41 protein-coding genes and 2 pseudogenes (1 of these 43 cut by a window edge) are annotated in these 46075 nt (G+C 66.9%); 31 read left to right on the top strand and 12 right to left on the bottom strand.

The genetic code is table 11. From position 1 onward, the window contains the following. Positions 1 to 257 precede the first annotated feature (257 nt). From OEJ37_RS02920 to OEJ37_RS02910, 3 genes are all read right to left on the bottom strand, one after another. On the bottom strand, positions 258 to 629 hold the full coding sequence (locus tag OEJ37_RS02920) for a nuclear transport factor 2 family protein (protein WP_174419698.1): 372 nt from the start codon (positions 627 to 629) through the stop codon (positions 258 to 260). 102 nt (positions 630 to 731) lie between these two features. Continuing rightward, complete coding sequence (locus OEJ37_RS02915; RefSeq protein ID WP_263343137.1) at positions 732 to 1331, bottom strand: hypothetical protein; 600 nt, start codon at positions 1329 to 1331, stop codon at positions 732 to 734. A 373-nt stretch (positions 1332 to 1704) separates the two neighbouring features. Beyond that, entirely contained in the window at positions 1705 to 2709 is a 1005-nt protein-coding gene (locus OEJ37_RS02910; protein ID WP_263343136.1) for an AraC family transcriptional regulator, read from the bottom strand. Positions 2710 to 2852: 143 nt separating this feature from the next. Between OEJ37_RS02910 and OEJ37_RS02905 the strand changes: the two genes are divergently transcribed. From OEJ37_RS02905 to OEJ37_RS02895, 3 genes are read left to right on the top strand one after another with little or no spacing between them, the layout of a single operon-like run. After that, positions 2853 to 4520, top strand: coding sequence for an acyl-CoA synthetase (locus OEJ37_RS02905; RefSeq protein WP_175920593.1), 1668 nt, complete (start codon positions 2853 to 2855; stop codon positions 4518 to 4520). A gap of 13 nt (positions 4521 to 4533) precedes the next feature. Further along, positions 4534 to 5301 carry a 3-hydroxyacyl-CoA dehydrogenase gene (locus tag OEJ37_RS02900; protein ID WP_263343135.1) on the top strand — a complete coding sequence of 256 codons (768 nt, stop codon included), beginning with the start codon at positions 4534 to 4536 and terminating at the stop codon, positions 5299 to 5301. A gap of 18 nt (positions 5302 to 5319) precedes the next feature. After that, complete coding sequence (locus OEJ37_RS02895) at positions 5320 to 6510, top strand: acetyl-CoA C-acyltransferase (RefSeq protein ID WP_263343134.1); 1191 nt, start codon at positions 5320 to 5322, stop codon at positions 6508 to 6510. Positions 6511 to 6618: 108 nt separating this feature from the next. Here OEJ37_RS02895 and OEJ37_RS02890 read toward each other — a convergent pair whose 3' ends face one another. Further along, positions 6619 to 7311 (bottom strand): TetR/AcrR family transcriptional regulator, encoded by a 693-nt coding sequence (locus tag OEJ37_RS02890; protein ID WP_174419634.1) that lies wholly within the window; start codon positions 7309 to 7311, stop codon positions 6619 to 6621. A gap of 356 nt (positions 7312 to 7667) precedes the next feature. On the opposite strand from OEJ37_RS02890, the gene OEJ37_RS02885 reads away from it, so the two are divergent. The 8 genes from OEJ37_RS02885 to OEJ37_RS02850 all read left to right on the top strand — a co-directional run bounded on the left by OEJ37_RS02885 (position 7668) and on the right by OEJ37_RS02850 (position 18226). After that, positions 7668 to 8948, top strand: a complete 1281-nt coding sequence (locus tag OEJ37_RS02885) for a Zn-dependent hydrolase (RefSeq protein WP_174419635.1) — start codon at positions 7668 to 7670, stop codon at positions 8946 to 8948. A gap of 127 nt (positions 8949 to 9075) precedes the next feature. After that, on the top strand, positions 9076 to 10413 hold the full coding sequence (locus OEJ37_RS02880; RefSeq protein ID WP_263343133.1) for an NAD(P)-dependent oxidoreductase: 1338 nt from the start codon (positions 9076 to 9078) through the stop codon (positions 10411 to 10413). A 73-nt stretch (positions 10414 to 10486) separates the two neighbouring features. Continuing rightward, positions 10487 to 11794 carry an NAD-dependent dihydropyrimidine dehydrogenase subunit PreA gene (preA, locus tag OEJ37_RS02875; protein ID WP_174419637.1) on the top strand — a complete coding sequence of 436 codons (1308 nt, stop codon included), beginning with the start codon at positions 10487 to 10489 and terminating at the stop codon, positions 11792 to 11794. A gap of 100 nt (positions 11795 to 11894) precedes the next feature. Continuing rightward, positions 11895 to 13403 carry an NCS1 family nucleobase:cation symporter-1 gene (locus tag OEJ37_RS02870; RefSeq protein WP_175920588.1) on the top strand — a complete coding sequence of 503 codons (1509 nt, stop codon included), beginning with the start codon at positions 11895 to 11897 and terminating at the stop codon, positions 13401 to 13403. A 52-nt stretch (positions 13404 to 13455) separates the two neighbouring features. Further along, positions 13456 to 14913, top strand: coding sequence for a dihydropyrimidinase (gene hydA / locus OEJ37_RS02865; protein ID WP_263343132.1), 1458 nt, complete (start codon positions 13456 to 13458; stop codon positions 14911 to 14913). 153 nt (positions 14914 to 15066) lie between these two features. Further along, complete coding sequence (locus OEJ37_RS02860; RefSeq protein WP_174419640.1) at positions 15067 to 16341, top strand: NupC/NupG family nucleoside CNT transporter; 1275 nt, start codon at positions 15067 to 15069, stop codon at positions 16339 to 16341. 39 nt (positions 16342 to 16380) lie between these two features. Next, positions 16381 to 17706, top strand: coding sequence for a thymidine phosphorylase (deoA, locus tag OEJ37_RS02855; protein ID WP_263343131.1), 1326 nt, complete (start codon positions 16381 to 16383; stop codon positions 17704 to 17706). Between the two features lie 130 nt (positions 17707 to 17836). After that, complete coding sequence (locus tag OEJ37_RS02850; RefSeq protein WP_174419642.1) at positions 17837 to 18226, top strand: cytidine deaminase; 390 nt, start codon at positions 17837 to 17839, stop codon at positions 18224 to 18226. A gap of 49 nt (positions 18227 to 18275) precedes the next feature. Here OEJ37_RS02850 and OEJ37_RS02845 read toward each other — a convergent pair whose 3' ends face one another. From OEJ37_RS02845 to msrB, 4 genes are all read right to left on the bottom strand, one after another. Then, positions 18276 to 19391 carry an aromatic ring-hydroxylating oxygenase subunit alpha gene (locus tag OEJ37_RS02845; RefSeq protein ID WP_263343130.1) on the bottom strand — a complete coding sequence of 372 codons (1116 nt, stop codon included), beginning with the start codon at positions 19389 to 19391 and terminating at the stop codon, positions 18276 to 18278. Between the two features lie 233 nt (positions 19392 to 19624). After that, complete coding sequence (msrA, locus tag OEJ37_RS02840) at positions 19625 to 20368, bottom strand: peptide-methionine (S)-S-oxide reductase MsrA (protein ID WP_263343128.1); 744 nt, start codon at positions 20366 to 20368, stop codon at positions 19625 to 19627. Between the two features lie 72 nt (positions 20369 to 20440). Further along, entirely contained in the window at positions 20441 to 22300 is a 1860-nt protein-coding gene (locus OEJ37_RS02835) for a cytochrome c biogenesis protein DipZ (protein ID WP_263343127.1), read from the bottom strand. A 36-nt stretch (positions 22301 to 22336) separates the two neighbouring features. Further along, a complete protein-coding gene (gene msrB, locus OEJ37_RS02830) occupies positions 22337 to 22885 on the bottom strand; it encodes a peptide-methionine (R)-S-oxide reductase MsrB (protein WP_175920584.1) in 549 nt (182 codons plus the stop codon). A 288-nt stretch (positions 22886 to 23173) separates the two neighbouring features. Here msrB and OEJ37_RS02825 point away from each other — a divergent pair, with 288 nt between their 5' ends. Together OEJ37_RS02825 and OEJ37_RS02820 are read left to right on the top strand one after the other, a co-directional pair. Continuing rightward, on the top strand, positions 23174 to 23368 hold the full coding sequence (locus tag OEJ37_RS02825) for a type II toxin-antitoxin system VapB family antitoxin (protein WP_047904609.1): 195 nt from the start codon (positions 23174 to 23176) through the stop codon (positions 23366 to 23368). Next, positions 23365 to 23769 (top strand): PIN domain nuclease, encoded by a 405-nt coding sequence (locus OEJ37_RS02820; RefSeq protein WP_174419646.1) that lies wholly within the window; start codon positions 23365 to 23367, stop codon positions 23767 to 23769. The genes OEJ37_RS02825 and OEJ37_RS02820 overlap by 4 nt, the downstream gene beginning before the upstream one ends. A 233-nt stretch (positions 23770 to 24002) precedes the next feature. On the opposite strand, the gene OEJ37_RS02815 is transcribed toward OEJ37_RS02820, so the two are convergent. Continuing rightward, a complete protein-coding gene (locus OEJ37_RS02815; RefSeq protein WP_263343125.1) occupies positions 24003 to 26471 on the bottom strand; it encodes an AsmA family protein in 2469 nt (822 codons plus the stop codon). A gap of 383 nt (positions 26472 to 26854) precedes the next feature. Here OEJ37_RS02815 and OEJ37_RS02810 point away from each other — a divergent pair, with 383 nt between their 5' ends. Next, positions 26855 to 27415, top strand: a complete 561-nt coding sequence (locus tag OEJ37_RS02810; RefSeq protein ID WP_263343124.1) for a hypothetical protein — start codon at positions 26855 to 26857, stop codon at positions 27413 to 27415. A 382-nt stretch (positions 27416 to 27797) separates the two neighbouring features. Here the strand turns inward: OEJ37_RS02810 and OEJ37_RS34890 are convergent, their stop codons facing one another. Beyond that, the gene (locus OEJ37_RS34890; protein ID WP_317891513.1) at positions 27798 to 28142 is read right to left on the bottom strand and encodes a hypothetical protein; all 345 of its coding nucleotides are present in this window, start codon (positions 28140 to 28142) and stop codon (positions 27798 to 27800) included. 143 nt (positions 28143 to 28285) lie between these two features. Here OEJ37_RS34890 and OEJ37_RS02800 point away from each other — a divergent pair. Next, positions 28286 to 28507, top strand: a pseudogene (locus tag OEJ37_RS02800) (transketolase family protein); the annotation flags it as partial. A gap of 3 nt (positions 28508 to 28510) precedes the next feature. Continuing rightward, positions 28511 to 28748 (top strand): annotated as a pseudogene (locus tag OEJ37_RS02795) (integrase core domain-containing protein); the annotation flags it as partial. Positions 28749 to 28799: 51 nt separating this feature from the next. On the opposite strand, the gene OEJ37_RS02790 reads toward OEJ37_RS02795, so the two are convergent. Then, positions 28800 to 28928 carry a hypothetical protein gene (locus OEJ37_RS02790; protein ID WP_258285093.1) on the bottom strand — a complete coding sequence of 43 codons (129 nt, stop codon included), beginning with the start codon at positions 28926 to 28928 and terminating at the stop codon, positions 28800 to 28802. A 217-nt stretch (positions 28929 to 29145) separates the two neighbouring features. Here OEJ37_RS02790 and OEJ37_RS02785 point away from each other — a divergent pair, with 217 nt between their 5' ends. The 3 genes from OEJ37_RS02785 to OEJ37_RS02775 all read left to right on the top strand — a co-directional run bounded on the left by OEJ37_RS02785 (position 29146) and on the right by OEJ37_RS02775 (position 32103). Beyond that, the gene (locus OEJ37_RS02785; protein ID WP_317891512.1) at positions 29146 to 30117 is read left to right on the top strand and encodes a hypothetical protein; all 972 of its coding nucleotides are present in this window, start codon (positions 29146 to 29148) and stop codon (positions 30115 to 30117) included. A gap of 230 nt (positions 30118 to 30347) precedes the next feature. Continuing rightward, on the top strand, positions 30348 to 31385 hold the full coding sequence (locus tag OEJ37_RS02780; protein ID WP_263343123.1) for a DNA alkylation repair protein: 1038 nt from the start codon (positions 30348 to 30350) through the stop codon (positions 31383 to 31385). A 7-nt stretch (positions 31386 to 31392) separates the two neighbouring features. After that, positions 31393 to 32103 carry a GNAT family N-acetyltransferase gene (locus tag OEJ37_RS02775; protein ID WP_263343122.1) on the top strand — a complete coding sequence of 237 codons (711 nt, stop codon included), beginning with the start codon at positions 31393 to 31395 and terminating at the stop codon, positions 32101 to 32103. 26 nt (positions 32104 to 32129) lie between these two features. Here the strand turns inward: OEJ37_RS02775 and OEJ37_RS02770 are convergent, their stop codons facing one another. After that, complete coding sequence (locus tag OEJ37_RS02770; RefSeq protein WP_174419652.1) at positions 32130 to 33008, bottom strand: LysR substrate-binding domain-containing protein; 879 nt, start codon at positions 33006 to 33008, stop codon at positions 32130 to 32132. 126 nt (positions 33009 to 33134) lie between these two features. Between OEJ37_RS02770 and argH the strand changes: the two genes are divergently transcribed. The 12 genes from argH to OEJ37_RS02710 form a co-directional block, all read left to right on the top strand. Next, positions 33135 to 34568: an argininosuccinate lyase gene (gene argH / locus OEJ37_RS02765; protein WP_175920580.1), complete on the top strand. Its 1434-nt coding sequence runs from the start codon at positions 33135 to 33137 to the stop codon at positions 34566 to 34568. Next, the gene (locus OEJ37_RS02760) at positions 34562 to 35455 is read left to right on the top strand and encodes an amino acid ABC transporter permease (RefSeq protein WP_263343120.1); all 894 of its coding nucleotides are present in this window, start codon (positions 34562 to 34564) and stop codon (positions 35453 to 35455) included. The genes argH and OEJ37_RS02760 overlap by 7 nt, the downstream gene beginning before the upstream one ends. Beyond that, complete coding sequence (locus OEJ37_RS02755) at positions 35452 to 36255, top strand: amino acid ABC transporter ATP-binding protein (RefSeq protein ID WP_317891511.1); 804 nt, start codon at positions 35452 to 35454, stop codon at positions 36253 to 36255. Before OEJ37_RS02760 ends, OEJ37_RS02755 begins: the two co-directional genes overlap by 4 nt. Before the next feature lie 97 nt (positions 36256 to 36352). After that, the gene (locus OEJ37_RS02750) at positions 36353 to 37186 is read left to right on the top strand and encodes an ABC transporter substrate-binding protein (RefSeq protein WP_263343119.1); all 834 of its coding nucleotides are present in this window, start codon (positions 36353 to 36355) and stop codon (positions 37184 to 37186) included. A gap of 7 nt (positions 37187 to 37193) precedes the next feature. Further along, positions 37194 to 38066, top strand: a complete 873-nt coding sequence (locus tag OEJ37_RS02745) for a polysaccharide deacetylase family protein (protein WP_263343117.1) — start codon at positions 37194 to 37196, stop codon at positions 38064 to 38066. After that, positions 38063 to 38971: a polysaccharide deacetylase family protein gene (locus OEJ37_RS02740; RefSeq protein WP_263343116.1), complete on the top strand. Its 909-nt coding sequence runs from the start codon at positions 38063 to 38065 to the stop codon at positions 38969 to 38971. Before OEJ37_RS02745 ends, OEJ37_RS02740 begins: the two co-directional genes overlap by 4 nt. After that, entirely contained in the window at positions 38968 to 40362 is a 1395-nt protein-coding gene (locus OEJ37_RS02735; protein ID WP_263343115.1) for an MmgE/PrpD family protein, read from the top strand. Before OEJ37_RS02740 ends, OEJ37_RS02735 begins: the two co-directional genes overlap by 4 nt. Positions 40363 to 41890: 1528 nt before the next feature. Beyond that, complete coding sequence (locus tag OEJ37_RS02730; RefSeq protein ID WP_263343113.1) at positions 41891 to 43261, top strand: undecaprenyl-phosphate glucose phosphotransferase; 1371 nt, start codon at positions 41891 to 41893, stop codon at positions 43259 to 43261. 8 nt (positions 43262 to 43269) lie between these two features. After that, positions 43270 to 43722 carry a protein tyrosine phosphatase gene (locus tag OEJ37_RS02725; RefSeq protein WP_175947903.1) on the top strand — a complete coding sequence of 151 codons (453 nt, stop codon included), beginning with the start codon at positions 43270 to 43272 and terminating at the stop codon, positions 43720 to 43722. A gap of 26 nt (positions 43723 to 43748) precedes the next feature. Further along, entirely contained in the window at positions 43749 to 44114 is a 366-nt protein-coding gene (locus tag OEJ37_RS02720; RefSeq protein WP_263343111.1) for a hypothetical protein, read from the top strand. 119 nt (positions 44115 to 44233) lie between these two features. Beyond that, positions 44234 to 45394: a polysaccharide biosynthesis/export family protein gene (locus OEJ37_RS02715; protein ID WP_263343110.1), complete on the top strand. Its 1161-nt coding sequence runs from the start codon at positions 44234 to 44236 to the stop codon at positions 45392 to 45394. Between the two features lie 32 nt (positions 45395 to 45426). Continuing rightward, positions 45427 to 46075, top strand: the 5' portion of a protein-coding gene (locus tag OEJ37_RS02710; RefSeq protein ID WP_263343108.1) for a polysaccharide biosynthesis tyrosine autokinase. It continues 1583 nt past the right edge of the window; the window shows 649 of its 2232 coding nt (coding positions 1–649); it begins with the start codon at positions 45427 to 45429; its stop codon lies off the right edge, out of view.

Raw genomic sequence — 46075 nt, 5'->3', positions numbered from 1 at the left:
TACGCCGATGATAGTGCGGATTCCCGTGTGAAAGTAGGTAATCGTCAGGCTCCCTTAGCCAAGAACCCCCGCCCGAAAGGCGGGGGTTTTTGCATTGGCGCGGACAAAATGCGAGGCGGCCGGGCAACGGATTGCGTACTCCGTCATCGCATCAACTGCAATCCTGCTCACGACCGTCGGTCTCGTTCGCCTCGGTTCTCTCGAGCGCGATACGGTGAGCTATTTCGCTTCCCTCTCCCTCACCCATCTGGCGATGGTTACATGATCTGCGATGCATGCCCGGCGACGACGCGCCAGCCGGTATCCGATCGACGCCACAGGCGCGTATAGGCAAACGTGCCGTCGAATGCCACGCCATCGAAACGGCCGACGAGTGTCGCCTTCGTTGTGGTCAGGATCATCTCGCTGATCGAGCATGCCCGTGTTTCGTGGAAATCGAGTCTGTCGAGGCGCAGCAGTTTCGCGCGATGAGTGGAAAGATCGTCCTTCTTCGAGATGACCTGGCCGGTCGGGACGGTGAACACCAGATCGTCGTCCAGCAACGCATCGAGCGCTTCGACATCGTTGGCCAGCATCGCGGCCCGAAGCGCGGTTTCGTAGGGTTCGATGACCGTCAGGATTGCTTTCATATCGGAGCCTCTCATACTCTTTGAAGGATTGTGGTTCCGCTCATCGGCGGTGACCTGTTGCAGCACGCAACGCGTTCCGAACACTGCGGCGACGGAAAGAGCCTATCGCGCGTTCGACAGCGATTGACGTTGGACCAGCATGACCAGGCAGATGCCGATCGACGCGATGATGTTGACGGCCGGATAGAACGCGACCGCGATACTCCACGTGCTCAGTGCCAGCAACGCCAGCGCGTACTTGAGCACGCACAGCGCGAAATAGGCGAGGCTTTCGCTCCATGGATCGCGAATCGTCTTGCGGACAGTCGGGCCGAGACCGGCAAGCTCGATCAGCGTGACCAGGCAGATCGAGACCGTCGGATCGTCGGTCAGCATCCACAGCGGAATGGCCGAAAGGGCTGCGCACAGGAAAAACCAATCGAGGACCGTCCAGCTGCGTTCGCCGCAAAAAATGCTGGCCACCAACGTCAGGAAGCACGTGACGGCAATCGCCGCCGTGCACCTTGCGGACGACCCGGCGCCCGCAACGAACTGGCCGGCGGCCGCAATCGCGGTGACGATCGACCACACGAGCCACGTGAACAGGTGCGGGCGAACGGTGCGCTGGTAGATCGCGAGCGCGTACGGAATCGCTGCCAGCAAAGACACGGCAGTTCCGATAACGCCAAAGGTCGAAGCGGCACCCTGATCGACACTCACCATCGACGCGCTCTTGTTCGTACAGGCCGACCAGTATGTGGTCGGACGGGCCAGGGCGCAATGTCGCGCCGGGCAGCGCCGCGGGCAGTCGCGTGGCGCATCGCACCGGAATGCCGATGCCGGCGACCGATGTGGTCAAACGCAAACGAACCCAAACAAACGGCACAGGGATCGTGAAGCAGCTGGAGCACCCACTGCACGACGGCCGGATGAATAGAAATAACCTTGCGTCGGTACGGGAGCCGTGGTGGTTTGTCGGTCGTTTGCCGTCAGGCGTCGGTCGCGGACAGCCGCCGGCGCTTCGCATCGTTATCAGCGTCGTGTGACGGGGGGGCTCTGTATCCGCTACGTACGACCCGCATCATCGGCACGCGATTCAAGGTTCGGGATTCGCCGCATGCACGTCGCGCCGGAACGCGCCGGGGCTCGTGCCCGTCCATTTCCGGAACGCGCGATGAAACGCGCTCGGCTCGGTGAAGCCGAGCTCGGCCGCGATCTCCGCGACGCTGAACGCGTGCCCGCGCAGCAGCGACTGGGCCAGCGCGCCGCGCAACTCGTCCTTGATCGCCGCGAAGCTCTGCCCTTCGCTGCGCAAGCGCCGCCGCAGCGTCGCGGGCGTCGTGCCGAAGCGGACGGCCAGCGTGTCGAAGTCGGGCCACTCGGCGGCCGGCAGCGCCTTCAGGTGCGCGCGCGTCTTTGCGACCCAGCCCGTGTCGTGCCGGTAGCGGACCAGCAGGTTGCCGGGCGCGCCGCGCAGGAAGGTCTTCAGCGCCTGCGCAGAGCGGATCGTCGGCAGGGCGAGATACGCGGCGTTGAATGCGAGCCGGCTGTCGGGTCGGTCGAAATGAACGGGCACGCCGAAGAACTGGTGATAGTCGCTGCGGTGGTCGGGGCTCGGGCACGCGAAATCGATGCGCTGCAGCGGGATGCGCCGGCCGATCAGCCAGCACGCGACGCCGAGCAGGATCAGCCAGAACGTCCGGTACGCGAACGCCGGGTACGGCCCGCCCGACTGCGTCAGCACGATCTGCGCCTGCCCATCGGCCACGACGAGCTCGCCGTGCGGCTCGTCGAGCACCACGCGCAGGAACTGCAGCGCCCGCCGCAGCGCCTTGTCGAGCGTGCCGGCGTGCAGCACCGCGTGGCACAGCAGCTTGAAGCTGCCTTGCCGCATCGGGCGCGCGGCGAGCCCGAAGAATTCGTCGTCGATCGTGCCGGCGATCGCGAGCCACAGGCGGCCGTACTGTTGCGGCGTGACGGGCTCGTGCACGGCGGCCGGCAGGCCGGCGGCGCGCAGCACGGGCTCCGTCGCGATGCGCTGCCGTCGCAGGCACGCGAGCGCGTCGTCGACGAAATCCGGCGAAATCATCTGCGGCCCCATTTTCCGAGTCCTCCCGACATGGCAAAAGCGATCACGATTCTAGATTCTGTTTGTCATTGATTGCAATGTGACGGCTGTCTACTATCGATGTATCCCCGTCGCGCCGCTGGCTCGCCGGCGGTCATAACGCACAGGAGACACGCATGCCTGATGGAGCAACCGCCCGGGCGGTGCCGGCCTACGCCGACGCCGTGGCCCGGTTCAGTATCGAGACCGCCGCCGCGCATCTGCACGGCGACCTGGAGCGCGGCCTGAACGCATGCGTCGAATGCTGCGACCGGCACGCATCGGCCGACGCGATCGCGCTCGACTGGATCGACGCGGGCGGACAGCACCGCAGCTTCACGTTCGCGCAGATGCAGGCGCTGTCGGCACGCGTGGCGAACCTGCTGGTCGCGCAGGGCGTGAAGCCGGGCGACGTGGTGGCCGGCTTGTTGCCGCGCACGCCCGAGCTCGTCGCGACGATCCTCGGCACGTGGCGCGCGGGCGCCGTCTACCAGCCGCTGTTTACCGCGTTCGGCCCGAAGGCGATCGAGCACCGTCTGCGGATGAGCGACGCGCGGCTGGTCGTGACCAACGTCGCGAATCGCACCAAGCTCGACGAGATCGCCGGTTGCCCGCCGGTCGCAACGGTGCGCGAGCCGGGCGACGCGCTGCCGGAACACGACATCGATTTCCGCGCGGCGCTTGATGTGCAGCCCGACACGTTCGAACCGGTGCTGCGCAAGGGTACGGACCTGTTCATGATGATGTCGACGTCGGGCACGACGGGCCTGCCGAAGGGCGTGCCGGTGCCGCTGCGCGCGCTGCTCGCGTTCGGCGCGTACATGCGCGACGCGGTCGACCTGCGCGAAGGCGACCGGTTCTGGAACATCGCCGATCCGGGCTGGGCGTACGGCCTCTACTACGCGATCACGGGCCCGCTGCTGCTGGGCCACGCGACGACGCTCTACGAAGGCAGTTTCACGGTCGACAGCACGTACGACGTGATCGAACGGCTCGGCATCACGAGCCTCGCCGGCTCGCCGACTGCGTACCGGATGCTGATGGCGGCCGGTCCGGAAGCGGCGGCGCGCGTGAAGGGCAAGCTGCGCGTGGTCAGCAGCGCGGGCGAGCCGCTGAATCCGGAAGTCGTGCGCTGGTTCGACGCGGCGCTCGGTGCGCCGATCTACGATCACTATGGCCAGACCGAACTCGGGATGGTCGTGAACAACCATCACGGCCTCGCGCACGTCGTGCACGCCGGCTCGGCCGGCTTCGCGATGCCCGGTTATCGCGTCGCGGTGCTCGACGAAGCGAGCCGCGAGCTTGGCCCCGGCGAGCCGGGCAACCTCGCGATCGACATCGCGCGCTCGCCGCTGCTGTGGTTCCACGGCTACTGGCAGCAGAAAACGCCGGCGATCGCGGGCGGCTATTACCGGACCGGCGACAACGTCGAGCTGGAGCCGGACGGCACCGTGAGCTTCATCGGCCGCGCGGACGACGTGATCACATCGTCCGGCTATCGGATCGGCCCGTTCGACGTGGAAAGCGCGCTGATCGAGCATCCTGCCGTCAGCGAAGCCGCCGTGATCGGCGTGCCCGATCCGGAGCGCACGGAGATCGTGAAGGCGTTCGTCGTGCTGTCGAAGGGCTTCGACGGCACACCGGCGCTGGCCGAGGAACTGAGCCTGCACGTGAAGCGGCGGCTGTCCGCCCACGCCTATCCTCGCGCGATCGACTTCGTCGACGCGCTGCCGAAAACCCCGAGCGGCAAGATCCAGCGCTTCGTGCTGCGCAAGATGGAAACCGAGAAGGCCGCTCAACCCTGAATACGGATTGCTAATGAATATCAAGGATCGCGTTTTTCTGATTACGGGTGCCGGTTCGGGCCTCGGCGCCGCGGTGGCGCGCATGGTCGTCGCGCAAGGCGGCAAGGCCGTGCTGCTTGACGTCAATGACGATGCCGGCGCAAGCCTCGCGCACGAACTCGGCGCGGCCGCGCGCTTCGTGAAGACCGACGTGACGAGCGAAGCCGACGGGCAGGCAGCCGTGGCCGCCGCGCGTGACTCGTTTGGCTGCATCGACGCGCTTGTCAACTGCGCGGGCGTCGCGCCGGGCGAGAAGGTCGTCGGCCGCGACGGTCCGCACTCGCTCGACCGCTTCGCGCGTGCGGTGTCGATCAATCTCGTCGGCACGTTCAACATGATCCGGCTGGCTGCCGAAGCGATGTCGAAGCAGGATGCCGACGCGGACGGCGAGCGCGGCGTGATCGTCAACACCGCGTCGGTCGCGGCGTTCGACGGGCAGATCGGGCAGGCCGCGTATGCGGCGTCGAAAAGCGGCGTGGTGGGCATGACGCTGCCGATCGCGCGCGAACTCGCGCGGTTCGGCATTCGTGTCGTGACGATCGCGCCGGGCATCTTCGCGACGCCGATGATGGCCGGCATGCCGCAGGACGTGCAGGACGCGCTCGGCAAGAGCGTGCCGTTCCCGCCGCGGCTCGGCCGCCCGGAAGAATTTGCGGCGCTGGTGCGCCACATCGCCGAGAACACGATGCTGAACGGCGAAGTCATCCGTCTCGATGGCGCGTTGCGCATGGCACCGCGCTGACACTGGAGGAAACGAATCATGGCGAATCAGGATCCGATCGTAATCGTTGGTATGGCGCGCACGCCGATGGGTGGTTTTCAGGGCGACCTGGCTGCGGCCAGCGCGAGCGAGCTCGGCGCGGTAGCAATTCGCGCGGCGCTCGAGCGCGCGAACGTGCCGGCCGAACGCGTCGATGAAATCGTGTTCGGCTGCGTGCTGCCGGCCGGGCAGGGCCAGGCGCCGGCGCGGCAGGCCGCGCTGAAGGCCGGGCTGCCGCTCGCGGCGGGCGCGACCACGGTCAACAAGATGTGCGGCTCCGGGATGAAGGCTGCGATGTTCGTGCACGACCTGCTGCTGGCAGGTTCGGCGGGCGTGGCCGTCGCGGGCGGGATGGAGAGCATGACGAATGCGCCGTACCTGCTGCCGAAAGCGCGCGCGGGGATGCGGATGGGCCACGGCCAGGTGCTCGATCACATGTTCCTCGACGGGCTCGAGGACGCGTATGAAAAAGGCCGCCTGATGGGCACGTTCGCCGAGGATTGCGCGCAGGCGTACCAGTTCACGCGCGAGGCGCAGGATGCGTTTGCGATCGCGTCGCTGACGCGCGCGCAACGCGCGATCGCCGAAGGGCATTTCGTGTCGGAGATCGCCCCGGCGACCGTGAAGGCCGGCAAGGCCGAAACGGTCGTGTCGATCGACGAGCAGCCGGGCAAGGCGAAGCTCGACAAGATCCCGACGCTGAAGCCGGCGTTTCGTGAAGGCGGCACGGTGACGGCCGCGAACGCGTCGTCGATCTCGGACGGCGCGGCCGCGCTCGTGATGATGCGCCGCTCGGAAGCGGAACGCCTGGGCCTCACGCCGAAGGCCGTGATCGTCGGGCATTCGACTTACGCGGACAAGCCGGGCCTGTTCGCGACCGCGCCGATTGGCGCGCTGCGCAAGCTGTCGGAGAAAACCGGCTGGAACCTGCGCGACGTCGACCTGTTCGAGATCAACGAAGCGTTCGCGGTGGTGCCGATGGCCGCGATGCGCGATCTGGACCTGCCGCACGAGAAGGTCAACGTGCACGGCGGCGCGTGCGCGCTCGGGCATCCGATCGGCGCATCGGGCGCGCGCGTGATGGTGACGCTGCTGGCCGCGCTCGAAACGTATGGCCTGAAACGCGGCGTCGCGTCGCTGTGCATCGGCGGCGGCGAGGCGACGGCCATCGCGATCGAGCGCGTCGCGTAACGTGTAACGCATGACACGCACGCTGCGATGCGGGCGACGGATATCGCGCAGGAAACTCCTGCGTGGTGCCCGTCGCCCGTTTTTTATTCGGCGGCTCGCGTGGTTGCGCTACGGCTTCGTGTTCGGCGACACGGCCCCGCATGCGCGTATCACGAGCTGCACGACCTGCTCGGTCTTCTCGTCGAACGCCTTCCGCGTGAACGCACGCTTGCCGCTCAGCGCGCGGATCTGCGCATCGAAATCCGCATAGTGCTGCGTGGTCGCCCAGATCAGGTACATCAGCGCATGCGCGTCGATCGGCGCGAGCAGCCCGCGCGCAATCCAGCCTTCGATCACCTTCACGCGCGTGTCGAACCACGGCTTCACGCGTTGCGCCAGGATGTCCTGCATGTGCTCCGCGCCGTGGATGATCTCGTTGGCCCAGACCTTCGAGCCGAGCGGGCGCCGCCGCGACAGCGCCATCTTCGCGCGCACGTAGCCGCCGATCGCTTCCACCGGATCGTCGCCGGCCTCGAACGAGCCGGCCGCGCGATGCCAGTCCTCGAACAGGTCGTCGAGCACGCGGCGGTACAGCGCGAGCTTCGTCGGGAAGTAGTAATGCAGGTTCGCCTTCGGCAGGCCGGCGCGTTCCGCGATCATCGCGGTGCTCGCGCCGTCGAGCCCGCGCTCCGCGAACACGGCTTCCGCACAGGCGAGCAGATGCGCTTCGTTGGACTCGCGGATGTGTGCCTTGCGTCGCCGCAAAGGCGCGGACGTTTCGTCGCTGTCGGTCGCTTCGGCTGCCGCCTCGTCATGTCTCATCGTTACCCTCGCGCGGCGGGCATGCCGCGTTGGGCTTCATTCTAGCCGCTGATCCGCGTCGAACGCACGCATGCGGAAACCGCGCATCCACAGCGATGCTGCGTTGCGATGGCACGCTTCTCGCTCTATCGATCTGCGAAAGAAAGACATTGCCTTGGTCATTTTGATCGTCTAAAACCTGTCCAATCGGACAGGATTCGGCGAGCGGCGGAAGGCGGTGCCGGCGATTCGTCGGACGAACTTCGCGCACGACCGGGACATGCACCGCGCATGGGCGGGTATGCCCCGAAACAGGTATTGCACGCACCGGCACAGACCGGTCCGACGACATCACCTACCCCACAGGAGCGATGCGAATGAGCGCGGTATCGGAAGCAGTGAAGCGGCCGGTCTTCGACCCGTCGATCAAGGTTGACGGCAAGCGGTTGTGGGACAGCCTGATGGAAGTCGCGAAGATCGGCGCGACGCCGAAAGGCGGCGTGTGCCGCCTCGCGCTGACCGATCTCGACAAAGCCGGCCGCGACCTGATCGTCGGCTGGGCGAAGGCCGCCGGCTGCTCGGTGACGGTCGATACGATGGGCAACGTGTTCATGCGCCGCACGGGCCGCATGGCCGACGCGGCGCCGGTCGTCACGGGCTCGCACGCGGATTCGCAGCCGACGGGCGGCCGCTTCGACGGTATCTACGGCGTGCTAGGCGGCCTCGAAGTGATTCGCAGCCTTAACGATCACGGGATCGAGACCGAGCATCCGGTCGAGGTCGTGATCTGGACCAACGAGGAGGGCTCGCGCTTCGCGCCCGCGATGGTCGCGTCCGGCGTGTTCGCGGGCGTGTTCCCGCTCGAATACGGGCTGTCGCGCAAGGACGTCGACGGCAAGACGATCGGCGACGAGCTGGCGCGCATCGGCTACGCGGGCGACGTGCCGTGCGGCGGGCGCAAGCTGCACGCGGCGTTCGAACTGCATATCGAGCAGGGGCCGATTCTCGAAGCGGAGTGCAAGACGATCGGTGTCGTGACCGATGCGCAGGGGCAGCGCTGGTACGAGATCACGTTCACCGGCCAGGAGGCGCATGCGGGGCCGACGCCGATGCCGCGCCGCCGCGATGCGCTGCTCGGCGCGTCGCGCGTGGTCGATCTCGTCAACCGGATCGGCCTCGATCATGCGCCGTTCGGCTGCGCGACGGTCGGCATGATGCAGGTCCACCCGAACTCGCGCAACGTGATTCCCGGCCGCGTGTTCTTCACCGTCGATTTCCGTCATCCGGACGACGCCGTGCTCGCGAAGATGGACGCCGCGCTGCGCGATGGCGTCGCGCGTATCGCGGCCGGTATCGGGCTCGAAACGGAACTCGAGCAGATTTTCTACTACAAGCCCGTCGCGTTCGATGCGGCGTGCGTGGCGGCCGTGCGTGACGCGGCCGATCGCTTCGGCTACTCGCACCGGGACATCGTGTCGGGCGCGGGGCACGATGCATGTTATCTGGCGCAGGTCGCGCCGACGTCGATGGTGTTCGTGCCGTGCGTCGACGGTATCAGCCACAACGAGATCGAGGACGCGACGCCCGCGTGGATCGAGGCCGGCGCGAACGTGCTGCTGCACGCGATGCTGTCGCGCGCATGCGAGCCGGCTTCATGACGAATCGACCGTAGCAGCCGGCAGGCTGCATATCGCCTGACCGCAGGATTCCTAAGCATGACCGCCCCGACTGTGCATCCGCAGCCGGCGGGGACGGCTTTGTCTCCACCCAGTCGAAGGAACGCGTATGACCACCAAGCCAACCGGCGATATCGCCGCGCATCGCCTGTCGTCCACGCAACTCTCGTGCGAATTCGCCGATATCGCGCCGCTGCTCGATCCGACTGCCGCGGCGGCCGCTGCCAGCCGCTGCCACTACTGCTACGACGCACCGTGCGTGAACGCGTGCCCGACGCAGATCGACATCCCGAGCTTCATCCGCAAGATCGGCAATGGCAACCTGAAAGGCGCCGCGACCGACATCCTGTCCGCGAATCCGCTCGGCGGGATGTGCGCACGCGTGTGCCCGACCGAGATCCTGTGCGAAGGCGCATGCGTGCGCAACCATCAGGATGCGCAGCCGGTCGCGATCGGCGCGCTGCAGCGGCATGCGACCGACTGGGCGATGGCAACCGGTGCGGTGCGTTTCACGCGCGCACCCGATACGGGCAGCCATGTCGCGGTGATCGGCGCGGGGCCCGCCGGGCTCGCGTGCGCGCACCGGCTCGCGCTCGCCGGGCATCGCGTGACGCTGTTCGACGCGCGCCCGAAGGCCGGCGGTCTCAACGAATACGGGATCGCCGCGTACAAGACTGTCGACGATTTCGCGCAGCGTGAAGTCGAATGGCTGCTGTCGGTCGGCGGCATCTCGCTGAAAACGGGTGTAGCGCTCGGACGCGACATGACCCTCGACGCGCTGCGCGAGCAGCACGACGCAGTGTTCCTCGCGATGGGTCTCGGCGGCGTGCGAGCGCTCGCGATCGACGGCGAGCAACTGGCCGGCGTGATGAACGCGGTTGACTTCATCGAGCAGGTGCGGCAGGCCGACGGGCTGGAAAACGTGCCGGTCGGGCGGCGCGTGGTCGTGATCGGCGGCGGCAATACGGCCATCGACGCGGCCGTGCAGAGCCGCAAGCTCGGCGCCGAGCGCGTGACGATGGTTTACCGGCGCGGCGTGGATGCGATGAGCGCGACGTGGGCCGAGCGCGAGTTCGCGCAGAAGAGCGGCGTCACGCTCGTCACGCACGCGAAGCCGGTGCGCATCGCGGGTGCGAACGGGCAGGTGACGGGCGTCGAGTTCGACGCGGCATCGGGCGAGCGCTTCACCGTCGACGCGGACATGGTGCTGAAGGCGATCGGCCAGACGCTGGTGCCCCACGGCATCGCGGCCGCGTTGCTGACGGCGGACGGCACGCGCATCGCGGTGGACGCGGACGGGCGCACGGCACTGCCCGACGTGTGGGCCGGCGGCGACTGCGCGGCGACGGACGGCATCGACCTCACGGTGCAGGCGGTGCAGGACGGCAAGCGCGCGGCCGCGTCGATCGACGCGGCGCTCGCGCAGCGCGACGCGAAGGCTGCATAAGCGCACACGCACGCATCCACCGCGCACGCATCCACGCATCCACGATAGCGACCCCACTCTCACGGAGCCGAACATGGCCGACCTTCGCTGCACCATCGCGGGCATCACTTCACCGAATCCCTTCTGGCTCGCGTCCGCGCCACCGACCGACAAGGCCTACAACGTCAACCGCGCGTTCGAGGCGGGCTGGGGCGGCGTCGTGTGGAAGACGCTCGGGCTCGATCCGCACGTCGTCAACGTCAGTTCGCGCTACGGCGCCGTGCAGTGGAACGGTCAGCGCATCGCGGGGCTGAACAACATCGAGCTGATCACCGACCGTCCGCTCGACGTGAACCTGCGAGAGATCGCGCAGGTGAAGCGCGACTGGCCGGACCGCGCGCTGATCGTGTCGCTGATGGTGCCGTGCAACGAGCGCGACTGGAAATGGATCCTGCCGCTCGTCGAGGATACGGGCGCCGATGCAGTCGAGCTGAACTTCGGCTGCCCGCACGGGATGAGCGAGCGCGGGATGGGCGCGGCCGTCGGGCAAGTGCCCGAATACGTCGAGATGGTCACGCGCTGGGTCAAGGAAGGCACGAAGCTGCCGTGCCTCGTGAAGCTCACGCCGAACATCAGCGACATCCGGATGGGGTCGCGCGCCGCATACAAGGGCGGTGCGGACGGCGTATCGCTGATCAACACGATCAACTCGATCGTCGCGGTCGATCTCGACCACATGGCGCCGATGCCGACCGTCGACGGCAAGGGCACGCACGGCGGCTATTGCGGCCCGGCGGTCAAGCCGATCGCGCTGAACATGGTGGCGGAAATCGCGCGCGATCCGGAAACGCCGAACCTGCCGATCTCCGGAATCGGCGGCATCTCGACGTGGCGCGACGCGGCCGAATTCATCGTCCTCGGCGCCGGCAGCGTGCAGGTGTGCACCGCGGCGATGCATTACGGCTTCCGGATCGTGTCGGATCTCGCCGACGGGCTGTCGAACTGGATGGACGAAAAGGGCTACGCGACGCTCGACGACGTGCGCGGCCGCGCGGTGCCGAACGTGACCGACTGGAAATACCTGAACCTGAAGTACGACATCAAGGCGCGCATCGACCAGGACCGCTGCATCCAGTGCGGGCTGTGCCATATCGCGTGCGAGGACACGTCGCATCAGGCGATCACGCGCGAGAAGGACGGCGTGCGTCACTTCGAAGTGATCGATTCGGAGTGCGTTGGGTGCAATCTTTGCATGCATGTGTGTCCGGTCGAGCAATGCATCACGATGGAGCGCGTCGACTCGGGCGAGTACGCGAACTGGACCACGCATCCGAACAATCCGGCGCGCACCGATGCGGGGGCGAGCCCGGCGGCGCCCGAGAAGCACGCGAAGGCGGCTTGACCTGCGTCCGGCGGTGCGGGATATCCGGCGCCGCCGTTTTTCGTTCCCCTGGGCCGGCATCGCATGATGCCGGCGCTGACGTTTACGTGGAGTGCGATCGATGAAATCCGCAGCAACCCCCGCCGAACCCGACAGCGCCGCGGCGCCGGGCGGCAGCCTGTACAACGACGACCTCGCGCCGACGACGCCGGCGCAGCGCACGTGGAAGTGGTATCACTTCGCGGCGCTGTGGGTCGGGATGGTGATGAACATCGCGTCGTACATGCTCGCGGCCGGGCTGATCCAGGAAGGCATGTCGCCGTGGCAGGCGGTGATGACCGTGCTGCTCGGCAACCTGATCGTGCTCGTGCCGATGCTGCTGATCGGCCATGCGGGCGCGAAGCACGGGATTCCGTACGCGGTGCTCGTGCGCGCGTCGTTCGGCACGCAGGGCGCGAAGCTGCCGGCGCTGCTGCGCGCGATCGTCGCGTGCGGCTGGTACGGCATCCAGACCTGGCTCGGCGGCAGCGCGATCTACACGCTGCTGAACATCCTGACCGGCAACGCGCTGCACGGCGCGGCGCTGCCGGTCGTCGGCATCTCGTTCGGGCAGCTCGCGTGCTTCCTCGTGTTCTGGGCGCTGCAGATCTACTTCATCCTGCACGGCACCGATTCGATCCGCTGGCTCGAGAGCTGGTCCGCGCCGATCAAGGTCGTGATGTGCGTGGCGCTCGTGTGGTGGGCGACGTCGAAGGCGGGCGGCTTCGGTTCGATGCTGTCGGCGCCGTCGCAGTTCGCGGCGGGCGGCAAGAAGGCCGGGCTGTTCTGGGCGACCTTCTGGCCGGGCCTGACCGCGATGGTCGGCTTCTGGGCGACGCTCGCGCTGAACATTCCCGATTTCACGCGCTTCGCGCATTCGCAGCGCGACCAGATGATCGGACAGTCGATCGGGCTGCCGCTGCCGATGGCGCTGCTGTCGGTGGTGTCGGTCGTCGTGACGTCGGCGACCGTCGTGATCTACGGCAACGCGATCTGGGACCCGATCGACCTGACGAGCCGGATGACGGGCATCGGCGTGGGCATCGCGCTCGTGATCCTCACGCTCGATACGATGTGCTGCAACCTCGCCGCGAATCTCGTCGGCCCCGCGTACGACTTCTCGAGCCTGTGGCCGAAGGCCATCTCGTACCGCACGGGCGGGATGATCACCGCGACGATCGCGATCGTGATGATGCCGTGGAAGATCCTCGCGACGACGGACGGTTATATCTTCACCTGGCTCGTCGGTTATTCGGCGCTGCTCGGGCCCGTCGCGGGCATCCTGATGGTCGACTACTTCCTGATTCGCGGCACGCAGCTCGACACGCGCGCGCTGTTCGACGAGCGCGGCGGCTTCAGCTACGCGCGCGGCTGGAACCCGGCCGCGCTGGCCGCGCTCGCGGTCGGCGTGCTGCCGAACCTGCCCGGCTTCCTGCACACGGCATTTCCGGCGTCGTTCCCGAACGTGCCGGCGTTCTTCAACACGCTTTACACGTACGCGTGGTTCGTCGGCCTCGTGCTGGCGTCGGGCGTGTACGGCACCTGGATGAAGTGGCGCGCCGGACAGCGCGCGCAGATCGCGAGCGCATGACGGACGAAACCCGCGGCATGCGGCACCCGACAGTCAACGAGGAGGCAACCAAATGGCAATCCTGATTCGCGGCGGCACCGTGGTCGATGCGGACCGCTCCTATCGCGCGGACGTGCTCTGCGCCGACCCGCAGGACGGCGGCACCATCCTGCAGATCGCCGAGAAGATCGACGCGCCGGCCGGCGCGAGCGTCGTCGACGCGCACGACCAGTACGTGATGCCGGGCGGCATCGATCCGCATACGCACATGGAACTGCCGTTCATGGGCACGACCGCGAGCGACGATTTCTACACGGGCACGGCCGCCGGGCTGTCGGGCGGCACGACGAGCATCATCGACTTCGTGATCCCGAGCCCGAAGCAGCCGCTGATGGACGCGTTCCGCGAATGGCGCGGCTGGGCCGAGAAGGCGGCGGCCGACTACGGCTTCCACGTGGCGGTGACGTGGTGGGACGAGAGCGTGCACCGCGACATGGGCACGCTCGTGCGCGAGCACGGCGTGTCGAGCTTCAAGCACTTCATGGCGTACAAGAACGCGATCATGGCCGACGACGAGATCCTCGTGAACAGCTTCTCGCGTTCGCTCGAACTCGGCGCGCTGCCCACCGTGCACGCGGAGAACGGCGAGCTCGTGTTCCGGCTGCAGCAGGCGCTGCTCGCGCGCGGCATGACGGGGCCGGAGGCGCATCCGCTGTCGCGCCCGCCGGAGGTCGAAGGCGAGGCCGCGAACCGCGCGATCCGCATCGCGCAGGTGCTCGGTGTGCCCGTGTATATCGTGCACGTATCGTCGAAGGATGCGGTCGATGCGATCACGCGCGCGCGCAGCGAAGGGCTGCGCGTGTTCGGCGAAGTGCTGCCGGGCCACCTGGTGATCGACGAGGCCGTTTATCGCGACCCGGACTGGACGCGTGCGGCCGCGCACGTGATGAGCCCGCCGTTCCGCTCGGCCGAGCATCGCGAGGCGCTGTGGCGCGGGCTGCAGTCGGGGCAGCTGCATACGACGGCGACCGATCACTGCGTGTTTTGCGCATCGCAGAAAGCGATGGGCCGCGACGATTTCACGAGGATTCCGAACGGCTGCGGCGGCGTCGAGGATCGCATGTCGGTGCTGTGGCATCACGGCGTGAATCACGGCCGCATCACGCCGAACGAGTTCGTGCGGATCACGTCGACGAACGCCGCGCAGATCTTCAACCTGTATCCGCGCAAGGGCGCCGTGCAGGTGGGCGCCGATGCCGACCTCGTCGTGTGGGACCCGGCCGCGACGAAGACGATCTCGGTGAAGACCCACCACCAGCAGGTCGACTTCAACGTGTTCGAGGGGATGACCGTGCAGGGCGTCGCGACGCACACGCTCACGCGCGGCGCACTTGCGTGGGCCGACGGCGACCTGCGTGCGGTGCGTGGCGCGGGCCACTATCTGAAGCGGCCGCCGGCGGCCGGCTACTACGAGGCTGCGCGGATCGCGAACCGGCTGCGCGAACCGCATCCGGTCGAGCGCGCGGGCTGAACGGTGTGCGTCGCGCGGGGCGTGTCCGTTCCAACGGCACGCCCCGCACGCATTTGAGCGCGCCGAACGAGTAAGATCCACCGACAGCGTCGCAAGAGCGTTCCGGGCCGCGTGCCGGACAAGATCAATAACATTGAGAGAAAGGAGCACAAGGTGGATATTCTGCGCAGTCTCCTGGGCATGTCGTTCCTGTTGTTGGTGGCTTACCTGCTGTCGAACAACCGGCGCGCGGTAAGCGGCCGGACCATGATCGCCGCGCTGTTCACGCAGCTCGCGATCGGCGCGCTGGTGCTGTTCGTGCCGTCCGGCCGCGCGGCGCTGGCAGCGGCCGCGAACGGCGTCAATCGCGTGCTCGACATGGGCAATCACGGCATCGCGTTCGTGTTCGGCGGGCTGGTCGACAGCCGGATGTTCCAGTTGTTCGGCGACGGCGGGTTCGTATTCGGCCTGCGCGTGCTGCCGATGATCATCTTCGTCACCGCGCTGATCGCGGTGCTGTACTACATCGGCGTGATGAAGTGGATCGTCGCGATCCTCGGCGCCGGGCTGGCGAAGGTGCTCGGCGTGAGCCGTATCGAGGCGTGCTCGGCCGTCGCGACGATCTTCCTCGGGCAAAGCGAGATGCCCGCGCTCGTGAAGCCGTTCGTGCGGAACATGACGAGCGCCGAGATCTTCACGGTGATGGCGAGCGGCATGGCGTCGGTCGCGGGCTCGGTGCTGGTCGGCTATGCCGGCCTAGGCGTGAAGATGGAGTATCTGCTCGCCGCGTCGTTCATGGCGGTGCCGGGCGGGCTGCTGTTCGGCAAGCTGCTGTTTCCGACCGTCGAGCCGAGCCGCGTCGTGGTCGACGGTCTCGATTTCGACGACAAGCGGGCCGCCAACGTGATCGAGGCGGCGGCGTCCGGCGCGTCGGTCGGACTGAGAATCGCGATCAACGTCGGCGCGATGCTGATCGCGTTCGTGGGGCTCATCGCGCTGATGAACCTGATCGTCGGCGGCGTGGCCGCGTTCGCGGGCTTTCCGCAGGTCACGCTGCTGGGCATCCTCGGCCACCTGTTCGCACCGCTTGCGTGGATCATCGGCGTGCCGTGGCACGACGCGGCGCTGGCCGGCAACTTCATCGGCGAGAAGCTGATCTTCAACGAGTTCGTCGCGTACGGCGACCTGTCGCCGTACCTGAAGGGCAGCGAGCACGTCGCGGCGGCCGGCTTGAAAGTGCTCGACCCGAAGACGCTCGCGATCGTGTCGTTCGCGCTGTGCGGCTTCGCGAACTTCTCGTCGATCGCCATTCTCGCGGGCGGCTTCAGCGCGGTCGCACCGGAGCGTCGGTCGGAAGTCGCGCGGCACGGCTTGCGTGCGCTGACGGCCGCGACACTGTCGAACCTGATGAGCGCCGCGATTGCCGGCCTGTTCTTCTCCCTGCATTGAACCGTGCAGCGGCCACTGACCGATCGAGGAGATGCAACGATGTTTCTACCGCAGGAATTCATTCGCAAGAAGCGCGACCGGCAGCCGCTCGATCGCGACGAGATTGCCGCGTTCGTGCGCGGCGTGACCGACGGCAGCGTGACCGAGGGCCAGGTGGCGGCATTCGCGATGGCCGTGTATTTCAACGACCTGAGCGTCGACGAGCGGGTCGCGCTGACGCTTGCGCAGCGCGACTCGGGCGACGTGCTCGACTGGCGCGCGCTCGATCTCGGCGGCCCCGTGATCGACAAGCATTCGACCGGCGGCGTCGGCGATGTCGTGTCGTTGATGCTCGGGCCGATGGTGGCCGCGTGCGGCGGATACGTGCCGATGATCTCGGGGCGCGGGCTCGGCCACACCGGCGGAACGCTCGACAAGCTCAGCGCGATCCCCGGCTACGACGTGACGCCCGATACGGATGCGTTTCGCCGCACGGTGCGCGACGTCGGCGTCGCGATCATCGGGCAGACCGCGCGGCTGGCGCCGGCCGACAAGCGCATCTATGCGATTCGCGACGTGACGGCGACCGTCGAGTCGGTCGCGATGATTACCGCGTCGATCCTGTCGAAGAAGCTCGCGGCAGGGCTCGACGGGCTCGTGATGGACGTCAAGGTCGGCTCCGGTGCGTTCATGCCGACCATCGAGCAATCGGCGGAACTGGCCCGCAGCATCGTCGACGTCGGCAACGGCGCCGGCATGAAGACGACCGCGATCCTCACCGACATGAACCAGTCGCTCGCACCGTGCGCGGGCAATGCGCTCGAAGTGGCGTGCGCGATCGACTACCTGACGGGCACGTCGCGTCCGGCCCGGCTGCATGAAGTCACGATGGCGCTCTCGGCACAGTTGCTCGTCACCGGCGGGTTGGCGCAGGATGCCGCATCGGCGCGCGCGATGCTGCAACGGGCGCTCGACTCGGGCGCGGCGGCGGAACGTTTCGCGAGAATGGTCGTGGCGCTCGGCGGCCCCGCGGACCTGATCGATGCACCGTGGCGTCATCTCGCGCGGGCCGCGGTGATCGTGCCGGTTCCGGCGCGCGCGAGCGGCATCGTGCAGCGGGTCGATTGCCGCGCGCTCGGGCTGGCGGTCGTCGCGCTCGGCGGTGGCCGCACGCGCGCGGCGGATGCGATCGACACCCGTGTCGGCCTGTCTGCGCTTGCGGAGATCGGGCAGCGCGTCGAGGCCGGCCAACCGCTCGGTTGCGTACAAGCCAGCGACGCCGCCGCGGCGGCGCGCGCGGTGGACGCGGTTCAGCGCAGCTACGTGCTGGGCGAGACGGGCGATGCGCCGCCGACCCCGCCGACCATTTACCAGCGGATCGGCTGACCGATCGTTTATACCCGCACGGCGGCCGCGTGCGGGCATCGGCGGCCGCTTCACATCACGGGATGTATCGTGCGCGCCTGGAGGCGGCTGCGTCGATGCATCGCGGCACACCACCGGAGGCATCATCGAGATGGAACGAGACGAATTGCTCGAACAGGCAAAGGCGGCGCGCGAACGCGCGTATGCGCCGTATTCGCGCTTCAAGGTCGGCGCGGCGCTGCAGGCGCGCGACGGGGCGATCTTTCACGGCTGCAACGTCGAGAACGCGTCCTACGGACTGTGCAATTGCGCGGAGCGCACGGCGATGTTTTCGGCCATCGCCGCCGGCTATCGCCCGGGGGATTTCGCGCGGCTCGCGGTCGTCGGCGACACGGACGGCCCGATCGCACCGTGCGGCGCGTGCCGTCAGGTGATCATCGAGATCGGCATGCCCGACATCGAAGTGATCCTGGGCAACCTGAAAGGCGATGTAGAGGTCACGACGGCACACGCGTTGCTGCCGGGCGCGTTCCGGTTGTAGCGGAGCGCGCCGCGGCGAGCCTGCGCGGTCGTGCGGCGCGCCGCACGTATCACGCGCCGTCGCGTGCTTCGCGGATCGGGATCACGGTGCGGCCGCCGCACTGGCGCAGCAGGTCGCGCAGCTCGTTGATGACCGGAAACACCTCGTGGTTCCAGTCGGCGCCCTGGCGATCGTGTGCTTCCTGCTCGCGCTCGACGATCCAGCGATCCTCGCGGAAGATGCGCTCGGTAAACCAGACGAGCAGCGGCCACGCGAGATCGAGCGCGAACGGGATGCCGGGCTTGTGGATCGACAGCAGTCCGAACGTGCGGTTGGTGCGCTGCTCGGCGTCGAGCGGCACATAGACGATCCACAGGTCCATCACGAGCGTGCCTTCGCTCGAACGGATCTGCAGCGTCTGGTACGGGTAGCCGGTGCGCACCGTCATCACGCTCTTGTCGGACTGGTCGGTCGGCTTCTTGCTCGCGCCGAACACGAGCGCCTCGCCGACCGGCTGCTTGCCTTCCATCCGCGCGAACGTGTAGTCGACCTCGACCCAGTCGTCGCCGCGGCGCCGGCCCACCGAGCGCGCGCGCATCTGCCCCATCTGCTTGCGGTGCAGGAACTGATGGTTCATGTCCATCAGGTTCTCGTGCATGAACGAGTAGTGGCACTTGACCTCGCGGCCGAAGCGGCGGGTCTTGTACGCGCGGTTGTCCGCCGATTCGAGCGCGGGGAACGGCCGCGTGTCGGCGAGCGTCGCATCGCCGGGAAACACGAAGATCAGCCCGTGCGCTTCGCGGCACGGATACGCGCGCACGCCGTTCGGCAAACGCTCGCGGCCGAGGTAGGGCACGTCGACGCAGCGGCCGCTGTCGCACGCGTAGGTCCAGCCGTGATAGCAGCAGCGCAGCGTTTCGCCGCTCACGACGCCCGCATGCAGCGGCACCTGGCGGTGCGCGCAACGATCTTCGAGCGCGTACACGGCGCCCGATTCGGTGCGCACGAGCACGATCGGATCGCCGGCGAAGCGCACGCCGAGCGTCTTGCCGCGCTTGAGCTCGCGCGACCACGCGAGCGGATACCAGTGATCGGGGTGAATGGGCACGCGGCGCAGGTCGCGCACGAGCGCGCCGGAAGACGATTCTTCGAGGGTGCTGCTGTCAGGCAAAGGCACTGCGAGCATGCGTGACGTCTCCTGGCTGGGCAGAAAGTCCGGGCGCCGCAAGAAACGGCGGGGATCTTGAGAAGTCTACGCGAAGTTGCCCGTTGCGGCGGACGCGATGCGGGTTTGCCCCGGCATGACGGCCGGGGTTTCGTTGATGCGGCGCAAACCGGGCCGCGGGCGGCGCGCGCCGGCCACGCGCGGCTGCCCCGGCCGCGCGGCGGGCGGCATCCCGTCACGCGGCCGGCTGCCGGTCACGAGCCGGTATCGCGCCATAACACCGCGTCCGTGCGGTACAGCGCCGGGAAGCGCTGCTTCAACCCGGCGACCTTCGGCAGGTCGTTGAACGCGATATACGGCGCGTCGGGGTGCAGTTCGAGGTAGTTCTGGTGATAGGCCTCGGCCGGATAAAACCCCTTGTACGCCTCGACGCGCGTGACGACGGGCGCCGGAAACACGTGCGCACTGCCGAGCTGCGCGATATACGCGGTCGCGACCGCGCGTTGCTGCGCGTTGGTCGGGAAGATCGCGGACCGGTACTGCGGCCCTTCGTCGGGCCCTTGCCGGTTGAGTTCGGTCGGGTCGTGCGCGACCGAGAAGAACACCTGCAGCAGCCGGCCGTACGTGATCTGCGTCGGGTCGTAGACGATGCGAACCGATTCCGCGTGCCCCGTCAGCCCCGAGCCGACCAGCGCGTAGTGCGCGGTTTCGGACGCGCCGCCCGCATAGCCGGCCGTGACCTGCTTCACGCCCTTCACGTGCTCGAACACGCCCTGCACGCCCCAGAAGCAGCCGCCGGCGAGCACGGCCGTTTCGTCGTGCGATGTGCCGGGCGTTTCGTCGAGCGTCGGCGCGGGCACGGTGCGCATCGGCTCGGCGGAATTGACGATGCGCTGGACGCCGAACACGGCGGTGGCCGCGACGGCGATGGCGCCGATGCGGCGCAGCATCGCTGCGCGCCGTCGCGGTGCGGAATCGCGGGTGGGTGTCGGGTTCATCGTTTGCTCCTTCGGAATGCGTTGTAAAAGACTGTGCTCGGGTGGGGCGTCGCCCGCGTGCGGCACCCACGTTCAACCGAAAGTGAATGCGTACGCATCGACGCCGGGATCGAGAAACTCGATCGCGAACGTGCGATCGGCGATCGCGCCGGGCTGCCGGACGAGCTGGTACAGGCGCTGCCCGGTGACGGTGCCGTAGCCCTGCGCGTCGACGTCGGCGCCGTGCGCGGCACCGGGCGCCGCGCCGTCGAGCGTTACGCGAAAGCGCACGGGCTGGCCGTTCGCGCCCGGGCCGAGCACGAGGTGCAGGTCGCGTGCATGGAAGCGATAGACGATCCGGCCGGCCGGCGCGGCGAGCGACGCGCGCTCGGCGCCGACCTGCCAGGAGCCGGCGAGGCCCCAGTCGTTGAGACCGGGGCGGGCCGGCGCGTCGTAGCGATGCGCCGCGTCGCGCACGACGCCGCCCGGCGACGAGAAGTCTTCCGCGCGCGCATAGCCGACGTAGGTTTCGGGCGAGCGGACGTCTGCGGTATCCGCTGCCGCGAGCGCGCCCTTCGCGGGCGCACCGGCCAGCCCGAGCGGCACGCTCAGCGCTTCCGGATGGCCGGCTTCGGCGAGCAGCGACTGGATCGCGCGTTCCGACTGCGCGTATTCGCCTTCGCCGAAGTGGTGATGGCGGATGCGCCCTTGCGCGTCGATGAAGTAGTGCGCGGGCCAGTATTCGTTGGCGAACGCGCGCCAGATCGAATAACCGTTGTCGATCGCGACCGGGTAGTCGATGCCGAGGTCGTGCACGGCCTTCTTCACGTTGCCGATGTCGCGCTCGAACGCGAACTCCGGTGCGTGCACGCCGATCACGACGAGCCCGTACGGCGCGTACTTGCGCGCCCACGCGTTGGTGTACGGCAGCGTGCGCAGGCAGTTGATGCACGAATACGTCCAGAAATCGACGAGCACGACCTTGCCGCGCAGGCCGGCCGCCGTCAGCGGCGGCGAGTTCAGCCACTGCACGGCGCCGTCGAGCGACGGCAGCGTGCCTTCGACGGGCAGCGCGGACGGCGTCGTGCCGGCCGCGCGCATCATCGCACCGCCGCCGGCCTGTGCGTCATCGGCAGTCGCGGCCATCATCGCACCGCCGCTTGCGTTGTCGGACGCGTTGCCGGCAGCGTTGCCCGTGGCGGCCGTCGTTGCGGGCGCACCGTTCGAGCGCCCGCCGAGCCGGTCGACGAGCTTCGTCTCGAGACCGCCCGTCGTGACGGTCGACAGTTGCGCGAGCGCACCCGTGTCGAGGCCGAGCGCGATCGCGCCGACGCCGGCCAGCAGTGCCGCGCCGATCCCGCGCCGGATCCATTCGCCGGCGCCGAGCGAGCGCTTCATCGCGGCGAACACCTTGCCGCCGATCACGAGCGCGACGGCGAGCGACGTCGCCGCGCCGGCCGCATACGCGACGAGCAGCAGCGTCGTGCCGACGCTCGCGCCGCGCAGCGCGGCGCCGGTCAGTACGAGCCCGAGGATCGGGCCCGCGCACGGCGCCCACAGCAGGCCGGTCGCGACGCCGAGCAGCAGCGACGACGCGGGGCCGGCCGGGCGGCCGTCGCGCTGCGCGAGACCGGTGAGCCGGTTGCCGGCGGCGACGAGCGGGCGCGTCAGGTGTTCCGCGAAGCGCGGCATCAGCAGCGTTAGGCCGAACACCGCGAGCAGCACGATGGCGATCCAGCGGCCGGCCTGGTTGGCCTGCGCGACCCAGCCGCCGCCGACGGCGGCGAGCGTCGCGACGACGGCGAACGTGAGCGCCATGCCGGCCAGCAGCGGCAGGCCGGTGCGCACGAACGGCTGGTCGGCGCGCGCGAACACGAACGGCAGCACGGGCAGGATGCACGGGCTCAGGATCGTGAGCACGCCGCCGAGATAGGCAAGGACGATGAGCAGCATGGTGCGTTCTCCAGTCGGGTCGGGAGCGGGGCCGGATCAGGCGGCGGTCGGGTGGAAGGCGAGCGCGAGCCCGTTCATGCAGTAGCGCAGGCCGGTCGGCGGCGGGCCGTCGTCGAACACGTGGCCGAGATGGCCGCCGCAGCGGCGGCAGTGCACTTCGGTGCGGACCATCCCGAACGACGCGTCGGCGTTGGTGCCGACCGCGTGGTCGAGCGGTTTCCAGAAGCTCGGCCAGCCCGTATGGCTGTCGAACTTGGTGGCCGACGAGAACAGCGCGAGGTCGCAACCGGCGCACGCGAACGTGCCGGGCCGGTGCTCGTCGTTCAGCGGGCTGCTGTACGGTCGCTCGGTGCCGGCGTCGCGCAGGATCGCGAACTGGGCGGGCGTGAGCCGGCGATGCCATTCGGCGTCGCTGAGCGTGATTTCGAACGGGGCGGCCATCCGCGGGGCGGCCATCCGTGGGGCGGCCGGCGGCGCGGCGAACGCGCGGCCGACCAGCGCGCGGCGGCCGGTGGACGACAGCGCCGCGAGCGCGGCGAGGCCGGTGGCGCCGGCGAACAGCAGCAGATGTCTGCGGGTGGGCATGATGGGCTCCTGGAAGCAGGTCCTGAAAACATGCGCCTATCGTAGGCAGCGGCCGGTGTCGAAGTCCTCACGGAAAGTTAAATGAATTGTGATGTCTGGGTGTTGTTGCGGGGGACGCTGGAATCCGTTCAAGCGCCGGCTGACAGGGGCTCTCGGAGGGGCGCAGATATTTGCTGAAATCCGTGGGGTTGCTCTGCCTGAGGGGCGGTATGTTGATTGCGCCCGGCCGGACGCAGCCACCTGCAATGTGTATAATTTAATGGATCTATACACATAGCGAGGTATGCCATGCGTACCAACATTGAAATCGACGACAAGTTGATGGCCGAGGCACTTGCCGCAACCGGTATCAAAACCAAGCGGGAAGCCGTCGAGCTCGGTTTGAAGACGATCATCAGGCTCAAACAGCAAGAGCAGATTCGGCAGTTTCGCGGAAAACTTCACTGGGAAGGTGATCTCGACGCCATGAGGACGGATCGATGACGCTTGTGGATTCGAGCGTCTGGATTGACTATTTTCGTGGCAAGGTTTCGCCGGAAACCGACAAGTTGGACGGTTTGCTCGGCAACGAGGCGCTGTTGTCGGGCGACCTGATCGTGGCAGAGGTATTGCAAGGTTTCTCGGCTGAATCCGAATTCAATGTGGCCCGCCAGTTGATGACGACGCGCTTGAATGTAGTGTCGCTGGTCGGTACCGATAACGCCGTCCAGGCCGCACGAAATTATCGCGACTTGAGGGCGCGAGGCGTGACGGTCCGCAAGACTATCGACACGCTGATCGCGACTTACTGTATTGAGAACGGCGTTTCGCTACTGTACAGCGATCGGGACTTTGATCCATTCGTTCAATATCTGGGTCTTCGATCAGCCCTTTTAGATGATTGAGCGAAGCCAGGCCAGCCTCGCGGGCATGTAAGGATTCGGTAGTGCGCCTGTGCCGAGTGTGCTGTCGCTTGGCTAATCGGATCGGCGGCGCGCCGACAAGCGTTGTGGCGGCGCTCGGCGCTGGAAGCCGACCTATGCGACGCGTTCGAGCGCGGCCGGGCCCTTACGCTCCCATGCCGCCATTGCTCGACGTAGCAGGCCGACGTCTCCGTCCGAACTCGAATACTGCGGCCTTACCGGCCAGGAGCGGTGGTTCGGCCTGCGCGCGTCGCTTGCTCGGGTTCGGCAGCCGCCGGCGCGTGAGCCTGTGAAGCCGGCGGCGCCGCACTCATATACGCCGGTGCCGCCTTTTTCTCCTTTCGTACTCCCGGTGGCGGCGCGGTCGGGCGCTGCTCCATGTCGGTCAACATCTGCCTGCACGGCAGCGGCTGATCGCGGCCCGGCTGGAGCAATGCGAGCAAACTCGCGAGCGGATTCAGTACACCCAGCGCCACCGCCGCCCCGCCGCGCGCGATGAGCGCCCCCGGCTTCACGCCCACGTGAGGCTGCTTGAAGGTGCCGGTGACGTACAGCGGCGAGCGCAGCGATATCACCCGGAACCCCTTGGTATGCGGATGAATCGTCAGGTTCATGGTCTCGTCCCGCAAGTCCACGTTACCGTTCATGCCGATCACCGCATCCTCGGTGTCGAGCGCGAATACGCGCGAGTCGAGCACGCCATTGGTGACCACGAAATCGGCCACCGCGCAGTTGATCTTCACGTCGCGATCGCCGAACAGCTTCTCGTACACGACGTTCGCCACGTTCAACCCGGCCGCTTCCATCAGCACCAGGCTCACGGTGCCGTCCGTGACCAGCGTCTTCACTTCTCCGTTGGACGTTGCGGCGAGCGCCGCCGGGGAGTTGCCGGTGGCCGACAGCGCGGCATCGCCGTTGACTTCGCCGAGCGCCGTCTGCATGACCGCGAACGTCGGGAATAGCTGCTTCAGCTTCAGGTGCCGCGCCTGCAGCGTGAACCGCCCCTTGAGCGGCGTGCCATTGCCGTCCAGGTGGATGTTCGACGCCAGCGTGCCGCCCGCGACGCCGAAGTTCAGCGGGTTGAGCGTCAGCACGCCGTCCTGCATGACGACGTGGGTCGTCAGGTCGGTGATCGGCAAGCTCGGGGACTTGATGATGCGCTGCCCGCTGAACCGGACGTCGGCGTCGATCTTCTTCCAGCGCTCCGTGCGGAACGCCTCGACCGGCAATGCCTTGTTCGCGGGCTGCGCGACCGCGGCGCCGCGGCGCGCCTTGCTGGCATTCGTGTCGGCGCCGATGAGCGGCGCAAGGTCGGCGAACCGCAGCACCTTCGACACCAGCGTGCCCGACAGGAGCGGCCTCGGTTCGCGCGAAACGTACACCAGCGTGCCGGTGAGATCGCTGCCGCCGACACGCCCCGTGAAGTCCTCGTACTTGAAGACATTGCCGGACGCGCGGAATTGCCCGATAAGCCGTCCGTCGGTCGCATAGGGCGGGGTCTCGGGCAGCGTGATGCCGGTGACGTCGTACAGGTGCGCCATGCTGGTGCCCGCGAGCCACAGTCGCAGGTCGACCGCCGCCAAGTGCGCCGGATCGGTCAGCGTGCCGACGAGCGCCAGCTTCGTGTCGCCGAAGCGCAAATTGGCCTGGACCGGAAACGGGCGCTGACCGCCTTGCAGCCCCAGCACGTTTCCGATCTTGCCATTGCCGGCGACGTGCCCTTTCTTGTAGGTTCCGTCGACGGTCCACCCGATCGTGTAATCGCCCGCGCTTACGGACGCCGCGGGCGCGGCGCCTGCCGACGCGCTCGACGCTGAGGAGGCCGTCGCGTGCGACGCCGCTGTCGCGGACGCGCTCGACGCAGCCGATGCCGCCGGGGCGATCGCGGTAGTGGATATCGTGGCCGACGCTTGCGACGCCGCGGCCAGCGCTTGCGACGCCGCTGCCGATGCGCGGGATGCCGCTTCGATACCCGACACGGGCGCCGGGGATCGTGCCGCACCGTGGTGTACCTGTGCCGCGAGTTTCTTCTGGCCTTCCTGGCCGATGGCCTGCGCCGATTCGCTGCGCGCGAGCGCCGCCTGCTGCTTCAACGCATCGCCGAATGCAATTGGCTTGCCGAGCGTGTCGATCACACCGCTCAGGTCGAATTGCTTCTGTTGATCGTAGTAGCGAAGCTTGCCGGTGGCGAACGCGATATCGTGCAGGTCGAGCGTCCACTTGCCCGGATGATCGGCATTCTTGAGCTGGAACGTCCAGTTGACGCGCCCGTCCGCGAGGCGTTCGAGGTCGACGGATGGATTGACGAGGTCGATGGCCGGAATCACGATGCGGCGCGCGATCAGCGGCAGCGCCTCGACTTCGAAGCTGATCGCGTCGAGCGTGGCGAAATGCTTCGTGCGCGTCCAGTCCGGGTTGGCGATCGTGACATTGCGGGCGCTGAATCGCGGCCACGGCACCCAGGCGCGCCAGCCATGCTCGCTCACGGGCCGGTGCCACCCGACACGCAGGTCGCCGTTGATGGCGAACTGCCGTCCGATCGCGTCCGATACCTTGTCATCGACCCAAGGGCGCGCGCGGTTCCAGTCGAACGTCACGACGAAGACGAACAACGCGGCGATCGTCAGGGCGACGACAACGGCAAGCCACGCGGCCACCTTGCCGACGGTATGGCCGTTGCGCATCTTTCACTCCCGGGTTGGGCTGCACGGAAACGATGGCGCAATTCGTGTTCCCGAACGCACTTCGACTAGCCAGCCGGTCGGCCGGTTTCAGCGTTGCAACCAGGCAGGCGAGTCTGAAAAGGGCGAGCCCAATGGGATCGGGAAGGTTCAAACAACGGCAATCGACGTGTGCCGGCACTGAGCAATGCGAAACGTATCAACGCTGAAACATTTTCATCCGCTTGCGACGACTTTTCGTGTATTGCGGCGGTTCATGTCGCCATGGGAATCGAATGCATCGCGATGGCATATCGCTTGCTACTGAGATTGCACCCGCAGACGAGTGATCCGGGAAATAGCGTTCAGGTGCCGATCCTCTTCATGAGGACCAAGAGGAAATCGTAATGAGCATACTCGCGACTTACACGTTCGCATTGCCGCACGGCAGCCATGCAACGTTCCTTATTCCTCAGAACGGCTGCCCATCCGGCGCGGCCCAGTTTTTCCTTGCCGCGCACCTGTCGGATGGTGCTGGATCGCTCGCCGACAGATTCCACCGAGCGAACCGGACTGCCGAGCTGACTTCACCCGACGCGCATGAGAATTTGTCCTATCGCTACATCGTCGATCTCGGCGGGCATATCCTCGCGTTTCGGCACGACTCGGAAGGGAGCGAGTGGGAGCGGTTTTTCTCCGGACACTACGCGGAATTCATCAATGGGCACGCGCCGCTCAAGGTGCTCGGCGACGGCGTGCTGAAGCACATCAAGTCCTGCACCGGCGGAAATGACGAATGGGTGACGCGCGGGCAGCTTGTCAGGCGTCATGCCGCAGCCGTGGAGACACTGTCGTTGCAACGCGAACGATTCCCGGAGCGGGCGGATGTCATTTCAAGCTATCAAAGCGATGTCGATGCACTGGCCGTTTCTCTGCGGCGATACAGCGAATATGAGGATTTCGAATGAATACGGAGGAATATTTCTTGAAAATATCGAACTGCGTCATCTGACGTATTCAGAAATGAATGAATCAGTGAGTATATGAAACACATGTGGTCTATATATTCATACCATTTCGCATACTTGCTTAATTCAGAGAAATGGTAACGTTTCCGAGTCAGGGCATCCACCTACGAGGTGGCGGATCCGAAATGGATGCGAGCGCGTTAGAATGTGCCCACTAAATTTCGCATTGAATCGTCGCGGGAAATGGTGGAGTCGTTACAAACTCTCGAGCACCTTGTTGAGTTGAAAGCGGGAGGCATGCGTTCGCGCATGTATACACAATCCAATTGTCCGATACGAACATTCCATGCAGACCATGCTAAGTCCGCACGAAATTACTACTTTAATGATCGTTTGGGATGCTCCAGATCAGATCGAACCGGATCGCGACGAACTCGTCACGCTCATCGAGCATCGTCTGATCTCCGTTGATCAGCCGGCCTCGGGTTGTCGGCGTGTCCAGATTACCGCAGAGGGCCGCGCTGTCCTGAAAGCGGTCGCGCGAATTCGTTGAGCGATCCGGAGTTGGCCGAAAATGACGGAGGCTGCCATGAGCGGAGCATCGGTCGGGTTCGTGGTCGGCGCGTTCGTACTGGCGTTTGCGGCAATTGCCGCAATGAACCGCTATCGCCGCGAGCATCGTCGCGCGGAATTGCTTGGAAATCTGGACCACCACGAATGGTGGCACTGGACTCACACCTCCACTGCGGGTTCGCGAACCGCGAAAAGATGAACCACGCACATCGCAGGCCAGGCATCCGGCAGCAGGTCGCGCACGACACGTTGCAATAACGCGTCGAGCGTGGCCATCTCTACCGGCTTGACGAGGCGATCGTCACCGAGAACCATACGGTGATCGGCGAACTTGGCGAACTTGGCGAACTTGGCGAAGCGGTGGCGGCTGCGTTGATCGGGGCCGGCGTTGCCGTACCGTTCCGCCACATCGCCCTGCCGGATGCGTACCTCGCCGCGGGCGCGTTGCCGACGTTGCACGAGCGCTACGGGATCTCGGCCGGCGCGATGCATGCAAACATCAAGTCGCGGCTCGCGTAGCAGCTGAAGCCACTGACGCCGCCGGTGTGCAGCCCGCAGAGCAACGGCATGGCGAAGCGCTTCGTGAAGACGATGAAGCGCGACTACGTGGCCTTCATGCCGAAACCGGATGCAGCGACGGCCGTGCAGAATTTCGCCATTGCGTTCGAGCATTTACAACGAGAAGCATCGCCATAGCGCGCTGAAATCTCGCACACCACGCGAGTTTCGACGCGCCGCGGATTCATCAACCGTAGTGTGAGGCTGTGTCCAGGACTACGGGGGCAACTCCGGTGCGCTGGAACCGCTTCCGTCACAACAGGCAGATCCGACGCAGCGTGACCGTTCTCAGATAGACGGATTTATCGAGCCACGGCACGAACACATACTCGTCGTATGCGTCGCAACCGATCAGAATCCAGTGGGACAGGACGTTGGACATGATGGTCTCCTTGACTCCGTTCGCTTCGATGTGAAGGGCGCTGACGCGTCGCGGTCGTCATCCGTCGGCCCACACACCGTATACCCGGCGAGTACGGCGTCTATTCCCGAAACCGCGCGATGCACGTCATGCGCGGAATCTCGCGCGTCGCTGGAATAAACGGGCCCGCTCCGCGGTATGCCGATCAAGCACCGGACGCATCGACGGGGAGGCGCCAATGAACGGCAAGGAGAGGCAAACCCGGAACATTCCGGGCCGATCGCAGTGCGACAGCAAGGGTGCCCCGAAGGTGAACGGGGCACGGCGGTCATCGTCGTTCCAGGATCGCATCGGCATGCGCCCACCGTGGCGCAACCGTGCGCCGCGTCCCGCGCAGCACGCGATGGACGCCGATGCCGGTAAACCGGCATCGGCGCAAGACGGGATGCGCAAGGCCGCGCGAAGGCTGCAACTCGGTTCCGGCATCTTGCTTTGGCTCTATATTTCCATTCATATGGTCAATCACGCGCTCGGCATCTGGTCGATCGATATCGCCGAGCGCGCGCTGCACCTGGCAATCGGGCTCTGGCAAAGCGTGCCCGGCACGATCCTGCTGTATGGCGCGGCCGGCCTGCATTTCGCGCTGGCGATCCGCACCATCTACGGCCGCCGACACTGGACGCTGCCGCCCGCCGAATGGCTTCGTTTGTGGGCGGGACTCAGCCTGCCCTTGCTGTTGATACGCCACGTCGTCGGGACACGGGTCGCGACATCGTTCTACGGCTTCGAACCGAACTACGAACGGGTCATCGTGTCGCTCCTCACGAGCGGCACGCAGGGTTTGCAGATCGCGCTGCTCGCACCGGGATGGGTGCACGGCAGTCTGGGACTGTGGTTTCATTTGCGCCGGCATGCATTCTTTCGGCGTGCAAAGTTTGTGCTGCTGGCGATGCTCGTCCTGCTGCCCGTGCTGTCGGCGGCGGGATTCGTGCAGATGACGCGCGCGATCGTGCCGGGAAGTCTCGCCGTACCGGCACCCGACGCGGCGCTGGTTGCGCACCGCGCCGCACTCGACGGCTGGCGACATCTCCTCGTCGCCGGGTATCTGTCGTTGATTGCGGCCGCGTTCGCCGGCGGTCAGCTGCGAAACAGGTTCTCCAGCGGCGATTCTCACGATCCATCCCGCGAGCAGCGTCGAACGGACGCATGAACACCGCCCGCTCGCGGTTCGCGTTCCGCGCGTGTCGATTGCGTCCCGCAAGGGTGCGCCGGCCGGGCAAAGACTACTGACAGGAACTGGCAGGGGCTTCGGCGATACTGTGCGCTTTCGCAACCGTCGATCTGCGGCGCACGTCGGATCCATTCGTAATGACCACCACTCAAGCTCCCGTCCCGCTGAAGGAATCGCTGGCAGCACGGCAGTTCCACGCGCTGTCCGACGTGCTGCATTCGATCGAACCCGCCTTCGACCGGGCGGCATTTCTTGCGACGGCGCTCGACGGCCTTGACGGCTTGACGCTGATGGAGCGCGTCAGGCGCGCCAGTGTGGCGATCGACACCGGGGCGCGGTCGCTACCCGGCGGATACGATGCCGTGCTGGTGTTGTTGCAGGAGGCGGCACCTCGATTCGGCCGGGGTTTCGTCTCGCTGATCGCCCCCGATTATGTCGGGCAGTACGGTCGGCACGCATTCGACCGCTCGATGGACGCGCTGAAATATTTCACGCCGTTCGGCACGTCGGAATTCGCGGTGCGCGAGTTCCTGCGCATCGACGGCGCTCGCGCGCTCGCAGTGATGGAAACCTGGGTGCACGATGCGGACGAAGCAGTGCGCCGGCTGGCAAGCGAGGGAAGTCGCCCGCGCCTGCCATGGTCGTTCCGGCTCCGCGAGATCGAGGCCGACCCGGCGCTGGCCGCGCGGATTCTCGACGATCTTCGCGCTGACTCGAGCGCTTATGTACGCCGCTCGGTCGCGAATCACCTGAACGATGTGGCGAAGACGCATCCGGCATGGGTGCTCGATCGAGCCGAACGATGGGGCGGCGACCATCCGCATACGCGGTGGATCGTCCGTCATGCGCTTCGCACCCTCGTGAAGCAGTGCGATGTGCGAGCGCTCGCGATACTCGGTGCCGAAAGCGCGCCTCGCCTGGAAGTCGGCCCGTTTGACGTGACGCCTGCGCAGGTGGTGCTCGGCGAGTCGATCGCGCTCGCCTGCGAGCTGCATTCGACGGCCGGGACGGCGCAGCGACTCGTCGTCGATTATCGTATCGCCTACGTGAAGCAAAATGGCGATGCGTCGCCGAAGGTGTTCAAGCTGAAGGTACTGACGCTCGAGCCCGGCCAGCGCATCATGCTGCGGCACAGTCGGCCGATCCGCGATTTCACTACGCGCCGGCACTATGCGGGCCGGCATGAGGTCGAGCTGATCGTCAACGGCCGGGTCGTGGCGCGATCGTTCTTCGAACTCGCCGTGTGAGTGGCCGTTGGCTGGTTCGAAGGAGGGAGTACGAAACGGCGGGCGTGTCGGGCGCCGGCCTTCGGAGATCGTGACCGGTGGCCGGCCGCGGGCCTCAAGCGGTCATTCGACATCGTTGCCCGGATCGTCACAATCCGCTGCATACACCGCACCCACTGGCGCAAAGCCGCTCGACAGGGAGTCCTCAATGACCGGAATATCCATCAGGTCCGCAAATATCGACGACGCACAGGCGATCGCCGATTTCCACGTCAAGGTCTGGCGGCATACCTATCGGGATCTCGCACCGGCGCAAGCGCATGCCGTGCTCGACGAGCGCTATCGCGGCAAGAAATGGCAGGAAAAGCTGGCGTCGAATGACGGCGACCAGCTCGTGCTCGTTGCGGAGACCGACGGCGGAATTGTCGGAATCGGCGCGGCCGGCGCGCCGTCGGAACCGATATTCGACGGCCGCGGCGAGATCAAATTCCTGTATGTCGATCCCGAATTCAAGCGTCGCGGCATCGGCCGAAAGCTGCTGGCCCAACTCGCGACGCATTTGGGAAAGCTGCGGTATCGGGGCGCCGCGTTGAGTGTCGTCAAGGGAAACGCGTCCGCGATCGCCTTTTACGAGGCGCTGAACGGGCGGTTGGCTGGCGAGTACATCGATGCGGGGCCGATCTGGCGGTCGCACAACATCGTCATGGTGTGGGACGACCTGGCGAATCTCATCGCCTGATCAAAGCCCCGCTGCAACGACGCGCATCACGCGAGGCACGCTCGCAGCCACGACGTGAACGCGGTCACGAGCGGCGTCCCGGTCAGCTCGTGACGCGTGACGAGATAGTACGCATGACGTGACGGCACCGTTGCGCTGAACGGCCGCACGAGCGTGCCGTCGATCAGGTCGTCGCGCACCGACAGGCTGTCGCCGAGCGCGACGCCTTGCCCGTGCACCGCCGCTTCGACACCGATGTGCGCGTTGCCGATTTCGAGGATGCGGATGCCCGGCAGCTTGTCGGCATTCGCTTCCGCCAGCCAGCGCATCCACGAGCCCGCATGCTCGCAGAACAGCGTGCGTCCCGCGAGATCCTGCACCTTGCGGATCGCGTCGGGCCCGTTCATCAACGCCGGGCTCACGACCGGGAACAGCGCCGGATGCTCGAGCAGTTCGACGTGCCGGTTGCGCCAGTTGCCTTCCCCGTAGCGGATGCATACGTCGACGTCCGTCGAATAGATCTCGCGTTCGTCGTTCGACGGAATCACTTTCAGGTGGATGCCCGGATAGCGCTCGAGAAAATCGCCGATGTGCCGGGCGAGCCAGCGCGACGTCAGCGACAGCGGCGTCGACACGACGAGATCGCCGACGGCGGCCGGCGAATCGAGCCTGACGGTGGCGTTCGCGATCATGTCGAACGCGGCGCCGACCGGTTCCAGCAGCGCCTCGCCTTCGAGTGTGAGCTTCACGCGCGCCTTTGATCGGACGAATAGCGCGACGCCGAGCGTGCTTTCGAGAATGCGGATCTGGTGGCTGACCGCGCTCGCGGTCACGTGCAGTTCGTCGGCTGCCGCCGACACGCTGCCGCGCCGGGCGGCGGCTTCGAAGGCGCGAAGCGGGTTCAGCGGAGGCAGGCGGTTGCGCATCGGCGGGTGTGTCTCAGGTGACGGTGCTGAGAAAAACTTCATTTAAGCGGAGTCAATTTCTCGCTACAACAAAAAAAATTGAATGCCTACAGTGGGGGCAATCCAACCGAGTCGAGGTCGACCGCAATGAGCCTTACCGAACCGATCGAACGCCTGTGGGGCGGCCGCTTCCAGTCGGAACCGTCCGACGCGCTGCAGAACCTGTCCCGCTCCGATCCGAGTTTCTACCGCCTCGTGCCGTACGATCTGGCGGGCTCCCGTGCGCATGCGCGCGAGTTGAACCGCGCCGGCATCGTGAACGACGACGACCTCGCGCAGTTGCTGGCCGCGATGGACGGCATCGCGCGCGACTACGCGGCCGGCGCGATCGCGCCGTCGCTCGCCGACGAGGACGTGCATACGTTCCTCGAGCGCGTGCTCACGCAGCGGCTGCCGGCGCTCGGCGGCAAGCTGCGCGCCGGGCGTTCGCGCAACGACCAGGCGGCGAACGACCTGCGCCTGTACCTGCGCGACAAGGCGCGCCAACTCGTGCGCGGCGTGCTCGACCTGCAGCAGGCGCTGGTCGGCCAGGCGAGCCGGCACGTCGACACGGTGACCGCCGGCTTCACCCATCTGCAGCCCGCGCAGCCGATCGTGTTCGGCCATCAGTTGCTGGCGCATGCGCAGTCGCTGTATCGCGACGCCGACCGCCTGGTCGACTGGGACCGCCGCACCGCGCGTTCGCCGCTCGGCGCGGCCGCGCTGGCGGGCTCGGCGATCTGCGTGCGGCCCGAGCTGTCCGCGCAGGAGCTCGGTTACGACGCGCCGTGCGAGAACTCGATCGACGCCGTGGCCGCTCGCGATCACGTCGCCGAATTCGCGTTCGTCACGAGCATGCTGGCCGTGAACCTGTCCCGCCTGTCGGAAGAAGTGATCCTGTGGACGTCGCGGCAATTCCGCTGGGTGGAACTCGACGACGGTTATGCGACGGGCAGCTCGATCATGCCGCAGAAGAAGAACCCGGACATCGCGGAACTGACGCGCGGCAAGGCCGGGCGCCTGATCGGCAACCTGACGGGCCTGCTCGCGACGCTGAAGTCGCTGCCGCTCGCGTACAACCGCGATCTCGCGGAAGACAAGATCGCCGCGTTCGATTCGATCGACACGCTCGAACTCGTGCTGCCGGCGATGGCGGGGATGATCCGCACGATGCGCGTGAACGTCGACGAGATGCGTCGCCAGGCGCCGCTCGGCTTCACGCTCGCGACCGAGGTCGCGGACTGGCTGGCGCTGACGGGCGTGCCGTTCAGCGAAGCGCACGAGATCACCGGCGCGCTCGTGCGTGCATGCGAACGCGACGGCATCGAGCTCGCGGACGCAAGCGCGGAACAACTGCAGGCCGTCGACTCGCGCCTCGCGCCGGCGGTGCGCGCGCACCTGACGCTCGACGCGGCCGTCGCCGCACGCGGCGGCGCGGGCGGCACGTCGCCCGCGCGCGTGCGCGAGCAGATCGTCCGCCTGAGCGGCGCGATCGCACGCCAGGCCGCCTGGGCGGCCGACTACCGGGGGCCGTCATGCTGAGCGCATCCGATTCGCGCCGTCTCGACGGCGCACCCGGGCCGGTCGGCGCCGCGGCGGACGATACCGCAGGCCTCGTGCGCGTGCGCCGGCGCTACTGGGGCCGTTATGTCGCGTCGATCGCGATCATCGCCGCGCTCGCCTACGTGGCCGCCGCGTTCGCGCGCGGACAGATCGAGTGGCGCGTCGTCGGCCAGTTCCTGACCGCGCGCTCGATCCTGACGGGGCTCGGCAACACGATCGTGATGACCGTCCTCGCGATGACGCTCGGCGTCGTGCTCGGCGTGGTCACCGCGGTGATGCGGCTGTCGTCGAACCCGGTGCTCGGGGCGATCGCGCAGGGCTACATCTGGCTGTTCCGCGGCACGCCGGTGATCCTGCAACTGCTGCTGTGGTTCAACCTCGCGCTGGTGTTTCCGACGCTCGGCATTCCGGGCATCGCCGAATTCCGGACCGTCGACGTGATGACGCCGTTCCTCGCGGCGGTGCTCGGACTCGGTATCAACCAGGGCGCGTATACGTCGGAAGTCGTGCGCGCGGGGCTGCTGTCGGTCGACACCGGACAGTACGAGGCCGCGAAATCGATCGGCATGCCGCGCCTGCAGGCGCTGCGCCGGATCATCCTGCCGCAGGCGATGCGCGTGATCGTGCCGCCGATCGGCAACGAGCTGATCGGCATGGTCAAGCTGACGTCGCTCGCGAGCGTCGTGCAGTACGCGGAGATGCTGCACAACGCGCAGAACATCTACTACGCGAACGCCCGCGTGATCGAGTTGCTGATCGTCGCGGGCATCTGGTATCTCGCGGTCGTCACCGTGCTGTCGCTCGCGCAGGCGCGCGTCGAACGGCGCTTTGCGCGCGGCGCGGGCCGCGCGGCGGGCCGCACATGAACGCCACGACCCTCAACCATCGGGAGAACGTCATGACGAACGCGGTCGTTCGCGCGGTCGACGTGCGCAAGTCGTACGGCGATTTCCAGGCGCTGCACGGCATCACGCTCGACGTCGCGCAGGGCGAAGTGCTGTGCATCATCGGGCCGTCGGGCTCGGGCAAGAGCACGTTCCTGCGCTGCATCAACCAGCTCGAGACGATCAGCGCGGGCGCGCTGTGGGTCAACGGCGAACTGGCCGGCTACCGGCGCGCCGGCAACCGGCTCCACGAGCTGTCGGAGCGCCAGGTCGCGCGCCAGCGGCTGGCGACGAGCATGGTGTTCCAGCGCTTCAACCTGTTTCCGCACAAGACCGCGCTCGAGAACGTGATCGAGGGCCCCGTGCAGGTGCTCAAGCGCCGCCGCGCGCAAGCGGAGGAGGAAGCGCGCGCGCTGCTCGCGCGCGTCGGGCTCGCGCACAAATGCGACGCATTTCCGGTCGAGCTGTCGGGCGGCCAGCAGCAGCGCGTCGCGATCGCGCGGGCGCTCGCGATGCATCCGCAACTGATCCTGTTCGACGAGCCGACGTCGGCGCTCGATCCCGAGCTCGTCGGCGAAGTGCTGGCCGTGATGCGCGATCTCGCGAAGAGCGGGATGACGATGATCGTCGTCACGCACGAGCTCGGCTTCGCGCGCGAGGTGGCCGACCGCGTCGTGTTCATGGACGGCGGCCGGATCGTCGAGAGCGGGCCGCCCGACCAGGTGCTGTCCGCTCCGACGCACGCGCGCACGCGCGATTTCATCTCGGCCGTGATCGCATGAACGGGCCGGGCGCCCCGACCCGCAGCGCCCGATCGATCGAGCCGGCGACCAGACCGGCGCAGCACCCCATTACTCCACTACGACAAGGCGACACCCCATGAAAGCATCCGTCCTGACCCGCACGCTGGCCGCCGTCGCATTCGGCGCGCTCGCGCTTCATGCCTCCTTCGCAGTCGCGCAGGCCGCGAGCGCGAAGCGCACGCTGAACGTCGCGATCGTGCCGAACTATCCGCCGTTCGAATACAAGGATCCGGCGACCGACAAGCTCGCGGGCTTCGACGTCGATCTCGGCGAAGCGCTGGCCGCGAAGATGGGCGCGAAGCTGAACTGGGTCGAGACGAGCTTCGACCAGATGATGAGCGCGGTCGCGACGCAACGCGTCGACATGATCCTGTCCGGCATGACCGACCTGCCGACGCGTCGCGACGCGGTGACGTTCGTCGACTACATCGAGACGGGCCCGCAGTTCTACACGCTGAAGGCACGCGCCGGCGAGTTCGCGCAGATGGGCGCGCTGTGCGGCAAGCGCGTCGGGTCGAGCCGGCGCACGTCGTTCCCTGACAACACGACCGCGTGGAGCGCGGAGAACTGCGTGAAGGCCGGCAAGCCGGCGATCATCGTGGTCGGCACCGACGGCTCGTCGGACGCGCGCATGCAGTTGCGCCAGAACCGCATCGACGCGGCCGTGCAGGGCGGCGAGACGCTGCCGTACCAGAACAGCCTCGAGCAGAACGCGTACGCGCCGGTCGGCAAGCCGTTCCTGTCGCAGTACACGGGCATCGGCGTCGCGAAGAGCAACACCGCGCTGAGCAGCGCGCTGACGACGGCGCTCAACCAGCTGATCGCGGACGGCTCGTACCAGAAGCTGCTCGCGAAGTGGGGGCTGCAGGAGCACGCGGTGACGAAGGCGATGATCAACGGCACGCACTGAGCGCGCGATGGCGGCCCTCGCTCCCCGCTGGCCGGACGCGAAGCGCGCGTGCGTCGCGCTCGCGTTCGATCTCGACGGCCCGACCGGCGACGCGATGCTGAACGGGTCGATCTGGCGCAACCCCGCGTATTTCACGCTCGGCAGCTACGGGCCGTGGCGCGCGCTCGGCCGCTTGCTCGACATGCTCGCGGCGTTCGACCTGCCCGCGACGTTCTTCGTGCCCGCATGGGTCGCGCGGACCTGGCCCGCGCAATGCGCGGCGATCGTCGAGCGCGGCCACGAGATCGGCTACCACGGCTACCGGCACGAAGCGTTCTGGACGCTCGAGCCCGGGCGGCAGCGCGAGATCATGGCGCAATCGGCCGACGTGTTCGCGCGTACGCTCGGCGTGCGGCCGGTCGGGTTCCGCACGCCGTCCGGCGACTGGAGCGCGGCGACGGTGGCCGTGCTGCGCGAAGCCGGTGTGCGTTATTCGAGTTCGATGCGCGGCGACGATCGGCCGTACCTGCTGCACGGCGACGGCGGCGAGGCGCCGCTCGTCGAGATACCCGGCCGCTGGGAGACCGACGACTACGCGTCGCTTGCGTATCACCGCAACCCCGATTACCCGGCCGGGCTCGACCGGATCGCCGGCTACGGCGCGACGCTCGACAACTGGACGCGCGAATTCGACGGCGTATACCGCGAAGGGCTGTGCCTGACGACGCTGCTGCATCCGAAGGTCTGCGGCAAGCCCGGCCGCATCGCATTGCTCGAGGCGTGGCTCGGTCACATGCGCGCACAGGACGGCGTATGGTTCGCGCGCTGCCGCGAAGTGGCCGACTGGTGGCTTGCGCAGCACGCGCGGGACGCGCAACCCACGCAACGGAGCGGCCTGTGACGACGACTCATTCATGGCCGGGCGGCGCGCGATGCGCGGTCGCGATCACGGTCGACTTCAACGACATTCACGGTATCCAGACACGCGAGCCGCGCATCGTCGGCCGCGAGAAATCGCTGTCGGTCTGGCGTTACGGCGCAACGCGCGGCGTGGACCGGCTGCTCGATGCGTTCGATGCGTTCGGCGTACCGGCGAGCTGGTTCGTCCCGGGCATCGTCGCCGAAACGCATGCGGAAGCGGTGCGCGCGATCGCCGCGGCCGGCCACGAGCTCGGCGTGAGCGGCTATCGCTGCGAAGACTTCGACGTGCTGCCGCTCGCCGCGCAGGTCGATGCGTGCCGCACCGGGCGGGCGGCACTCGCCGACACGACCGGACGCGACGTGCAAGGCTTTCGCTCGTTCACCGGCAACTGGGCGGACGGATTCGCGGATTGCCTCGTCGCGGAAGGCTTCACGTGGTCGTCATCGTGGCGCGGCGACGATCTGCCGTACGTGCATCCGCGCGGCGACGGCGGCGCGGACGGCGCGCGGCTCGTCGAGTTGCCGCTGCACTACGAGCTCGAGGACGCACCGTACTTCGAGTTCAACCTGTCGCCGCCCGTGCCGGCCGGTCAGCCGCGCATCGCGGCGTACCGCGACGTGCTCGACAACTGGCGGCGCGACGTCGACGGGTTTCGGCGCTTCGGGCTGTGCTGCGTGCTGCGCCTGCATCCCGAGATCATCGGCACGGCTGGGCGGATCGACCTGCTGCGCGCGTTGCTCGCGCATCTGCGTGACGCGGGCGACGTCTGGTTCGCGACGGGGCGCGACATCGCGCGCTGGTGGCGTGCACGGGTGCCCGTCAACGCCCCGGGACATCCGGTCGACGTGTTCGCGCACTGCGTCGCTGAGGAGTCGGCGCGATGACGATGAAAAGCGAAGCGCGCGCCACGCGGCTCGCGGCGTTCGTCGCGCAGACGCCCGCCGATGCTTTGCCGGACGACGTCGTCGCGAAGGCCAAGCGTCATGTGCTCGATACGTTCGGTGCCGCGCTGGCGGGCGCGTCGGCCGTCGAAACGCGCAGTGCCCGTGCGCTGACCGGCGCCGTCGCGCAGGGCGGCGCGCCGCTGTGGGGCACGCGACGGACCGCGGGCGTGCGCGATGCGGCGTTCGTCAACGGGATTGCCGCGCACGCGCTCGAACTCGACGATTCCGGCGGCTGCGATCATTCGGGCGCGGTCGTGCTGCCGGCCGTGCTCGCCGCGCTGTCGTGCGCGGGGCGCCCGGTGACGGGCCGCGAATGCGTGGCGGCGATCGTGCTCGGCTACGACGTCGGCCGGCGCGTGCTCGAGGCGGCGGGTGGCTATTCGATTCACAACGGGGCGGGCTGGCACTCGACGCTCAGTTGCGGCGTGTTCGGGGCGGCGGCCGCGAGCGCGCGCGTGTTCGGGCTCGACGCCGCGCACACGCGCGACGCGCTTGGCCATGCGGCGAGTTTCGCGGGCGGCCTGTGGGGCTTCATCCACGACGGATCGCAGACGAAGCGGCTGCACGCCGGGCGTGCGGCGGAGGGCGGCGTGCTCGCAGCGCTGCTCGCGCGTGAAGGTGTGAGCGGCCCCGCGCACGTGTTCGACGACGTGTGGGGCGGATTTTTCAACACGTTCGCCGCGCAATCGCATGTGCCCGACGCATTGACCGACGGCCTCGGCGCGCACTGGAAGCTGATGCGCTGCTCGATCAAGCCGCACGCATCGTGCCGCAGCGCGCATGCGGCCGTCGACGCGGCGCTGCAGCTCGCGGACGGCCGCATCGTCGAGGCCGGCGAGATCGAGCGGGTGGTCGTGCGCGCGAGCGCGTTCGTGGCTCGCATGTGCGGCGGTCGCGACCTGTCGACGCTGTCGTCCGCGCAGATGAGCCTGCCGTATGCGGTGGCGGCGGCGCTTGCATTCGGCGACACGGGGATCGGCGTGTATCGCGCGAACCGGCGCACCGATTCGCGCGTGACCGCGCTGCTCGCGCGCATCGCGGTCGACGTCGATCCGGCGCTCGGCGATCTCGACGAGCCGACGGTGATCCTGCATCGCGCGGATGGAGGGCGGGAATCGCGCCATGTGCCGATCGCACTCGGCGACCCGCGCAATCCGTTGTCGGACGCAGCGCTGCTGGCGAAATATCGTGCGCTGGCGGGCATGGCGCTAGACCGTGCGCAGGTCGATGCGCTGAGCGACGTGTGCCTGTCGCTGGACCGGCAGGCGGATGCGCGCGTGATGAATGACTGGCTCGCAGGCGATGCCGAAGCCGCGGAGGCGATGGTCTGAATGTCGACGTCGTATCGAAACGGTACGAACGTACCCGTCCGGAAGCGGGAATGAACGTGCGGCATCTGAAGCCGTGAGCGCGGGACGGGTTGCCCGCAGAGTTGGCCGGCGGTGAGCCGGCCATTATGCCGCTGTCGATATAACGGGCAAACGCATTAAAAAAAATCGCCCGGAAGCGACGAAAGAAGTGCGCTGTGCGTTTTTCTTGCCGCATCGGCCATTTCCCGGGAGGAATCGGAAAAAAAGCTCGTGGCGCGTCAAAATTCAAATGTCTACCCATATTTACGGTAGCTGATCGCTCGAAGCCCGATCTTGCTTCGAGAAATGACTCGCTTCGATTCAGCCCTTGCTCGCGGGCACCCGTATCGCGCCACCACCCTGCGAAATAACTCGGCTTTTGCGAGGCGACACCGGGCTGGTAATCAACCGGGAAATCCCGTTACGGCCGTGCGGAGTCGTTTTATAAGCGCCGGATCTCGGATGCATCCGACGCGGGTTTGCGCACGTACCCATCCCACATGTCGGCAACGAAATCGGTCTGCGGTCATTGCGGCCCCGACCGCCCACCGGCCTTGCCCCGAACTCCCCCAGCCTGGCGCGCGCGGAAGAAAGGTGCGCCTGTCGACGGTAGGAATAACGCCCCTGACACCACCGTACACATGGCAGCAAATTGCGCCTCCCCGATGCCGTTCATGTCAGACGCGTTACGGCGTGTCGTTACGTTACGTGCCCGAACGGTGCGGTTGCGCAAACGTTACACAGGATTATTTCGATTTATTCATACCTTTCGTGTTCCGGACATAGGTCATTGGTTTATCGAGGATTTTCTGCGTTGCAACAAGAGAATGCGTGTCGGTGGCACGGATCGTGCGTTAAACACCATGTGCCGAAGTAGTTAATACCATAACGCTAGACCAATCATGAATAAGATCCACATTCCGATATCCGGACGCGACGCGGGGGCGAAGCGGTCGATTCCGGACATTCAATCGATAAATCGCGTCCATTCGCCAATCCATTCAGGATGGTTCGGGCGCGGCATTTCCGTCGCCATACCGAACCGCGTCGATACGTCCTTGCGGCGGCGATGCATCGGCGCGGGGGCGTGCGCCTAAGCAACCGGCAGTTCGTCCGTCGCCTGGATTCATCGCGTGAATTGAACCGTCCGCTCGAAAAAGGCGCGTTCAATTTCATATAGGAATACGAATTTACAGGTCAATTCATCGATGGGTTCATGACGCCCGGGATGAATGTTGTCGATGCATCGGGATACCGAGGGCGGAGCATGTCCGGCGTCAGGCGGGGAATGTCCGCCGGTGCGGTGTTCGGCGTGAAGCACGGACAGTCGGGTGGCACCAAGGGTTGATTGCGTGCGGAAAATCGGATGTTGAGGAGTACATGAAATGAGCGCACCAGGGTTTTTCGACAATTCGTGCCGTGCCGAAGACGACATCGTGCGCTTCGACGACGCATACGGACGCGTTTGACCGCAAATACGGCGCCGTCGTGCGCCGCCCGGAGAAGATCCATGTTCGGATTTCAGTCGATTATTGCGCGCCTGCTCGATGCACTCGTCGTGGTGCTGGGCGCGGCTGCCGCGTCGCATGTGCGGTTCGATGACGATACGCTCGGCCGACCGGACGCGATGGTCGTCCCGTTTGTCGCGATGCTGACGCTCGCCGTCTTTCCGGCATGTCAGGTGTACCAGTCGTGGCGCGGGCGCTCGTGGATCGCGATGATCAGCCGCATCAGCGCTGCCTGGGTCGCCGTGCAGGCATGCAACCTCGTGCTGCTGTTCGCGATGCATCGCGCCGATCAGGTGTCGCGGCTGTGGTTCGTCTACTGGACGGCGATCGCGGGATGCGGATTCATCGTCATCCGCGTGGCTGCCTATACGATGCTCGCGCGCGTCAGGCATGCGGGCCTGAATCTTCGCAAGGTGGCGATCGTCGGACACGGCGCGCATGCCGTGCGTGTGATCGAAACGCTGGCGCTGTCCCCGGCAAGCGGGTTTCGCCCCGTCGTGCTCCACGATCCCGCGGGATCGTCCAACGGCATCGTCCCGGTGCTCGCGAATTTCACCGAGTTCGCCGCGGCAGTGCGTGCCGAGGCCGCGACGGAAATCTGGCTCGCGTTGCCGATCTCCGAGGAACGGACGATCCGGCGCGTGCTGAAGACGTTCGGCGACGACCTGATCAATATCCGCTTCATGCCGGACATGTGCAGCATCGCGTTGCTGGGCGGAACGATGATGGATCTCGTCGGCATGCCGGCGATCAACCTCGTTGCTTCGCCGATGTCGCATCGCGCATTGATGCAGAAGGCGCTGTTCGACCGGGCATTCGCGGCGGCAGCGCTCGTCGCGCTGGCGCCGCTGCTCGGCATGATCGCGTTGGCGGTCAAGCTGTCGTCCTCGGGCCCGGTGCTGTTTACGCAGTACCGGAAAGGCGCCGATGGCCGGGTGTTCAGGATCTACAAGTTCCGCACGATGCACATGCACGCCGAAAAGGCCGGCATCGTGCGCCAGGCGACACGGGGCGATGCGCGCATCACGCGCGTCGGCGCGTTCCTGCGTCGCACCAGCCTCGACGAGTTGCCGCAGTTCTTCAACGTGCTGCGCGGCGACATGTCGGTCGTCGGGCCGAGACCGCACGCGATCGAGCACGACGATCTGTACCGGCCGCTCGTCGAGGGATACATCCATCGTTACCGGATCAAGCCGGGCATCACCGGATGGGCGCAGGTCAACGGCTATCGCGGCGAGACGGATCACCTCGACAAGATGGTCGGCCGTGTCCAGCACGACCTCTATTACCTGCGCAACTGGTCCTTCGGGCTCGACATGAAAATTGTCGCCGCCACGGTGCTGAAGGGCTTCGTCCATCCGAACGCGTACTGAGCCCGGCCATGATCGAACGCATTCTGATCGTCTGCGACGGCAACGCATGCCGCAGCCCGATGGCGAGCGCGATGCTGGCACGCGCGTTGCCGTCCGTGCAGGTGCGTTGTGCGGGACTCATAGCGCTGGCCGGCCGGCCGGCAGCACAGGCTGCGATCGACGTGATGCGCGAACGCGGCTTCGACATCACGTCGCATATCGCGCAACCGGTGCATCTCGGCCACGTGCGCGCATCGCAACTGATCCTCGCGATGACGCTCGTGCAGTGTCGCGAGATCGAGCGCCGTTATCCGTTCGCGCGCGGTCGCGTCTTCCAGCTCGACCATGCCGCGAAATGCGATATCGCGGATCCGGTCGGCAAGTCGGCGGACGTGTTCGATGCCGTGGCGCGCCACATCGAGCGCGCGGTGGCGCACTGGATCGCGCGGATTCCCGCGGCTACCGCACGGGGGCACGGCTGATGCGGCGCCACGTCGGTCAACTCGCGATGCTCATCGGCCTGACGTGTGCGTCGGTTGCGCAGGGCAGTGCCCCGGCGGCGCGCCCTTCGACAAATGCGCCGCGCTGGATCGCGGGTCTCGCGGATACCGCGTCCCAGACCTCGAATCCGTGGCGCGGGTCGATTGCAAAGCCGGCGGTCGCGTCGGGCGTCGCGGTGCCGGCGGTCGACAACTACGTGCCGCTGCCGATCGAGCGGCAGATGCGGGCGTTGTCGATCGACGCGCTGGGCATGCCGACAGTGCGTCGCACGCGCGGCGCGGCACGCGTCCCGATTCGGCCGCGCGGCGGGACCGACAACGCAGCAGACGACTGGCCGGGCATGGAGCCGCCCTGGTCCCGTTCGTCATGGTGATCGACCGGGCGGCGCGGGATGGGGGCGAAGCGAGCCGAACCCTCGCGCGACGAATTGAACACGACCGTGCGCACGGCGCCACGGACGGAATTGACGATAGCGCGACATACGAGGCAGCAATGGGCAAATCAATCGACGATGTATCGACGGGAAGCAGACCGGGCCGCGCGCTGGCCCCGCTCGTGCTGTCCGTGTTCCTGACGGCGTGTGCCGTCGCGCCCGGCATGCGGATGACCGGCTCGCAGGAATTGCCGGTGGCCAGCGCGCGCAACGGCGAACCGGCGCAGTCGCTCGATGTGCCGATCCGTGAAATCGACGTCAACCTGCTGCAATCGATGCGCGACGACAGCGACGCGGCCGGGAATGTCGACGCGCTGTTGCACGAGCGCGCGAAGGGCGGCTATCGGATCGGTGCCGGCGACGTGTTGCAGATCACGGTGTGGGATCACCCCGAACTTTCCGCGGCGGCGCCGACGAATCAGACGTCGTCGACCCAGCGGCAGAGCGATCCCGTCGGCGGCTTCGTCGTCGACGAAACCGGCAGCGTGCAGTTTCCCTATGTCGGCACGCTCGCGGTTTCCGGCAGGACGACGACCGAGGTTCGCGATGCGTTCCGCGTCGCGTTGACGAAAACCTTCCGCGATCCGCAGGTCACCGTGCGTGTCACGTCGTACCGCAGCCAGCAGGTCTACGTCGAAGGCGAGGTGCGCAATCCGGGCGTCCAGCCGATCAACGACGTGCCGATGACGCTGATCGAGGCGCTCGATCGCGCGGGCGGGCTTCAGCCGACGGCCGATCGAAGCCGCATCGAGCTGATGCGCGGCGACGAGCATTACGTGCTGAACCTGTCCCAACTCGTTGCGCGACGCATCGACCCGGCCCGCATCCTGTTGCGCAACCGGGACGTGCTGAGCGTGAAGTCGCGCGAGGACAACGGTGCGTTCGTGATGGGCGAGGTCGCGAAGCCGACGCTCGCGCTACCGCTTCGCGACGGTTCGTTGACGCTCGGCGATGCGTTGCAGCAAGCCGGCAGCTTCAACAGCGGCACCGCCGACACGGCGCAGGTCTACGTGATTCGCGGGCGCGGGCCGAGTACCCCCGACGTGTTCCATCTCGACGCGAAGTCGCCGGTTGCCATGGTGCTCGCGAACGACTTCAGGCTGGCGCCGAAGGATGTCGTTTATGTCGACGGCAACGGCCTCGTCCGACTCAGCCGCGTGCTGTCGCTGCTGCTACCCGCCATCAATGCCGGCATGACCGGCGCGCTGGTCGCGAAATGAACCGCCGGAACCCGATAGACACTGGATTTGCCATGACCGACCTTTCCGAAGCACGGCTGTACGACGCGGCGTTGTACGACGATGCGCCCCTTTCGTCCTACGTCGACATCGTGCTGGCCCGGTGGCGCATGGTGCTGGGCATCGCGGCCAGCGTGTTCCTGCTGGGGCTGCTGTATGTCGTATTCGCGACGCCGATCTATCGTGTCGACGCGACGATCCAGGTCAACGAATCGACCACGGCGGGCAATTCGCCGTTGCACGACATCGCGGCGTTGCTCGACAACGGGAGCACGACCGCTGCCGAACTCGAACTCGTGCGCGCGCGCATGGTGATCGACTCGGTCGTCACGAAGCAGCATCTGAACATCATTGCCGAACCGCGCTATTTCCCGTTGATTGGCCGCTGGGTCGCGCGTCGTTATCGGGACGACGGCGTGGCGCAGCCGCTTGCGGGATTGTCCCGGTTTGCCTGGGGCGGCGAGCGATTCGACGTCGTCACGTTCGAGACGGCCGGCAAGAAAAGCCACGACGGAATCGACGCGCTGGACGGGCTCTGGTTCGACGTGACCGCCGAAGGCGGCGGGCGCTACGTGGTCAGGGACGAGGACGACGACGTCGTGCTGAAAGGCGAGGTCGGCGTGCCGGCGCACGGGCAGTACAAGGCGCAGCCGCTGACGCTGC

This window comes from Burkholderia sp. BKH01 (assembly GCF_025685725.1).
GTDB classification, from domain to species: Bacteria; Pseudomonadota; Gammaproteobacteria; order Burkholderiales; family Burkholderiaceae; genus Burkholderia; species Burkholderia pyrrocinia_C.
Note: the sequence above shows the minus strand (reverse complement) of the source record. Positions and strands in the feature narration are given on the sequence as shown.

Excerpts from the sequence above, each read along its gene's own strand:
- OEJ37_RS02920 (WP_174419698.1), bottom strand. The coding sequence starts at position 629 with ATGAAAGCAATCCTGACGGTCATCGAACCCTACGAAACCGCGCTTCGG.
- OEJ37_RS02915 (WP_263343137.1), bottom strand. The coding sequence starts at position 1,331 with ATGGTGAGTGTCGATCAGGGTGCCGCTTCGACCTTTGGCGTTATCGGA.
- OEJ37_RS02910 (WP_263343136.1), bottom strand. The coding sequence starts at position 2,709 with ATGGGGCCGCAGATGATTTCGCCGGATTTCGTCGACGACGCGCTCGCG.
- OEJ37_RS02905 (WP_175920593.1), top strand. The coding sequence starts at position 2,853 with ATGCCTGATGGAGCAACCGCCCGGGCGGTGCCGGCCTACGCCGACGCC.
- OEJ37_RS02900 (WP_263343135.1), top strand. The coding sequence starts at position 4,534 with ATGAATATCAAGGATCGCGTTTTTCTGATTACGGGTGCCGGTTCGGGC.
- OEJ37_RS02895 (WP_263343134.1), top strand. The coding sequence starts at position 5,320 with ATGGCGAATCAGGATCCGATCGTAATCGTTGGTATGGCGCGCACGCCG.
- OEJ37_RS02890 (WP_174419634.1), bottom strand. The coding sequence starts at position 7,311 with ATGAGACATGACGAGGCGGCAGCCGAAGCGACCGACAGCGACGAAACG.
- OEJ37_RS02885 (WP_174419635.1), top strand. The coding sequence starts at position 7,668 with ATGAGCGCGGTATCGGAAGCAGTGAAGCGGCCGGTCTTCGACCCGTCG.
- OEJ37_RS02880 (WP_263343133.1), top strand. The coding sequence starts at position 9,076 with ATGACCACCAAGCCAACCGGCGATATCGCCGCGCATCGCCTGTCGTCC.
- preA (WP_174419637.1), top strand. The coding sequence starts at position 10,487 with ATGGCCGACCTTCGCTGCACCATCGCGGGCATCACTTCACCGAATCCC.
- OEJ37_RS02870 (WP_175920588.1), top strand. The coding sequence starts at position 11,895 with ATGAAATCCGCAGCAACCCCCGCCGAACCCGACAGCGCCGCGGCGCCG.
- hydA (WP_263343132.1), top strand. The coding sequence starts at position 13,456 with ATGGCAATCCTGATTCGCGGCGGCACCGTGGTCGATGCGGACCGCTCC.
- deoA (WP_263343131.1), top strand. The coding sequence starts at position 16,381 with ATGTTTCTACCGCAGGAATTCATTCGCAAGAAGCGCGACCGGCAGCCG.
- OEJ37_RS02850 (WP_174419642.1), top strand. The coding sequence starts at position 17,837 with ATGGAACGAGACGAATTGCTCGAACAGGCAAAGGCGGCGCGCGAACGC.
- OEJ37_RS02845 (WP_263343130.1), bottom strand. The coding sequence starts at position 19,391 with ATGCTCGCAGTGCCTTTGCCTGACAGCAGCACCCTCGAAGAATCGTCT.
- msrA (WP_263343128.1), bottom strand. The coding sequence starts at position 20,368 with ATGAACCCGACACCCACCCGCGATTCCGCACCGCGACGGCGCGCAGCG.
- OEJ37_RS02835 (WP_263343127.1), bottom strand. The coding sequence starts at position 22,300 with ATGCTGCTCATCGTCCTTGCCTATCTCGGCGGCGTGCTCACGATCCTG.
- msrB (WP_175920584.1), bottom strand. The coding sequence starts at position 22,885 with ATGCCCACCCGCAGACATCTGCTGCTGTTCGCCGGCGCCACCGGCCTC.
- OEJ37_RS02825 (WP_047904609.1), top strand. The coding sequence starts at position 23,174 with ATGCGTACCAACATTGAAATCGACGACAAGTTGATGGCCGAGGCACTT.
- OEJ37_RS02820 (WP_174419646.1), top strand. The coding sequence starts at position 23,365 with ATGACGCTTGTGGATTCGAGCGTCTGGATTGACTATTTTCGTGGCAAG.
- OEJ37_RS02815 (WP_263343125.1), bottom strand. The coding sequence starts at position 26,471 with ATGCGCAACGGCCATACCGTCGGCAAGGTGGCCGCGTGGCTTGCCGTT.
- OEJ37_RS02810 (WP_263343124.1), top strand. The coding sequence starts at position 26,855 with ATGAGCATACTCGCGACTTACACGTTCGCATTGCCGCACGGCAGCCAT.
- OEJ37_RS02790 (WP_258285093.1), bottom strand. The coding sequence starts at position 28,928 with ATGTCCAACGTCCTGTCCCACTGGATTCTGATCGGTTGCGACGCATAC.
- OEJ37_RS02785 (WP_317891512.1), top strand. The coding sequence starts at position 29,146 with ATGAACGGCAAGGAGAGGCAAACCCGGAACATTCCGGGCCGATCGCAG.
- OEJ37_RS02770 (WP_174419652.1), bottom strand. The coding sequence starts at position 33,008 with ATGCGCAACCGCCTGCCTCCGCTGAACCCGCTTCGCGCCTTCGAAGCC.
- argH (WP_175920580.1), top strand. The coding sequence starts at position 33,135 with ATGAGCCTTACCGAACCGATCGAACGCCTGTGGGGCGGCCGCTTCCAG.
- OEJ37_RS02760 (WP_263343120.1), top strand. The coding sequence starts at position 34,562 with ATGCTGAGCGCATCCGATTCGCGCCGTCTCGACGGCGCACCCGGGCCG.
- OEJ37_RS02755 (WP_317891511.1), top strand. The coding sequence starts at position 35,452 with ATGAACGCCACGACCCTCAACCATCGGGAGAACGTCATGACGAACGCG.
- OEJ37_RS02750 (WP_263343119.1), top strand. The coding sequence starts at position 36,353 with ATGAAAGCATCCGTCCTGACCCGCACGCTGGCCGCCGTCGCATTCGGC.
- OEJ37_RS02745 (WP_263343117.1), top strand. The coding sequence starts at position 37,194 with ATGGCGGCCCTCGCTCCCCGCTGGCCGGACGCGAAGCGCGCGTGCGTC.
- OEJ37_RS02735 (WP_263343115.1), top strand. The coding sequence starts at position 38,968 with ATGACGATGAAAAGCGAAGCGCGCGCCACGCGGCTCGCGGCGTTCGTC.
- OEJ37_RS02730 (WP_263343113.1), top strand. The coding sequence starts at position 41,891 with ATGTTCGGATTTCAGTCGATTATTGCGCGCCTGCTCGATGCACTCGTC.
- OEJ37_RS02725 (WP_175947903.1), top strand. The coding sequence starts at position 43,270 with ATGATCGAACGCATTCTGATCGTCTGCGACGGCAACGCATGCCGCAGC.
- OEJ37_RS02720 (WP_263343111.1), top strand. The coding sequence starts at position 43,749 with ATGCTCATCGGCCTGACGTGTGCGTCGGTTGCGCAGGGCAGTGCCCCG.
- OEJ37_RS02715 (WP_263343110.1), top strand. The coding sequence starts at position 44,234 with ATGGGCAAATCAATCGACGATGTATCGACGGGAAGCAGACCGGGCCGC.